The organism is Amycolatopsis sp. NPDC004772, from assembly GCF_053601215.1.
The window spans coordinates 1-53,070 of the sequence record NZ_JBSGBK010000064.1 but is presented as its reverse complement, the minus strand read 5'-3'; the positions used below and the strand labels follow the sequence as shown (position 1 = coordinate 53,070).

At 72.1% G+C, this 53,070-nt stretch carries 47 protein-coding genes; 26 read left to right on the top strand and 21 right to left on the bottom strand.

Features of this window, described 5'->3' with window-relative positions:
* A partial coding sequence (locus tag ACWEF6_RS30525) for a saccharopine dehydrogenase family protein (RefSeq protein WP_449686098.1) occupies positions 1-608 on the bottom strand: 608 nt, incomplete at its 3' end.
* 111 nt (positions 609-719) lie between these two features.
* On the opposite strand from ACWEF6_RS30525, the gene ACWEF6_RS30520 reads away from it, so the two are divergent.
* From ACWEF6_RS30520 to ACWEF6_RS30505, 4 genes are all read left to right on the top strand, one after another.
* Positions 720-1,883 (top strand): lactate 2-monooxygenase, encoded by a 1,164-nt coding sequence (locus tag ACWEF6_RS30520; RefSeq protein ID WP_449686097.1) that lies wholly within the window; start codon positions 720-722, stop codon positions 1,881-1,883.
* Between the two features lie 118 nt (positions 1,884-2,001).
* The gene (locus tag ACWEF6_RS30515; protein WP_449686096.1) at positions 2,002-2,259 is read left to right on the top strand and encodes a hypothetical protein; all 258 of its coding nucleotides are present in this window, start codon (positions 2,002-2,004) and stop codon (positions 2,257-2,259) included.
* Positions 2,260-2,489: 230 nt separating this feature from the next.
* Positions 2,490-6,335, top strand: coding sequence for an ATP-dependent RNA helicase HrpA (gene hrpA / locus ACWEF6_RS30510; protein WP_449686100.1), 3,846 nt, complete (start codon positions 2,490-2,492; stop codon positions 6,333-6,335).
* A 396-nt stretch (positions 6,336-6,731) separates the two neighbouring features.
* On the top strand, positions 6,732-7,727 hold the full coding sequence (locus ACWEF6_RS30505) for a hypothetical protein (protein ID WP_449686095.1): 996 nt from the start codon (positions 6,732-6,734) through the stop codon (positions 7,725-7,727).
* A gap of 153 nt (positions 7,728-7,880) precedes the next feature.
* On the opposite strand, the gene ACWEF6_RS30500 is transcribed toward ACWEF6_RS30505, so the two are convergent.
* Positions 7,881-9,569 carry a bifunctional 3'-5' exonuclease/DNA polymerase gene (locus ACWEF6_RS30500; protein ID WP_449686094.1) on the bottom strand — a complete coding sequence of 563 codons (1,689 nt, stop codon included), beginning with the start codon at positions 9,567-9,569 and terminating at the stop codon, positions 7,881-7,883.
* Between the two features lie 143 nt (positions 9,570-9,712).
* Between ACWEF6_RS30500 and ACWEF6_RS30495 the strand changes: the two genes are divergently transcribed.
* Positions 9,713-11,347, top strand: a complete 1,635-nt coding sequence (locus ACWEF6_RS30495; RefSeq protein ID WP_449675805.1) for an acyl-CoA synthetase — start codon at positions 9,713-9,715, stop codon at positions 11,345-11,347.
* Between the two features lie 45 nt (positions 11,348-11,392).
* Here ACWEF6_RS30495 and ACWEF6_RS30490 read toward each other — a convergent pair whose 3' ends face one another.
* Positions 11,393-11,689, bottom strand: coding sequence for a nuclear transport factor 2 family protein (locus ACWEF6_RS30490; protein WP_449686093.1), 297 nt, complete (start codon positions 11,687-11,689; stop codon positions 11,393-11,395).
* 75 nt (positions 11,690-11,764) lie between these two features.
* Here ACWEF6_RS30490 and ACWEF6_RS30485 point away from each other — a divergent pair, with 75 nt between their 5' ends.
* Positions 11,765-14,689, top strand: coding sequence for a helix-turn-helix transcriptional regulator (locus tag ACWEF6_RS30485; protein WP_449686092.1), 2,925 nt, complete (start codon positions 11,765-11,767; stop codon positions 14,687-14,689).
* A gap of 2 nt (positions 14,690-14,691) precedes the next feature.
* Here ACWEF6_RS30485 and ACWEF6_RS30480 read toward each other — a convergent pair whose 3' ends face one another.
* A complete protein-coding gene (locus ACWEF6_RS30480) occupies positions 14,692-15,621 on the bottom strand; it encodes a hypothetical protein (protein ID WP_310971287.1) in 930 nt (309 codons plus the stop codon).
* 381 nt (positions 15,622-16,002) lie between these two features.
* Between ACWEF6_RS30480 and ACWEF6_RS30475 the strand changes: the two genes are divergently transcribed.
* From ACWEF6_RS30475 to ACWEF6_RS30460, 4 genes are read left to right on the top strand one after another with little or no spacing between them, the layout of a single operon-like run.
* A complete protein-coding gene (locus ACWEF6_RS30475) occupies positions 16,003-16,755 on the top strand; it encodes an SDR family oxidoreductase (protein WP_449686091.1) in 753 nt (250 codons plus the stop codon).
* Positions 16,752-17,810 carry a phosphotransferase family protein gene (locus tag ACWEF6_RS30470; protein ID WP_449686090.1) on the top strand — a complete coding sequence of 353 codons (1,059 nt, stop codon included), beginning with the start codon at positions 16,752-16,754 and terminating at the stop codon, positions 17,808-17,810. Before ACWEF6_RS30475 ends, ACWEF6_RS30470 begins: the two co-directional genes overlap by 4 nt.
* Positions 17,810-18,466 carry a histidine phosphatase family protein gene (locus ACWEF6_RS30465; RefSeq protein WP_449686089.1) on the top strand — a complete coding sequence of 219 codons (657 nt, stop codon included), beginning with the start codon at positions 17,810-17,812 and terminating at the stop codon, positions 18,464-18,466. Before ACWEF6_RS30470 ends, ACWEF6_RS30465 begins: the two co-directional genes overlap by 1 nt.
* Positions 18,467-18,475: 9 nt before the next feature.
* Positions 18,476-19,393, top strand: a complete 918-nt coding sequence (locus ACWEF6_RS30460; RefSeq protein ID WP_449686088.1) for an SMP-30/gluconolactonase/LRE family protein — start codon at positions 18,476-18,478, stop codon at positions 19,391-19,393.
* Between the two features lie 27 nt (positions 19,394-19,420).
* Here the strand turns inward: ACWEF6_RS30460 and ACWEF6_RS30455 are convergent, their stop codons facing one another.
* The 4 genes from ACWEF6_RS30455 to ACWEF6_RS30440 are packed head-to-tail and all read right to left on the bottom strand — an operon-like array spanning position 19,421 to position 23,193.
* Positions 19,421-20,248, bottom strand: a complete 828-nt coding sequence (locus ACWEF6_RS30455; RefSeq protein ID WP_449686087.1) for an enoyl-CoA hydratase family protein — start codon at positions 20,246-20,248, stop codon at positions 19,421-19,423.
* Entirely contained in the window at positions 20,245-20,937 is a 693-nt protein-coding gene (locus ACWEF6_RS30450; RefSeq protein WP_449686086.1) for an SDR family NAD(P)-dependent oxidoreductase, read from the bottom strand. Before ACWEF6_RS30450 ends, ACWEF6_RS30455 begins: the two co-directional genes overlap by 4 nt.
* Entirely contained in the window at positions 20,934-22,448 is a 1,515-nt protein-coding gene (locus tag ACWEF6_RS30445) for a benzoate-CoA ligase family protein (protein WP_449686085.1), read from the bottom strand. The genes ACWEF6_RS30450 and ACWEF6_RS30445 overlap by 4 nt, the downstream gene beginning before the upstream one ends.
* Positions 22,441-23,193: a creatininase family protein gene (locus ACWEF6_RS30440; protein WP_449686084.1), complete on the bottom strand. Its 753-nt coding sequence runs from the start codon at positions 23,191-23,193 to the stop codon at positions 22,441-22,443. The genes ACWEF6_RS30445 and ACWEF6_RS30440 overlap by 8 nt, the downstream gene beginning before the upstream one ends.
* A gap of 48 nt (positions 23,194-23,241) precedes the next feature.
* Here ACWEF6_RS30440 and ACWEF6_RS30435 point away from each other — a divergent pair, with 48 nt between their 5' ends.
* The 5 genes from ACWEF6_RS30435 to ACWEF6_RS30415 all read left to right on the top strand — a co-directional run bounded on the left by ACWEF6_RS30435 (position 23,242) and on the right by ACWEF6_RS30415 (position 28,112).
* Positions 23,242-24,057: a PaaX family transcriptional regulator gene (locus tag ACWEF6_RS30435; protein ID WP_449686083.1), complete on the top strand. Its 816-nt coding sequence runs from the start codon at positions 23,242-23,244 to the stop codon at positions 24,055-24,057.
* The gene (locus tag ACWEF6_RS30430) at positions 24,054-24,848 is read left to right on the top strand and encodes a tryptophan 2,3-dioxygenase (protein ID WP_449686082.1); all 795 of its coding nucleotides are present in this window, start codon (positions 24,054-24,056) and stop codon (positions 24,846-24,848) included. Before ACWEF6_RS30435 ends, ACWEF6_RS30430 begins: the two co-directional genes overlap by 4 nt.
* A complete protein-coding gene (locus ACWEF6_RS30425; RefSeq protein WP_449686081.1) occupies positions 24,845-26,038 on the top strand; it encodes a kynureninase in 1,194 nt (397 codons plus the stop codon). Before ACWEF6_RS30430 ends, ACWEF6_RS30425 begins: the two co-directional genes overlap by 4 nt.
* Before the next feature lie 194 nt (positions 26,039-26,232).
* Positions 26,233-27,306, top strand: coding sequence for a Glu/Leu/Phe/Val dehydrogenase dimerization domain-containing protein (locus ACWEF6_RS30420; RefSeq protein ID WP_449686080.1), 1,074 nt, complete (start codon positions 26,233-26,235; stop codon positions 27,304-27,306).
* A complete protein-coding gene (locus ACWEF6_RS30415) occupies positions 27,303-28,112 on the top strand; it encodes a serine hydrolase (RefSeq protein ID WP_449686079.1) in 810 nt (269 codons plus the stop codon). Before ACWEF6_RS30420 ends, ACWEF6_RS30415 begins: the two co-directional genes overlap by 4 nt.
* On the opposite strand, the gene ACWEF6_RS30410 is transcribed toward ACWEF6_RS30415, so the two are convergent.
* The gene (locus tag ACWEF6_RS30410; RefSeq protein WP_449686078.1) at positions 28,088-28,756 is read right to left on the bottom strand and encodes a hypothetical protein; all 669 of its coding nucleotides are present in this window, start codon (positions 28,754-28,756) and stop codon (positions 28,088-28,090) included. The two genes, ACWEF6_RS30415 and ACWEF6_RS30410, sit on opposite strands and share 25 nt — an antisense overlap.
* A gap of 220 nt (positions 28,757-28,976) precedes the next feature.
* Complete coding sequence (locus ACWEF6_RS30405) at positions 28,977-29,921, bottom strand: LysR substrate-binding domain-containing protein (RefSeq protein WP_449686077.1); 945 nt, start codon at positions 29,919-29,921, stop codon at positions 28,977-28,979.
* Between the two features lie 84 nt (positions 29,922-30,005).
* On the opposite strand from ACWEF6_RS30405, the gene ACWEF6_RS30400 reads away from it, so the two are divergent.
* Positions 30,006-30,929 carry an MBL fold metallo-hydrolase gene (locus ACWEF6_RS30400; RefSeq protein ID WP_449686076.1) on the top strand — a complete coding sequence of 308 codons (924 nt, stop codon included), beginning with the start codon at positions 30,006-30,008 and terminating at the stop codon, positions 30,927-30,929.
* Here the strand turns inward: ACWEF6_RS30400 and ACWEF6_RS30395 are convergent.
* From ACWEF6_RS30395 to ACWEF6_RS30375, 5 genes are all read right to left on the bottom strand, one after another.
* On the bottom strand, positions 30,919-32,034 hold the full coding sequence (locus tag ACWEF6_RS30395) for a glycosyltransferase 87 family protein (RefSeq protein WP_449686075.1): 1,116 nt from the start codon (positions 32,032-32,034) through the stop codon (positions 30,919-30,921). The genes ACWEF6_RS30400 and ACWEF6_RS30395 overlap by 11 nt on opposite strands.
* A 101-nt stretch (positions 32,035-32,135) precedes the next feature.
* The gene (locus ACWEF6_RS30390; protein ID WP_449686074.1) at positions 32,136-32,801 is read right to left on the bottom strand and encodes a response regulator; all 666 of its coding nucleotides are present in this window, start codon (positions 32,799-32,801) and stop codon (positions 32,136-32,138) included.
* Positions 32,798-34,009: a sensor histidine kinase gene (locus ACWEF6_RS30385; protein WP_449686073.1), complete on the bottom strand. Its 1,212-nt coding sequence runs from the start codon at positions 34,007-34,009 to the stop codon at positions 32,798-32,800. The genes ACWEF6_RS30390 and ACWEF6_RS30385 overlap by 4 nt, the downstream gene beginning before the upstream one ends.
* 101 nt (positions 34,010-34,110) lie before the next feature.
* Positions 34,111-34,296 (bottom strand): DUF5302 domain-containing protein, encoded by a 186-nt coding sequence (locus ACWEF6_RS30380; RefSeq protein WP_310971306.1) that lies wholly within the window; start codon positions 34,294-34,296, stop codon positions 34,111-34,113.
* Positions 34,297-34,378: 82 nt separating this feature from the next.
* Complete coding sequence (locus tag ACWEF6_RS30375) at positions 34,379-35,335, bottom strand: winged helix-turn-helix transcriptional regulator (protein ID WP_449686072.1); 957 nt, start codon at positions 35,333-35,335, stop codon at positions 34,379-34,381.
* A gap of 125 nt (positions 35,336-35,460) precedes the next feature.
* Here ACWEF6_RS30375 and ACWEF6_RS30370 point away from each other — a divergent pair, with 125 nt between their 5' ends.
* From ACWEF6_RS30370 to ACWEF6_RS30350, 5 genes are read left to right on the top strand one after another with little or no spacing between them, the layout of a single operon-like run.
* Complete coding sequence (locus ACWEF6_RS30370; protein WP_449686071.1) at positions 35,461-36,933, top strand: carotenoid oxygenase family protein; 1,473 nt, start codon at positions 35,461-35,463, stop codon at positions 36,931-36,933.
* Positions 36,930-38,621, top strand: coding sequence for a class I adenylate-forming enzyme family protein (locus tag ACWEF6_RS30365; protein ID WP_449686070.1), 1,692 nt, complete (start codon positions 36,930-36,932; stop codon positions 38,619-38,621). Before ACWEF6_RS30370 ends, ACWEF6_RS30365 begins: the two co-directional genes overlap by 4 nt.
* Before the next feature lie 4 nt (positions 38,622-38,625).
* On the top strand, positions 38,626-39,813 hold the full coding sequence (locus ACWEF6_RS30360) for an acetyl-CoA acetyltransferase (RefSeq protein ID WP_449686069.1): 1,188 nt from the start codon (positions 38,626-38,628) through the stop codon (positions 39,811-39,813).
* Complete coding sequence (locus ACWEF6_RS30355) at positions 39,810-40,793, top strand: LLM class F420-dependent oxidoreductase (protein WP_449686068.1); 984 nt, start codon at positions 39,810-39,812, stop codon at positions 40,791-40,793. The genes ACWEF6_RS30360 and ACWEF6_RS30355 overlap by 4 nt, the downstream gene beginning before the upstream one ends.
* A 2-nt stretch (positions 40,794-40,795) precedes the next feature.
* Positions 40,796-41,317 (top strand): pyridoxamine 5'-phosphate oxidase family protein, encoded by a 522-nt coding sequence (locus ACWEF6_RS30350; RefSeq protein WP_449686067.1) that lies wholly within the window; start codon positions 40,796-40,798, stop codon positions 41,315-41,317.
* Here ACWEF6_RS30350 and ACWEF6_RS30345 read toward each other — a convergent pair.
* Positions 41,307-42,152, bottom strand: coding sequence for an SGNH/GDSL hydrolase family protein (locus ACWEF6_RS30345; RefSeq protein WP_449686099.1), 846 nt, complete (start codon positions 42,150-42,152; stop codon positions 41,307-41,309). The genes ACWEF6_RS30350 and ACWEF6_RS30345 overlap by 11 nt on opposite strands.
* A gap of 111 nt (positions 42,153-42,263) precedes the next feature.
* Here ACWEF6_RS30345 and ACWEF6_RS30340 point away from each other — a divergent pair, with 111 nt between their 5' ends.
* The 3 genes from ACWEF6_RS30340 to ACWEF6_RS30330 all read left to right on the top strand — a co-directional run bounded on the left by ACWEF6_RS30340 (position 42,264) and on the right by ACWEF6_RS30330 (position 45,401).
* Positions 42,264-43,487, top strand: a complete 1,224-nt coding sequence (locus ACWEF6_RS30340) for a PucR family transcriptional regulator (RefSeq protein ID WP_449686066.1) — start codon at positions 42,264-42,266, stop codon at positions 43,485-43,487.
* 502 nt (positions 43,488-43,989) lie between these two features.
* On the top strand, positions 43,990-44,277 hold the full coding sequence (locus ACWEF6_RS30335) for a transposase (RefSeq protein WP_449686065.1): 288 nt from the start codon (positions 43,990-43,992) through the stop codon (positions 44,275-44,277).
* Positions 44,274-45,401: an IS3 family transposase gene (locus ACWEF6_RS30330; RefSeq protein WP_449686064.1), complete on the top strand. Its 1,128-nt coding sequence runs from the start codon at positions 44,274-44,276 to the stop codon at positions 45,399-45,401. Before ACWEF6_RS30335 ends, ACWEF6_RS30330 begins: the two co-directional genes overlap by 4 nt.
* A 202-nt stretch (positions 45,402-45,603) precedes the next feature.
* On the opposite strand, the gene ACWEF6_RS30325 is transcribed toward ACWEF6_RS30330, so the two are convergent.
* The gene (locus ACWEF6_RS30325; RefSeq protein WP_449686063.1) at positions 45,604-46,473 is read right to left on the bottom strand and encodes an alpha/beta fold hydrolase; all 870 of its coding nucleotides are present in this window, start codon (positions 46,471-46,473) and stop codon (positions 45,604-45,606) included.
* Between the two features lie 67 nt (positions 46,474-46,540).
* Here ACWEF6_RS30325 and ACWEF6_RS30320 point away from each other — a divergent pair, with 67 nt between their 5' ends.
* Positions 46,541-47,272: a TetR/AcrR family transcriptional regulator gene (locus ACWEF6_RS30320; protein ID WP_449686062.1), complete on the top strand. Its 732-nt coding sequence runs from the start codon at positions 46,541-46,543 to the stop codon at positions 47,270-47,272.
* A gap of 108 nt (positions 47,273-47,380) precedes the next feature.
* On the opposite strand, the gene ACWEF6_RS30315 is transcribed toward ACWEF6_RS30320, so the two are convergent.
* The 4 genes from ACWEF6_RS30315 to ACWEF6_RS30300 form a co-directional block, all read right to left on the bottom strand.
* Positions 47,381-48,046, bottom strand: coding sequence for a TetR/AcrR family transcriptional regulator (locus ACWEF6_RS30315; protein ID WP_310971317.1), 666 nt, complete (start codon positions 48,044-48,046; stop codon positions 47,381-47,383).
* A gap of 80 nt (positions 48,047-48,126) precedes the next feature.
* Positions 48,127-49,818, bottom strand: a complete 1,692-nt coding sequence (locus ACWEF6_RS30310) for a flavin monoamine oxidase family protein (protein ID WP_449686061.1) — start codon at positions 49,816-49,818, stop codon at positions 48,127-48,129.
* Positions 49,815-50,558: a carbon-nitrogen hydrolase family protein gene (locus ACWEF6_RS30305; protein ID WP_449686060.1), complete on the bottom strand. Its 744-nt coding sequence runs from the start codon at positions 50,556-50,558 to the stop codon at positions 49,815-49,817. The genes ACWEF6_RS30310 and ACWEF6_RS30305 overlap by 4 nt, the downstream gene beginning before the upstream one ends.
* A complete protein-coding gene (locus ACWEF6_RS30300) occupies positions 50,555-51,946 on the bottom strand; it encodes an amino acid permease (protein ID WP_449686059.1) in 1,392 nt (463 codons plus the stop codon). The genes ACWEF6_RS30305 and ACWEF6_RS30300 overlap by 4 nt, the downstream gene beginning before the upstream one ends.
* 207 nt (positions 51,947-52,153) lie before the next feature.
* On the opposite strand from ACWEF6_RS30300, the gene ACWEF6_RS30295 reads away from it, so the two are divergent.
* Complete coding sequence (locus ACWEF6_RS30295) at positions 52,154-52,975, top strand: SCO6745 family protein (RefSeq protein ID WP_449686058.1); 822 nt, start codon at positions 52,154-52,156, stop codon at positions 52,973-52,975.
* The last annotated feature ends 95 nt before the right edge of the window (positions 52,976-53,070 follow it).

The window sequence follows — 53,070 nt, the reverse complement described above, 5'->3', positions numbered from 1 at the left end:
GCCGCCCGCTCGCGGGCCACCCGGGCGCCCGCCGGCAGCCGGGACATGATGGTCAGCGCGCTCAGGAACGTGCCGCCCGAGGGCATCCCGCCCGCCCGGACGTAACCGGCGAGCTGCAGCGGCACGCCTTCGGGCAGCTGCTGCACGGTGAACCACGCGCCGAGGTCGTGCGGGATCGAGTCGAACCCGCACGCGTGCACCAGCCGCGCCCCGGTCTCGCGGGCGCGCCGGTCGTGCGCCAGGTACATCCGGTCGACGAACTCGGGCTCGCCGGTCAGGTCGACGTAGTCGGTGCCCGCCTCGGCGCACGCGGCCACCAGCGGTTCGCCGTGCGTCAGGTACGGGCCGACGGTCGTGATCACCACCTTCGTGGCCTCCGCGACGGCGACCAGCGAGGCCCGGTCGCCGGAGTCGGCGACGAGCAGGTCGAGGGCGGCGAACCGGTCGTCGATCTCGGTGAGCAGTGCCCGGACGGCTTCGAGCTTGCCGCGGTTGCGCCCGGCCAGCGCCCAGCGCAGGTCCGCGGGCGCGTGCCGGGCCAGGTACTCGGCGGTCAGCCCGCCGGTGAACCCGGTGGCGCCGAACAGGACCACGTCGTACGCGCGCATGTCTGCTCCTTCGCTGGGACGTCGGCGCGCTCAGGTTACCCGCCGGTCACATCCCGGCGCCGGGTGAACTACCGGCGGGTACAGTGCCCCCTCGAACGCGAGGAGGCAACCGTGACCGAACGCTTCGGCAGCTATCAGAACGAGATCTACCTGCAGGGGCTCGGAGGTCAGCTGCCGCCGTGCTCGACCGACGCGACGAAGCTGGAAGCGTCGGCGCGCGAGCTCATGGCGCCCGGGCCGTTCTCCTACGTCGCGGGCGCGGCCGGCTCCGGCGCCACCGCCCGCGCCAACCGCGAGGCCTTCGACCGCTGGCGCGTCGTGCCCCGGATGCTGACCGGCGCCACCGACCGCGACCTGGCCACCACCGTGCTCGGCACCAGGCTGCCCGCCCCGGTGGCCGTCGCGCCGGTCGGCGTCCAGTCGATCGTCCACCCGGACGCCGAGCGCGCGACCGCCCGCGCCGCGGCATCGATCGGGCTGCCGTTCATCCTCTCGACGGCGTCGTCGACCGGCATCGAGGACGTCGCCGCGGCCAACGGCGACGGCCCGCGCTGGTTCCAGCTGTACTGGCCCGGCGACCCCGACGTCTGCGCGAGCCTGCTGACCCGGGCGAAGAACGCCGGCTACACCGCGCTGGTCGTCACCCTCGACACGTGGACGCTGGCCTGGCGACCGTCCGATCTGGACCAGGCCTACCTGCCGTTCCTCAAGGGGGAGGGCTGCGCCGTCCCGTTCACCGACCCGGTGTTCCGCGGCCTGCTGGAGAAGACGCCGGAAGAGGACCTGAACATGGCGATCCTGCGCTGGATCGGCATGCTCACCGGCACCGACCGGACGTGGGACCAGCTGCCGTTCCTGCGCGAGCACTGGGACGGCCCGATCGTCCTCAAGGGCATCCAGCACGTCGCCGACGCCCGCCGCGCGGCCGAAGCGGGCATGGACGGCATCGTCGTCTCGAACCACGGCGGCCGCCAGGTCGACGGCGCGATCGGCGCGCTGGAGGCACTCCCGGGCATCGTCGCGGCGGTCGGCGACCGGCTGGAGGTGCTGTTCGACTCGGGCATCCGCACCGGCGCCGACGTCCTCAAGGCGATCGCCCTGGGCGCCCGGACGGTCCTGGTGGGGCGCCCGTGGGTGTACGGCCTCGCCCACGCGGGTGAGGACGGCGTCCGGCACGTCCTGCGCAGCCTCCTGGCGGACTTCGACCTGACCATGGGGCTGTCCGGCCACCGCACCCTCGCCGACCTGGGCCCGGACTCGCTGCAGCGGACATGAGGTAACGAATCGGGAATTCCGGAGACAGCCGGGCCGGGGGCCGCTACATTTCTGCCTCACCACGGCCGCTCGGGGACGGACCGGTGGTTCCATCAGTCCTTTCACGAGGGGGTTTCCCATGTCTTCGATCATGATGCGGATCGGCGTGCTGTGCGCGGTGCTCGGGTTCGGCACCATCGTCCTCGAGCAGTTCGACTACGAGTTCCGGATCCTGTCCTGGGCCAGCGACATGCAGCCGTTCTTCGGCATCATCCTCGGCCTGGTCGGTCTCGCGCTGATCGGCGGCTCGGTGGCGCTGAGCCGCGCCAAGGCCGCGCCGCAGCCGCAGCAGCAGGCGCCGGTCCAGTCGCCGCAGCAGCCCGGCCAGCCCGGCTGAGCCCCAGCGCCCCAATGTGGCGTTGGTTGCGTCCAACGCACCGAACGCCACATTGGGTGCGTTGGACGCACCGAACGCCACATTGGGGCGCTTGAGGCGGGCCTCCGGGGTGCGCCCGGTCACGTAGCCGGGATATTCGGAGGCCCGGGTCGTCACGCACGGCTATCCTTGGACCAAGAATGTCCGAGCCATCCCCCTTCGCCGCGCTGCGTGCGCGCCTGCCCGAGCTCATGCCGCGTGACGAGCAACGGCTGCGCCGCCGGCTCGAAGGCGCCCGCAAAGCCCGCAACCGCGACTCCGTCCTCGCCCAGATCGCCGCCGACGTCGAGAAGGCCGAGCTGCGCGTCCAGTCGCGGCGCGAGAGCGTGCCCAAGATCGAGTACCCCGAAGAGCTGCCGGTCAGCAAGCTCAAGGACGAGATCGCCGCCGCCATCGGCCAGCACCAGGTCGTGATCGTCGCGGGGGAGACCGGCTCGGGCAAGACCACCCAGCTGCCGAAGATCTGCCTGGAGCTCGGCCGCGGCATCCGCGGCCAGATCGGGCACACCCAGCCGCGTCGGCTGGCCGCGCGCACGGTCGCCGACCGGATCGCGAGCGAGCTCCACACCGAGCTCGGCGACGCCGTCGGCTACAAGGTCCGGTTCACCGACCAGTCCGGGCAGGACACGCTGGTCAAGCTGATGACCGACGGCATCCTGCTCGCCGAGATCCAGACCGACCGCTCGCTGCGCCAGTACGACACGCTGATCATCGACGAGGCCCACGAGCGCAGCCTCAACATCGACTTCATCCTCGGCTACCTCAAGCAGCTGCTGCCGCGCCGCCCGGACCTCAAGGTCATCATCACCTCGGCGACGATCGACCCGGAGCGCTTCTCGAAGCACTTCGACGACGCCCCGATCGTCGAGGTCTCCGGCCGGACGTACCCGGTCGAGGTGCGCTACCGGCCGCTGGTCGACCCGGAGGACCCCTCCGAGGACGCCGGAGCCGCCGACGAGCGCGACCAGACCCAGGGCATCCTCGACGCCGTCGAGGAGCTGTGCGCCGAAGGCCCCGGCGACATCCTGGTGTTCCTCTCCGGCGAACGCGAGATCCGCGACACCGCGGACGTGCTCAACCGGGCGAACCTGCGCAACACCGAGGTCCTGCCGCTCTACGCGAGGCTGTCGTCGGCCGAGCAGCAGCGCATCTTCCAGTCCCACACCGGGCGGCGGGTCGTGCTCGCGACGAACGTCGCCGAGACGTCGCTGACCGTGCCGGGCATCAAGTACGTCGTCGACCCGGGCACCGCGCGGATCTCCCGCTACAGCCACCGCACCAAGGTGCAGCGGCTGCCGATCGAACCGGTGTCGCAGGCGTCGGCGAACCAGCGCAAGGGCCGCTGCGGCCGCACGTCCGACGGCATCTGCATCCGGCTCTACTCCGAAGAGGACTTCGAGAGCCGGCCCGAGTTCACCGATCCCGAGATCCTGCGGACCAACCTCGCGTCGGTCATCCTGCAGATGACGTCGCTGGGCCTGGGGGACATCGCCGCGTTCCCGTTCGTCGAGCCGCCGGACCGCCGCCAGGTCAGCGACGGCATCGGCCTGCTGCAGGAGCTGGGCGCGTTCTCCTCGACCGGGTCCGACCGCAGCCTGACCGACATCGGCCGCAAGCTCGCGCAGCTGCCGGTCGACCCGCGGATGGGCCGGATGGTCCTGGAGGCGGCGAAGAACGGCTGCGTCCGCGAAGTGATGATCATCGCCGCCGCGCTGTCCATTCAGGACCCCCGCGAGCGGCCGGCCGAGAAGCAGCAAGCAGCCGACCAGCAACACGCTCGGTTCGCCGATCCGACGTCGGACTTCCTGGCCTACCTGAACCTCTGGGAGTACGTCGCCGAGCAGCAGAAGGCGTTGTCCGGCAACCAGTTCCGCCGGATGTGCCGCACCGAGTACCTGAACTACCTGCGGTTGCGCGAGTGGCAGGACATCTTCAGCCAGCTGCGTCAGCTGGCCAAGCCGCTCGGCATCTCGTTGAACACGAACACGGCCCCGGCCGACCCGCAGCGCGTGCACACGTCGCTGATCGCCGGGCTGCTGTCGCACATCGGGCTCAAGGACCCGGCCAAGGGCGACTACCTGGGCGCGCGCGGCGCCCGCTTCGGCGTGTTCCCGGGCTCGGCGCTGTTCAAGAAGCAGCCGCGCTGGGTGATGTCGGCGGAGCTGGTCGAGACGTCCCGGCTGTGGGCGCGGGTCAACGCGCGCATCGAACCCGAGTGGGTCGAGCCGCTGGCGCAGCACGTCGTGAAGCGGTCCTATTCCGAGCCGCACTGGGAACGCAAGCAGGGCGCGGTGATCGCGACGGAGAAGGTGACGCTGTACGGCGTCCCGCTGATCGCCGACCGCCGCGTCAACTACGGCCGGATCGACCCCGAGATGTCGCGGGCGCTGTTCATCCGGCACGCGCTGGTGGAGGGGGACTGGCAGACGCGCCACCACTTCTTCGCCGAGAACCGCGCGCTGCTGGAAGAGGTCGAAGACCTGGAAAACCGGGCACGGCGGCGGGACATCCTGGTCGACGACCAGACGCTGTACGAGTTCTACGACGCGCGGGTCCCGGCGGACGTCGTCTCGGTGCGTCACTTCGACAGCTGGTGGAAGAAGGCGCGCCACGAGCAGCCGGACCTGCTCTCGTTCGAGAAGTCCATGCTCATCAACGAAACGGCGGGCGGCGTCCGCGAGGGCGACTACCCGGACTCGTGGACGCAGGGCACGCAGGTCTTCAAGCTGACCTACCAGTTCGAGCCGGGCGCGGACGCCGACGGCGTCACCGTGCACGTCCCGCTGCCGGTGCTCAACCAGGTGACGCCGGACGGGTTCGACTGGCAGGTGCCGGGGCTGCGCGCGGAGCTGGTCACCCAGCTGATCAAGTCGCTGCCGAAGGCGTTGCGCCGCAACTTCGTCCCCGCGCCGGACACGGCTCGGGACGTCCTTTCGCGAGTGTCCCCTTCGGACGGTCCGCTGCTGGAGGTCCTCGGGCGCGAACTGCGTAATCTGCGGGGCATCACGGTGCCGTATGCGGACTGGGACCTGGCTTCGGTGCCGGAGCACCTGAAGATGACGTTCCGGGTCGTGGACGAGCGCGGCAAGCGCGTCGCCGAGGGCAAGGACGTCGCGGAACTGCAGCGGCGGCTGGCGCCGAAGGTGCGTGAGACGATCTCCAAGGCGGCCAACACGCTGGAGAAGGCCGGGCTGACGAAGCCGTCGTTCGGGGCGCTGCCGCACGTTTTCGAGTCGAAGCAGCGCGGTCACGACGTCAAGGCGTACCCGGCGCTGGTCGACGAGGGCGCTTCGGTGGCCGTGCGGCTGCTGGACACCCCGGCCGAGCAGGAACACGCGATGTGGGCGGGCACCCGGCGGATGCTGCGGCTGAACCTGAACTCGCCGATGAAGTTCATCACGCGGTCGCTGTCCAACTCGTCGAAGCTGGTGCTGAACCGGAACCCGCACGGCAGCGTCGCGGCGCTGCTCGAGGACTGCGTCGACTGCGCGGTGGACGCCCTGATGGCCGCGGGCGGCGGTCCGGTGTTCGACGAGACCGGCTTCAAGGTGCTGCTGGAGAAGGTCCGCGCGGGCCTGCACCCGCAGGTGCTCGACGTGCTGACGGACGTGGAGAAGATCCTCCGCGCGGCGAACGACGTCGAGGTGGCCCTGCCGTCGGCGCGGGGTCCCGCCGAGTCGCTGTCCGACATCCGCGCCCAGCTGGCCGGCCTGGTGTACCCGGGTTTCGTGACGGCGACCGGCGCCGGGCGGCTCCGCCACGTCGTCCGGTATTTGCAGGGGATCTCGCGACGGCTGGAGAAACTTCCCACCGAGCCGACGCGCGACCTGCAGCGGACCGCGGACATCGCGTGGATCCAGGGCGAGTACGCCGACGCGGTGGCATCGCTGCCGCCGGGGACGTCGTCACCGGCGCTGAACGAGGTGCGGTGGATGATCGAAGAGCTGCGGGTGTCGTTCTTCGCCCAGACCTTGGGCACGGCGCACCCGGTGTCGCTCAAGCGGATCACGAAGGCCATCGACGACGCGTTGGCCTAGTCGATCATCGTTCCAGGCCACCGAAACCCGGAATGTCCGGCCTCGAACTTCCTTCGGTTGACCGCGGTGCACCGCGGGACAAGCCTGGGTCGGCCGGAGACCTTCGCGCCGGCCGCGCACGCGGCCGCCGAGCCGCGGCACAACGTCCCGAATCCGCTGCTCAAGGAGCAGTTCGCCGACGCGCAACATCGTCGCCGGGTCGAACGACTACCGGCTGTACAACACCCGCGAAGCCCGCAACGATTCGGGCGGCTTCGCCTACACGTCGTTCGACGGCGGCCGGACCTGGGCGAACGTCCAGCTGCCGCACCTGGACCACCCGACCGGGGCGCCCGCCCCACTGTCCTATATGGACGAGCCGGTGACCCGGCCATCGCGTTCGGGCCGCACAACACGGTGTACTACGCGACGCTGGTGTTCAGCCGGGCCGAGGTGCCGGACGACCAGCAGCTCGCCGGCGGCATCGCGGTGTCGGTGTCCCACGACGGCGGCCGCAGCTTCGGCGACCCGGCGATCCTGCACCTCGACGGCGTCACCCCGGCGGAGTGGATCGCCGCGGACCCGGTGTCCGGCGACGTCTACGTGACGTGGACGCAGTTCACCTACGACGCGTCCGGCGCGTTCGTCGAATCGCCGATCGTGCTGTCGAAGTCCCGCGACTTCCAGGTGGCGTACGAGACGTCGGTCTGCGCGACGGCGGCGTGCGACCGGCCGGCCGACCACGACGCGGTGGTGGTGGCGACCTCCCGCGACGGCGGCCGGACGTTCCGGCACGCCGAAGTGGGGCTCGACTTCGACTTCCCGGTCGATGAAGACGTCGCCAACAACGCGCTGACCGGCGAGAACTTCCGCGTCAACAGCTTCCCGCAGCTGACGTACGACCGCGTGACGGACCACCTGTGGGTGACCTGGGCCGACGACCGCAACGGAACGTACCGAGACGGCGAGTCGGTGAAGACGAACGGAGACGCGTTCCTGAGCGGGTCCGGCGGCCGGCACGGCTGGTCGAAGCCGGTGAAGATCGGCTCGGGCGCCGACGAGGTGTTCCCGGCGGTGGCGGCGTTCGGCGGGCGCGTCGCGGTGACGTCGTACACGCGCGCGTACGACCCGAACGGCATCGGCCTGGACTACGCGTACGCGACCGGCTGGGGCGACGGCTTGTCCCCGCTGCGCAGGATCACGACGCAGACGGCAAACCCGCAGGTCCAGTTCGTGTCGACGGGAGCGGAGACGGGCAAGGAGCTGCAGGGCGTGTTCATCGGCGACTACACGGCCGCGGCGGTCGGCGCGGACTTCCGGCTGCACCCGGTGTGGACGGACTTCCGCGGCAACCCGGGCCGGACCCTGCCGAACCAGGACGTCGGAACGCAGACCCTCCCGATGTTCCCGTAGCGGGTGAGCGGGGCCGGCCGCAGCGCCTCGGGCGGCGGCCGGCCCGGCGCACCCGGCGGGCCGGTTCGCGTGATGGGGCACCGGCTTCGCGTGATTGAGGCCGGAACTCGCGTGATTGAGGCCGGAACTCGCGTGATTGGCGGGGCATCACGGTTACTTGGCGTCGGCGTAGGTGTCGACCGCTGCGGTCTGCATCGGGAAACGGACCGGGCACGCCGGGCCGAACAGCATGCGGGCCGCCTCCGTCACCGAATCCTCGATGGACTGGGCGACGGAGGCGGCCAGCTCGGCCGGGGTGTGGACGATCACCTCGTCGTGCTGGAAGAACACCAGGTGCGCCGGCGCGGGCAAGCGGGTGCGCAGCGTGGCCAGCATCACCGCCGTCATGTCCGCCGCGCTCGCCTGGACGACGAAGTTGCGCGTGAACCGGCCCCAGCCCCTCGAAGCCCGCCGGGCCTTCAGCTCGCCGGCTTCGTCCGAAGCCAGCCCGCCGGTCAACGCGCGCCAGGCCGCCGACGGCGCCGGCGAAGTGCGCCCCAGCCGGGACCGGACGCGCTCGCCGCGTTCGCCCGCCTGCGCCGCATGCTCCACATAGGACACCGCGTCCGGGAACCGCTGCCGCAGCAAGCCCAGCAGGGGACCCGCCTCGCCGGACGTGCCGCCGTACATCGCCGACAGCATCGCGATCTTCGCCCGGGCCCGGTCGTCGCGGTCGTCGTTCGCGGCCGGGACCCAGCGCGCGCCCGAGAACAGCGCCTCGCCCAGGCGCGCGTACAGGTCCGTCGCCGCCGCGACGTCGGCCAGCCGGCGGTCGCCCGACAGCGCCGTGAGCACCCGGGGCTCCAGCTGGGCCGCGTCCGCCACCACCAGCTTCCAGCCCGGGTCCGCGCGCACGCACGTCCGCAGCACCTTCGGGATCTGCAGCGCCCCGCCGCCGCGGCTGGCCCAGCGCCCGGACACCACGCCGCCGACGACGTAGTGCGGCCGGAACCGGCCGTCCGTGACCCACTCTTCGAGCCACGCCCACCCGTTCGCCGCGAACAGCCGCGACAGCTCCTTGTACTCCAGCAACGGCCCGACCGCGGGGTGGTCGATCCCCTTCAGCAGGTACTTCCGCGCCGCCGGCACCTCGATCCCCTCGCGGGCCAGCGCGCGGACCACGCTCGGCGGCGAGTCCGGGTTCACCGGCCGCCCGCCGAACGCCTCGCTGATCTTCGCCGCCAGCTCGACCAGCGCCTTCGGCCGCTGCCCGGCGGGCACCCGCGGCCCCAGCCGCGCCGCCAGCAGCTCCTCGTGCACGTCGGCGCGCCACGGCAGGCCGTCAGCCGACATCTCCGCCGCCGCCAGCGCGCTCGCCGACTCCGCGGCCAGCAGCAGCCGCATCCGGTCCGGGTGCTCGACCGCCGCCACCCGGCGCTCCTGCTCGGCGAGGACGCGCCGGACCGCCGTGACGACCGTCACGCCCTCGGGCAGCGTCGGCACGCGCGTCTCGAACAGCGTCGGCTGCGCCAGCTCGACCGCCGCCGAATCCGGTGGCGGCTCCTCGCCGTTCGCCCTGGCCCAGGCCGCGCGCAGGCTCCGCGACTGCGTCTCCGCGCCCTCGTACGCCAGCAGGAGCCCCTCGGCCAGCTCGAGGTCGTAGCAGCGGCGCACCCGCAGCCCGGCCGCCATCAGCACCGGGTACGTCCGCTCCACCGACGGAAACACCCACCGCGGCGCCAGCGAGGTCTCCAGCTCCCGCGCCAGCTCCGCGAAAGCCGCCTGGTCCAGGCCGGACACCGTGTCCGACGACGTGTGCACGGTGAAGCTCCCGTCCTCCTCTCGCCCCGCAATGACCTGCACTCCGACATCATGCCGACCACCACCGACAGTTTCCGCCCGCTCGCGGGCTGGTGCGTTCGGCCTACCCTTGGTTTACTCTCCGGTAGCTCCCATACCGCCGGTACGGCGCTAGCTCTCTTCCCCGCAGCAACGGAGGTGCCTGGATGAGCCTGGTCGCGCTCGCCACCACGGTGGCGGACAAGGTGACCGAGACGGTGCGCAGCGTCGACGTGATGCGGCGGGCGGGCCTGGTCCCCTTCCCCAGGGTCGACGAAGGCGTCCGTTCGCTGGTCGCGTTGCGGAAGTTCGGCCCGTTCGCCGGCGCCAACCACATCTCCGCCCGCCGCGACCCGGCCGCCGTCGGCATCGTCGACGAGCTCGGCCCGCTCACCTACAAGCAGCTCGACGACCAGTCGAACGCCCTGGCCAGGGCCTGGTCCGAGCGCGGCATCCGGCCCGGCCAGGTCGTCGCCGCCCTCTGCCGCGACCACCGCGGCCTGGTCATCACGATGGCCGCGTCGGGCAAGCTCGGCGTCCGCCTGCTGCTGATGAACACCGGGTTCGCGAAGCCGCAGCTGGCCGACGTCGCCCAGCGCGAAGGCGTCACGGCGCTCGTCTACGACCAGGAGTTCACCGGCCTGCTTGACGCGATCCCCGACGGGGTCGACCGCTACCTCGCCTGGGTCGACCCGGGCTCGGACCTGACCGACCGGACCGTCCCGGTGCTCGACGAGATCATCGCCAGCACCGACGACCGGCCGTGGCCCGCGCCGGCCAAGCCGGGCGGGTTCGTGCTGCTGACCAGCGGCACCACCGGCACGCCGAAGGGCGCGCCGCGGCCGCACACCTCCGCGCTGGCGTCGGCGCAGTTCCTCGACCGGATCCCGCTGCGGTCCAACGAGGCCACCTACATGGGCGCGCCGCTGTTCCACGGCACCGGCCTCTCGCAGTTCATCCTGTCCTTCGCGCTCGGCTCGAAGGTCGTCATGCGCCGCAAGTTCAACCCCGAGGAGGCGCTGCGCGGCGTCGCCGAGCACAAGTGCACCGCCCTCGTGCTGGTGCCGACCATGCTGCAGCGCATCGTCGACCTGCCCAAGGACGTCCGGCAGAAGTACGACACGTCCGCGCTGCGGATCATCTTCGTCGCCGGCTCGGCGCTCTCGCCGGACCTGGGCAACCGCGCGAACGAGGCGTTCGGCCCGGTCGTGCACAACCTGTACGGCTCGACCGAGGTCGCGGTGGCCACGGTCGCGACGCCGGAGGACTGGGCGAAGGCCCCGGGCACGGTCGGCCGCGCGCCGGTGGGCTGCAAGGTGGCGCTGTACGACGAAAAGGGCGTCCGGATCACCGAGCCGCACGTGACCGGCCGCGTGTTCGTCGGCAGCGGGCTCAGCTTCGGCGGCTACACCGACGGCCGCCACAAGGAGATCATCGACGGCCTGCTCTCCAGCGGCGACGTCGGCCACTTCGACGAGGACGGCCTGCTGTTCATCGACGGCCGCGACGACGAAATGATCGTCTCCGGCGGCGAGAACGTGTTCCCGATCGAGGTGGAGAACCTGCTGGTCGAGCGCGAGGACGTGATCGAGGCGGCGGTGATCGGCGTCGAGGACCCGGAGTTCGGGCAGCGGCTGAAGGCGTTCGTCGTGCGAGCCGAAGGCGCGTCGCTGGACGCCGACGAGATCCGCGACTACGTCAAGGCGAACCTGGCCCGCTACAAGGTGCCGCGGGACGTCGAGTTCCTGGACGAGCTGCCCCGCAACGCCACCGGAAAGGTCCTCCGCACCAAGCTGCAGTAACAACCGAGGGCCGGGGGCTTCGCCACCCGGACCCCCGCAAAGCGGTCATGACCCACGCTGCACGTTGACGACCCGCCAGCGCCCGTCCCGGCGCTCGGCGACCACCGTGCAGGCGACGCCGTCGCGGTGCCCGGTCGCAACGCCGACCGACGGCGTCACCTGCAGGCGCGTCCAGCGGAACGCGCCCGCGGGGACGCGGCCGGGCCACCCCGCCTTGCCGAGCACGCGCCCGGCCGGGCCGTCGCCGCGGAAGCCGTCGGCGAGCAGCGGCGCCAAGGCCTCGGTGTCGCCGTCCGCGTCGGCGTCCCGCCAGCGGGCCAGCAGTTCCTCGAACGTCTCCACGATCCGAAGGTCGCAGGCGCGCCCGTGCGCAACATCGGCCACCTGGCCGAGATCCGCTGGCAGACTGGCCGGGTCATGACTGCGACGAAACTCCTCCCGGCGGGCACGGTCACGATCCTCTGCGCCGGCGACGCCGCCCCCGCCGTCTTCACGACCCCGGCCGAGGCGCTCGCGGCGCTGACCGGCGGCCCGGCGGCGGTGCACACCGGCGACGTGCTGATCCGCGACGACGGCACGCCCACCGGCCCGGCCGTCCGCCGCTGCGAACAGCTACGCGCGCTGGCGGACGAGGGCCGCATCCTCGTGTCGGCCCGCGCCGCGGCGGGTCTCGGGGACGCCGTGCCGCTGCACGACCTCGGCGTCCACCGCCTGCCGGACCTCATCGCGCCCGAGCGCGTCTTCGAGCTCGGCGGGACACCCGGGCCGCTGCGCTCGCTCGACGCCGTCCCCAACAACCTCCCGGTGCAGCTGACCGGCTTCGTCGGCCGCGACACCGAGGTCGCCGAAGTCCGGCGGCTGCTCGCCGGCACGCGCCTGGTGACCCTCTCCGGCCCCGGTGGCAGCGGCAAGACGCGGCTGGCCGCCCAGGTCGCGGCCGGGGGCGAGTGGCCCGACGGTGTCTGGTGGGTGGAGCTCGACGCCGTCACCGACGTCGCCGAGCGGGTCGCCGCGACGCTCGGCGTGCCGGTGGAACCCCAGGTCGGCGCGGCCCGCTCGGTCGCGACGCACCTGCGCGACCGGCGGGTGCTGCTCTGCCTCGACAACTGCGAGCACGTCCTCGACGGCGCCGCCGAGGTCGCGGTCGAGCTGCTGCGGTCCTGCCCCGAGGTCGCGGTGCTGACGACCAGCCGGGAGCCGCTGGACGTGCCGGGGGAGACGGTGTGGCGGGTGCCGCCGCTGGCCGTCGAGGACGCCGCCGCGCTGTTCGTCGAGCGCGCGGGCGCGGTCCGGCCGCTGTTCACCCTGGACGCCTCCAGCGCGGCCGCCGTCCGCTCGATCTGCACCCGGCTCGACGGCATCCCCCTGGCCGTCGAACTGGCTGCCGCGTGGCTGGGAACGCTGACCCCGCACCAGATCGACGCCGGCCTCGACGACCGGTTCGCTTTGCTGACGCGTGGCCCGCGCGGGGTGCCGGCGCGGCAGCGGACCCTCGAGGGCTCGATCGCGTGGAGCCACGACCAGCTCGACGCGCAGGACCGGGCGGTGTTCCGGCGGCTCGCGGTGTTCGCCGGCGGGTTCACCTTGGCCGCGGCGGGCGGCCCGGCGGTGCTGCCCGCGCTCGGCCGGCTCGTCGACAAGTCCTTGGTCCTGGCCGAAGACGGCCGCTACCGGCTGCTGGAAACGCTCCGCGAGTACGCGGCCGCCCGGCTGGCCGAGGCGGGGGAGACCGACGCCGTCCGCGACCGCCACCTCGACCACTACCTGGCCCTGGCCGAAGCCGCCGAGCCCGACCTCGACCGCGACAAGGACGCCTGGCGGGCCCGGGTGGAGCCCGAGCGCGACAACCTGCGCGCGGCGCTGGAATGGGGTCTGGCGCAGGAAGATCCCGCGCGGGGCCGCCGGCTCGCGGCCGCCGTCGCGTGGCTGTGGAACCTGCACGGCCGCGGCCACGAGGGCCTGGCGTACCTCAGGCGCGCGGTGGCCCGCTGCCCGGACGACCGGACGCCGGTGCAGGCCCGGCTGCTGACCGGAATAGGCCTGGTGGCGGACACGACCGCGCCGTTCGACGTCGAAGCGGCCCGGCAGGGCCTGGACCTGGCCACCGAGCTCGGCGAAGCGGACCTGCGCGCGCGGTGCCTCGCCCTGACGGCGCTCGGTCACCTGTACACGGACTTGGACACCGCCTGGGACCTCGCCGTCGAAGCCGGCCAGGAGGCCGACGGTTTCGCGCGGGACAGTGCGTTGATGCTGCGCGGAATCATCCGGACCATCCGGGACCGCCACGACGATGCGGCGCCCCTGCTCGCCGAGGCGGCTCAGGGGCTCCTCCGGCGCGGCGACCGCGGGCTCGCCTCGACCGTCCTCAGTGTGCAGTCGGCGAGCGCGCTGGCGGCGGCGGACCTGCCGAGGGCGCGTTCGCTTGCGCTGCAAGCCGTCGACGTCGCCGCACCGCTGAGGGACTTCCACCGCGCCAACACGACGTTGTGCCGCTTGGCGCAGGTGCACTGCGCGGCCGGTGACGTCGACGCCGGGTTCCGGGTGATGGAGCCGTTCCTGCGGCTGCTCGAAACGGCGGGCGACGTCTTCGTGCCGGGGATGGCGAATGTGCTGGGGCAGCTGCATTGGCGGCGGGGCGAGTGCGAAGAGGCGTTGCGCTGGTTCGAGCGCGAGGCCGTGCCCGGGACGTACATGGCTGCGCAGGGGCTGCCGGAACGCGGGGCGCTTCTGCGTCGGCTCGGCCGGCTCGACGAGGCCGCGGAGGTCCTGGACACCGCCGTCGAGCTCGCTCGGCGCTGGTCGCTGCCGTCGCCGTTGGCGGACGCCCTGGACGAGCAGGGGCACCTGGCGGAGCCGGCGCAGGCAGCCGAACTGCACTACGAAGCGCTGAGCCTCCGCCTCGACCACGGCCTCCGGCTGGGGGTCCTGGCGAGCCTGGACGCGCTGACGGCGTTGTTCGCGCGCAGTGGCCGGGAGGCCGACGCCGCGCGGGTGTCCGTGTCGGCTTCGCAGGCCCGGGCCGAACTGGGCGTTCCGCGGCGTCCGTTCGAGCAGGCGGAGCTGGCGACCTCCGAACCGCCGATGGCCCTCGACGACGTGGTCGCGTTCGTCCGCCGGACCCGGGGCTCGCGCGGCCGCCCGTCGAGCGGCTGGGGAAGTCTGACGCCGACGGAGCTCGAGGTGGTGAAGCTGGCGGCGGAGGGGTGCACCAACCCGGAGATCGGGGCGCGGCTGTTCATGAGCCGCGGCACGGTGAAGACGCACCTGGCCCACGTCTACGCGAAGCTGGGGATCGCGAACCGCACCGAACTGGCCACCCTCGCGGCGGCTCGCCTGGGCTGAAGTCAGTCCCAGTCGATGCCGAAGACCCCCGGCCCGAAGTCGAACGTCACCGCGTGCACGCCGTCCGCCCCGTCCAGCTTCAACGCCCGCCGTGCCAACGTTCCGTCCGCTCCGTTGCGCGAATACTGCCAGCAACGCTCCGGTGCCGTTCCCCGCGCGAAGCGGACCTCCAGCAAGTACTCCCGCACCGGGCGGCGGAACTCGCGGTAGTGCGTGTTGCGGCACTCGGGGTACGGCGGGCCGCTGTTGGTCAGCGTGTACTCGATCAGGTGGGTCTCGCCGCGGTTGATCGGCTGGTCGAAGAGGAGTTCGGTGACGAGGAGGCCGTGGGCCTCGTCGATCTCCGCGCGGCCGATCCGGCAGTTGCGCACCGCGTGCAGCTCCGGGACGCCCGCCGCCGGGTCGTCCTGGGTGTACACCAGCAGCCAGCGGTCCTGGCCGTCCGCGGCCGACTGGAACACCGCGCGGGCCGTCACCGCGCGCTGGCCGCCGTCCTCGGCGATCTCGCACAGGTCGTGCAGGCCGACCATCTTCAGCGGCTGCTGGCGGTCGAGCGCGTGCGGCGCGCCCACCTTCTCCAACAGCGGCTGCAACACCTCACGCGGGAACGACAACGGCTCGCCGCCGGCCTGGCGCTTGCCAGCGCCGCCGCGCGGGCGGGGCGGGGGCAGCAGCCCGAGCAGGGAACCGGCGGGGACGTCGAGGATTTCTTCCAGCGTGCGCACCGCCGAAAGCGAGCTCTGCCGCTCCGGCTGTCTTTTGCCCGATTGCCAATAACTGAGGGCTGTCACGCTGACGACGACACCGCGGGCCCGCAGCCGCGCCTGGATCCGGTCGAGCGAGAGGCCGCTGGTGGCGATGGCCGCGCGCAGCCGGATGGCGAATTCGGTGCGCCCGTTCTCCTGGCCGTCACCCACCGTGCTGCCCGCCATCGCTGAAATCCCGACCCGCCCCATGCCGTCCCCCGACGATCCCCGACACGGAGCACGTTAGCAGTTTTCCACGCGGTCTCCGCCCCCCTCTTCGGCCGTGCCGCCGGGGCCGCCACTCGGGCGAACGGGCTAGTACTGGCAACTGTGAACCATTGCCCCGGCCTGGGCCGACGCGCTTGTATGACTTGCCTGCGCCGGTGGCACCGCCTCCCCCTCACGGCCCACCCGGGCGCAGGTGTGACCGGCCGCGCGAGCGGTTCCGGCTCCGGTTCACCCGGCCGAGTTGTGCGACCGGCCGAGGTGACCGCGCGATGACCGGTGGCCCGGCGACGCCCCCAGCGCCGGGCCACCGGTCTTGTTACCAGCGGGTAGGCTCCCCTCATGGTCCTCCGGCAGAACATCCTCATCACCGGCGCGAGCAGCGGGCTGGGCGAAGGCATGGCCCGCCAGTTCGCGGCGAAGGGGCGCAACCTCGCGCTGTGCGCCCGGCGCACCGAACGGCTCGAGAAGCTGACCGCCGAGCTGACCGCGGCGCACCCGGGGATCAAGGTCGTCACGCGCACCCTCGACGTCACCGACCACGACCGCGTGTTCGCCGTCTTCGAGGAGTTCCGGGCCGACCTCGGGTCCCTCGACCGGGTGATTGTGAACGCCGGGCTCGGGAAGGGGCAGCGGGTCGGCACCGGCCGGTTCGACGCCAACCGCCAGACCCTCGAGGTCAACTTCGTCGCGGCTGCCGCCCAGATCGAGGCCGCCGCGGGGATCTTCCGTGAGCAGGGCGCCGGCCACCTCGCCGTCATCTCCTCGTTCAGCGCCCTTCGCCCGTTCCCGGGCAAGCTGACCGCGTACGCCGCGTCGAAGGCCGGGATCTCGGCGTTCGTCGACGGCACCCGGATCGAGCTGAAGCGCCAGGGCATCGCCGTCACCGACGTGCGGCCCGGCTACATCGAATCGGAGATGAACGACCGGATCGGCCGGAACCCGTTGCTGGCCAAGGCCGGCACCGGCGCCCGCGCGCTGGCCAAGGCGATCGAGGCCGAGCGCGCCCGGGCCTACGTCCCGGCGTGGCCGTGGGTGCCGCTGAGCGTCGTCATGCGCGTGGTGCCGGCCGCGCTGCTGCGGAAGTTCTCGTGAACGCCCCGGTCGAGGTCCGCGCGGAGGACGCCTTCGACGCGGGCGCGGTGCACGCCTGGCTGAGCGCGAAGGTCGAGGGCCTCGGCGACGAGCCGCCGCACGTCCGGCAGTTCCCCGGCGGCGCGTCCAACCTGACCTACCTGCTGACGTACCCGGACCGTGAGCTGATCCTGCGCCGCCCGCCCGCCGGGCACAAAGCGGCGTCCGCGCACGATATGCGGCGCGAGTACCGCGTCCAGCACGCGCTGAAGCCGGTGTTCCCGTACGTGCCGCGGATGGTGGCGTTCGGCGACGACCCGGCCGTGCTCGGCGGCGACTTCTACGTCATGGAGAAGCTGGACGGCCTGATCCTGCGCGGCGACCTGCCGCCGGGGATGACGCTGACGCCGGAGCAGGCACGCGAGCTGTCCGGCAAGGTCGTCGACCGGCTGGTCGACCTGCACGCCGTCGATGTCGAGAAGGCCGGCCTGGCCGACCTCGGCAAGGGCGCCGGGTACGTCGAGCGGCAGATCCGCGGCTGGTCGGAGCGGTACGTGGCGGCGCGCACGGACAACGTCGGCGACTTCGCCGAGGTGCGCGCGTGGCTGGCCGCGAACCAGCCCGGCGAGGTCAAGATCTGCTTGATCCACAACGACTACCGGCTCGACAACCTGGTCTTGGACGGCCCGGCGACGCTCACCATCACCGGCGTCCTCGACTGGGAGATGGCCACCCTCGGCGACCCGCTGATGGAGCTGGGCAGCATGCTGGCCTACTGGGTCCAGGCCGGCGACGACGGCGTCATGCACACGAGCCGCCGCCAGCCGACCCACCTGCCCGGCATGTTCACCCGCGAGGAGTTCGTCGCGCGCTACGCCGAGAAGACCGGGCTGGCGATCGGCGACTGGCGGTTCTACGAGGTCTACGGCCTGTTCCGGCTCGCCGCGGTGCTGCAGCAGCTGTACCGCCGCTTCAGTGACGGCGCCACCCGCAACCCGGCGTTCAAGGACTTCTGGCAGTTCGTCAACTACCTCGACTGGCGCTGCCGCGAGATCATCGCGAAGGGGAGCGTGTAGTGGGCGCGATCTACCTGGTCCGCCACGGACAGGCGTCCTTCGGCGCGGCGGACTACGACGCGCTGTCCCCGCGCGGCTTCGAACAGTCCACTGTGGTCGGCGCGGAGCTGCTGCGGCGCGGGGTGGTCTTCAGCCAGGTCCGGTCCGGCTCGCTGGCCCGGCAGCGGGACACCGCGGCGACGGCGCTGAAGGTGCTCGGCAGCGACGTCCCGGTGGCCGAGGACCCGCGCTGGAACGAGTACGACCACGTCGACATCGCGCTGCACCACGCCGGCGGGGCGCCGCAGGAGGATTCGCGGGCCTACCAGGGTGTCCTGGACGCGGCCCTGACGGCGTGGACGTCGGCCGGTGCCGACGGCCCGTGCGCCGAGACCTGGCCGGCGTTCCTCGCGCGGTGCCGGGAAGCGCTGGCCGACCTCGTGGCGTCGCTGGGCAAGGGGGAGCACGCGGTGGTGTTCACCTCCGGCGGCGTGATCGCGACGATCTGCGGTGCCCTGCTGGGGACGCCCGAAGCCGGGCTGCTCAAGCTCAACCGCGTCACGGTCAACGGCGGGATCACCAAGCTGGTGTCCGGCCGCGGCGGCGTCACGATGCTGTCCTTCAACGAGCACCCGCACTTCGAGGCGGACGCGGCCTCGTTGCTCACCTATCGCTAGGAGGTACCGATGCGGTTCGGCGAGGTCACGCTGCACCCGGTGAACGGCCACGGCCCGGAGGACGTCGTGGTCGACGCCGAGGGCCGGATCTACACCGGCGTCGACGACGGCCGGATCCTGCGCCTGTCGCCGGACGGCCGGCGCATCGACGTCGTCGCCGACACCGGCGGCCGCCCGCTCGGGCTGGAGCTGTACGGCGAAGACGAGCTGCTGGTCTGCGACGCGCGGGCCGGCCTGCTGGTGGTCCCGCTGGCGGGCGGTTCGCCCTCGGTGCTGGCCACTTCGGCGCTGGGCCTGGACTTCGTGTTCTGCAACAACGCGGCGGTGGCGTCCGACGGGACGGTCTACTTCACGGATTCCTCCCGCCGCTTCGGCATCGACAACTGGCGCGACGACCTGATCGAGCAGACGGCGGGCGGCCGCCTGCTGCGCCGCACCCCGGACGGCAGGATCGACCTGCTCCTGGACGGCCTCCAGTTCGCCAACGGCGTCGCGCTGGCCCCGGACGAGTCGTTCGTCGCGGTGGCGGAGACCGGCGCGTTCCGCGTGTCCCGGGTGTGGCTGGAAGACGGCCGGTCCGACGTCCTCGCCGACGGCCTGTGGGGCTTCCCGGACAACATCTCGACGGGCACGGACGGCCTGATCTGGATCACCCAGGCGTCCCCGAAGGTGGCGGCGCTGGACGTGGTGCGCCGGCTCCCGGCCTTCCTGCGGGCGGGGGTCCGCCGGTTGCCGGCGTCGCTGCAGCCCTCGCCGGGACGTGAGGTGGGTGTCCTGGGTGTCGCCGCGGATGGCCGCGTCGTGCGCGAGCTGCGCGGCGAGATCGACGGGTTCCACATGCTGGTGGGCGTCCGCGAGTGGCAGGGGCAGCTCTACTTCGGGTCGTTGGAGGAGTCGGCGGTCGCGGTGACGCCGGCCGCCGGGTGACGCTGAGGCGGCGCGCCCTGAGCGGGCTCAGCGGCCCGTCCAGCGAGGCTCCCGCCCCGCGGTCCAGGCCGCGTAAAACTCCTTGTGGTCCTTCGCCGTCATCAGCAGCGCCTGGGTGATCGCCTCCAGCTCGATCGCGCTGCCCAGGTCCATGTCCAGCTCGCGGGTCAGCAGCACCTTCGTCGTCGCGTACGCCAACGCCGGCCCGTCCGCCAGGCGGCGCGCCAACGCCGAAGCCTCCGAAGCCAGCGACGCGTCGGGGACCACCTGCGAAGCCAGCCCGATCTCCGAAGCCCGCGCCGCCGATACCTTGTCGCCCAGCATCAGCAGCTCCGTCGCCCGGCCCAGGCCGACCAGGCGCGGCAAGAGGTACGCCGATCCCATGTCCGCCCCGGCCAAGCCCACCTTCGTGAACAGGAACGCGAACTTCGCCGACTCCGCCAGCAGCCGGAAGTCGCTGGCCAGCGCGATCACCGAGCCCGCGCCCGCCGCCACTCCGTTCACCGCCGCGATCACCGGGATCGGGCACTCGCGCAGGGCCTTCACCACCGCGCCCGTCATGCGGGTGAACTCCAGCAGCTCGGCCGTTTCGAACTTCTGCAGCTCGCCGATGATCTCCTCGACGTCGCCGCCCGAGCAGAACCCGCGGCCTTCGCCCGTGATCACCAGCACCCGGACGTCCTCGTGCTGCGGCAGCTCGGAGACCAGGTCCCGCAGGTCCGCGTACACGTCGAACGTCAGCGCGTTGAGCTTCGAAGGCCGCGTGAACGTCACCGTGGCCACCCCGTCGGACACGGCGAACGCGAAGTGCTCCCACTCGCGAGTCAGCGGGGCAGTGGCACGGAACGGGCTCATGACTGGATTCCTCCGCCGTCGAGTACGAGGGTCTGGCCGTTGATCGCGACGGCTTCCGGGGCCGCCAGGAAGGACACCGCGAACGCCACTTCCGCCGGCTCCAGCAGCCGGCCGAGCGGCGACGCCGCCGCCAGGGCCGCTTCCGCGTCCGAAGTGGACCGTCCGGAGCGGGAGACGATCCGCTCCACCGAAGTCGCTGTCATGTCGGTGCGGACGAACGCCGGGCACACCGCGTTCGCCGTCACGCCGGTGCCGGCCAGCTCCGCCGCCACCGCGCGCATGAAGCCCACCGCCGCGTGCTTCGACGCCGTGTACCCCGCCGTGTAGCGGTAGCCGACGTGCGAAGCCGTCGACGCCACCGTGACGATCCGGCCGCGGTCGCGCGAGCGCATGCCGTCCAGCACCGCGCGCGTGCAAAGGAACGCTCCGGTTGCGTTCACCTCGAACTGCGCCTGCCAGTCGGCCAGCGAGGTCCGGGAAACCGGGGCGCTGGAGGAAATGCCGGCGTTGTTGACCAGCACGTCCACCGGGCCCGCCGAAGCGAAGTACTCGGCCACGGCTTCCTCGGAGGTGACGTCGCAGTCCGCGCGGCCGGGCGCCAGCACGGTGTCCCCGGCCGCCCGGAACCGGTCGGCGATCGCCGCGCCGATGCCGCGGGTGCCACCGGTGACCACGACCAGGCGGCTCACGGGCGGGCCGCCAGGGCGCGCCGGTCGAGCTTCCCGTTGGCGGTGCGGGGGAGTTCCGGCACGAAGACCACCTCGCGGGGGTACTTGTGCTTGGCCAGGTGGGCTTTCGCGTGGTTCTTGAGCTCGTCGGCCGACACCGGGGACCGCACCACGACGTATGCGCGCGGGACGACCAGGCCGTCGACCGCGTGCCCGACCACCGCGCAGTCGACCACGGCGGCGTGGCCGAGCAGGCAGTCCTCGACCTCGCCGGGCGCGACGAACACGCCGCCGACCTTGAGCAGCGCGTCCGCGCGGCCGTGGTGGCGGAAACACCCGTCCGGATCGCGGCTGAAGAGATCACCGGAGGTGAGCGTGTCGCCGTCGAACGTCCGCGCCGACTTCTCCGGATCGCCGTGGTACTCCAGGGCGATCGTCGGCCCGGTCACCCGCAGCGGCCCGATTTCCCCGTCCGGCAACGGTTCCCCGAGTTCGTCGACGACCTGCGCGGTGTACCCGGGCACCTCCGTGCCCAGCGTGCCGGCGCGAGCTCGCCCGGGCCGGTTCGACAGGTAGATGTGGTACGCCTCGGACGACCCGATCCCGTCCACCACCGGCACGCCGAAGGCCGCGTCCCACCGGCGGTGCAGCTCCGGCGGCAGCGCCTCGCCCGCCGACGTCGCCATCCGCAGGCAGCTCAGGTCCTGCTCCGCAGCGGCCGGGTGGGCGACCATCGCGCTCATCATCGTCGGCACGTTGACCAGAACCGTCGGCCGATGGCGGGCGATCAGCTCGAACACCAGGTCCGCGGTGCTGCGTTCGGGGAACGCGATGCCCGCGGCGCCGACGCCGAACGGGAACAGCGCCACCAGATCACGCGCGTAGCCGAAGAACAGCTTGGGTACGGCCAGGACCTTGTCGTCCTCCCGCAGGCCGAGCACCTGGACGGCGTACCGCTCGAAGCTCTCCAGCGGACTGCGCAAGGGGTGCACGCACGCCTTGGGCGCGCCGGTGCTGCCGGTGGTGAACTTCCAGATCCCGACGTCGTCCACAGTGGTCGGTGCCGCTTCGAGGGTGTCCTGGGCCGCGTCGACGAGTGTCCGGAAAGGACGTTCACCGGGGCGCAGCTCCGCCGCGGGGACGCCGGTCACCAGGAGGTTCCGGGCCCCCGCTTCGCGCAGCGCGGGCAGCGTGCCGGCGTCCGCGAGCACCACCACGGCCTCGGTGTAGCCGAGGTAGTACGCGTAGTCCTTGGGCTGCAGGAACGGGTAGACCTCGGCGGTGACCGCGCCGATCTTCTGCGCGCCGTACCAGGCCGCGACGAACTCGTCGCCGTCGCTCAGCGCCAGCAGCACCCGCTGTCCCCGGCGGACACCGGCGTCGAGCAGCACGTTCCCGACGCGGTTCGCCAGCGCCGCCAGCGCCGCGTAGCTGATCGCACGGTCCCCGACGTACAGCGCGGTCCGGCCACCCCGGCCCGAAGCCACGTGCCGGTCGAGGAAGTGCGTGGCGAGGTTGAACGGCTCACTCACGGGCCAGCTCCCGGATCGCTTCCACCAGCAGGTCGGTCAACGTCGAGAAGGTCTCCGCGCCCTCTTCCGCGGTCGCCTCGGCGGGCCGGCCGCAGTAGGCGTCCGCCATCCCCATGGCGAGGAAGCCGCCGTCTTCGGGCGCCGAAGCAAGGCTCACGGGTACGTGCGGCAACGTCCGCATCAAGGCCTGGTCCACCAGCTCGGGCCGGTCGGCGAGCACCAGCGACGTCTCGTATCGCCCGGCGTGGCACTCGCCGGACCGGAACTCGTCGGTCAGCCGTTCCGCGTGCCGCCGCCGGACCAGGTCGAGCAGGGCGGTGCGCCCGTCGTAGGCGAAGTTCAGCGTCTCCACCGCGCGCCGCAGGGTGACCAGGTGGGCGGGCTCGAAGTGGTTGTTGACCAGCAGGATCCGCCGGAACCGCTGGCCGATCAGCGCGGACCCGATGTCCACGAGCAGCGAGTGCAGCGTCTCTTCGCCGATGTGGACACCGCCGGCGAACCCGGCCGCGAACCGCGTCACGCCGTAGGGGACTTCGGGCAGGACCAGGACGTGCACCTCGGAATCGGCGGCCAGGCGGGAAGCCGCCCGCTCGCACATCCCGCGCGAGATCAGCGGGTCCGTGCCCAGCGGCGCGTGCGGGCCGTGCGGCTCGATCGCGCCCAGCGGCAGCAGCAGCACCGGCACGCGGTCGGCGTCCGGCAGCGCCGCCACCTGCCGCGAGGTGAGGTCCGCGAAGTACGTCACGCAAATCAAGCTACACCGCAGCGGCCTGAGGTGTATAGAGTTGCGCCCGTGACTGCCGATGCCTTCGAAACCGGCCCTCAGGAGCTGGTCGTGACGTTGCTGGGCAGCTACGTGCACCCGCGCGAGACCCGCCGGGTGTGGTCGGGCGGCCTGGTCGCGGTGCTCGCCGAGCTGGGCTTCTCCGACGGCGCCGCCCGGATCGCGCTCACCCGCCTGGTGCGCCGCGGCCTGCTGCAACGCCACCGCGAAGGCCGCACCGTGCACTACTCGCTGACCCGGCGCACCATCGCCCTGCTCGCCGACGGCGACCAGCGGATCTTCTCCCTCGGCCGCCGCGAGCGCGCCGCGGGCGAGTGGACCGTGCTGTGGCAGAGCATCCCGGAGAGCCGCCGCCAGGCCAGGGAACGCCTGGTCCGGCGGCTGCGGTTCCTCGGGTTCGGGCCGTACTCCGACGGCACCTGGATCGCCCCGCACGACCGCGAGGCCGAGGTCGTCGCCCTGCTCGGCGAACTCGACGTCACCGAGCACGCCGGGCTGCTGCTCGGCCGCCCGTCGGCCGCCCTCGACGTTCGCCGGTTCGCCGGCCGGGCCTGGGACCTCGACGACCTGGCCGCGCGGTACGCCGCGTTCGTCGGCCAGTTCGGCGGGTACGCGGGGAAGGAGATTTCCGACGCCGAGGCCTTCGAGGTGCGCACCCGCCTGGTGCACACCTTCCGCATGTTCCCGTCGCTCGACCCGGAACTGCCCGCCGGCCTGGTGCCGTCCCCGGACCGCCGGGCCGCGGCGGTCGAGCTGTTCCACGATCTGTACACCGCGCTCGCGCAGCCCGCTCAGCGCCATTTCGACGAGGTGACCAAGGGATGACCGAACCCAGCCCAGCGACCCAGGAAGCCCTGAGCTACACCTCGTACCTCGGGCTCGACGAAGTGCTGAACGCGCAGCGCCTGCGTTCCGACGAGCACGACGAGCTGCTGTTCATCGTGATCCACCAGGTGTACGAGCTGTGGTTCAAGCAGATCCTGCACGAAGCCGCCTTCCTCCAGGCGAACCTGGAAAAGGGCAGCACCGCGCACGCGATCCGGACCCTGCGCCGGATCCTGACCATCCTCAAGGTCGCGGTCGCGCAGATCGACGTGCTGGAAACCATGACGCCCAGCCAGTTCACCAGTTTCCGCGCCCGTTTGGACGCTTCGAGCGGCTTCCAGTCGGCCCAGTTCCGCGAGCTGGAGGCGGTGCTCGGCCGTCGCGACGAGCGCGTGTTCGCGCACTACCCCGAGGACGGCGAGCAGCGGAAACGCATTGCCGAAGCGATGGCGCGACCGTCCTTGTTCGACTCTTTTCTCGCGTACCTCAAGGTTTCTGGCTACGCGGTCGAGTGTGACCGAGACGTCACTCGACCGGTGGAGCCGTCCCCGGCCCTGCAGGCGATATTGCTGGACGTGTACAGCGACGACGGGGGACCCTCGGTCGTCGCCGAATGTCTGGTGGATCTCGACGAAGGGATGCAGGAGTGGCGCTACCGGCACGTGAAGATGGTCGAACGCACCATCGGCGACAAGACCGGGACGGGAGGATCATCCGGCGCGACTTACCTGCGTACCACGCTTTTCCAGCCGATGTTCCCGGATCTCTGGGCCGTACGGAGCCGACTGTGACCACTTTGGACGACCTGCGCGCGGACGCCAACAGCCTCGCCGCGCACTACACCCGGTTCGCGGTGGCCGACCGCCTCCTGCTCTCCGGGCACTCGCACCAGGCCTGGCCGGACGTCGCCGAGGAGGGGCTCCTGGAGTCCTTCGCGGACGCAGCCTGGGACGCCGACGGCAAATGGGAGCGTGCCTTCGCGAAGGCGGACCAGCTGCGCGCGGGTTTCCGCCTGCTGCTCGGCGACCCGCACGGCGAGTACGCGCTCGGCGCGAGCACCCACGACCTGGTGCTGCGCTTCCTCTCGGCGATGGAACTGCCGCGGCGGCCGCGCCTGGTCACCACCGACGGCGAGTTCCACACCCTCCGCCGTCAGCTCGCCCGCCTCGAAGAGGAGGGCGTCGAGGTGGTGCGGGTGCCGCTCGAGCCGGTGACGACGCTCGCCGAGCGGGTCGCCGGCGAGGTCGACGGCAACACCGCCGCCGTGCTCGTTTCGGCCGTGCTGTTCGAGACGGCGAGGCTGGTCCCCGGCCTGGCGCACCTCGCCGACGTCTGCCGCGGCCGGTCGATCGAGCTCGTCGTCGACGCCTACCACGCGCTCGGCGTCGTCCCGTTCCCGCTGCACGACCTCGGGCTCACCAACGCCTGGGTGCTCGGCGGCGGCTACAAGTACCTGCAGCTCGGCGAGGGCAACTGCTTCCTGCGGCTGCCCGCGCACGCCCAGGAGCTGCGGCCGGTGATCACCGGCTGGTACGCCGAGTTCGGCGCCCTCGCCGACGAGCGCCACCCCAGCGCCGTCCCGTACGCCACCGGCGGCGACCGGTTCGCCGGCGCCACCTACGACCCGGTCAGTCACTACCGCGGCGTCCGGGTCCAGCGGTTCTTCGCCGAGCACGGGCTCACCCCGGAGTTCCTGCGCGAGGTGTCCCAGCACCAGGTGGGCCTGCTCGCGGAGGTGTTCGACAAGCTCGGGTTGCCGGAGGACGTCGTCACCCGCGACCGCGAAACGCCGCTCGGGATGCTCGGCGGGTTCCTCTCGCTGCGCTGCGCCGACGCCGCCGGGCTGCAGACGGCACTGGCGGCGCACGGCGTCCGCACCGACAGCCGCGGCTCCCACCTGCGCTTCGGCCCCGCGCCGTACCTCTCCGACACCCAGCTGGAGACGGCGATGGGCACCCTCGCCACGGTGGTGCGCGGCTGAGTCAGGGGCCCCTGTTTCCCGTGCTACCGGTCCGTATGGCGGGACCTGCACTGGTCCGGCGGACGGTGAAGATCTAGGTTGGTGCCGGGACCCGGCCGAGTGGCGGACGACCTCCGCCCGGCGCCGGTTCCCGGCCACCCTCACGCGCGTCCCGGCCACGAAACCGGGCGCGGATGACAAAGGAGTCACCACCCGTGACCGAAGGAGTGTTCGCCCGGGGCACCGGGCACGAACAGGTCGTGTACTGCCACGACCAGGCCAGCGGCCTCCAGGCCATCATCGGCATCTACTCCACCGCGCTCGGCCCCGCCCTGGGCGGGACGCGCTTCCACCCTTACGCCACCGAAGCCGACGCGCTCGACGACGTCCTCGCGCTGTCCAAGGGCATGGCGTACAAGAACGCGCTGGCCGGGCTCGACCTCGGCGGCGGCAAGGCCGTCATCCTCGGCGACCCGAAAACGCTCAAGTCCGAAGCGCTGCTGCGCGCGTACGGGCGTTTCGTGCAGTCCCTGGGCGGCCGCTACATCACGGCGTGCGACGTGGGCACGTACGTGCAGGACATGGACGTCGTGGCCCGCGAGTGCCGGTACGTCACCGGCCGCTCGCCCGAGGACGGCGGCGCGGGCGACTCGTCCGTGCTCACCGCGTTCGGCGTCTTCCAGGGCATGCGGGCCTCGGCCGAGCACGTCTGGGGCAGCCCGGACCTGGCCGGCAAGCGCGTCGGCGTCGCGGGGGTCGGCAAGGTCGGCCACATCCTCGTCGGGCACCTCGTGGAGGCGGGGGCGCAGGTGACGATCACCGACGTCTACGCGCCGGCGATCGCCCGCACGCTCGAGAGCTACCCGTCCGTGCAGGTGGCGTCCGATGTGGACACCCTGCTGCGCGCCGAGCTGGACGTCTTCGCGCCGTGTGCGCTGGGCGGTGTCCTCAACGACGAAACGGTGCCGGTGCTCGGCGCCCGCATCGTCTGCGGCGCGGCGAACAACCAGCTCGCCCACGCGGGCATCGACAAGCAGCTCGCCGACCGCGGCGTCCTGTACGCCCCGGACTACCTGGTGAACGCGGGCGGCGTGATCCAGGTCGACGACGAGCGCCACGGCTTCGACTTCGAGCGCGCGAAGCGCAAGACGACGGCCATCTTCGACACGACGAAGGCGGTGTTCGCACTGGCCGAGACGGACGGCGTACCCCCGGCCACGGCGGCCGACCGCCTCGCCGAGCGCCGGATGGCGGAGGTCGGGCGGCTGCGGTCCATCATGACCGTGTGAGTCTTTCCGGGTTCTTCGAAGCGGCGGGCGTGCGGGGCTTCCTGCATGCCCGCCGGCTCGGTTCCGCCGATGCGGTGGGCGTGGACGCCGACTCGCCGGTGGTGCTGGCGTCGGTGGTGAAGGTGCCCCTGGCGTACGAATTCGCCCGGCAGGTCGCGGCCGGGCTGCTGGATCCGGCCGACCGGGTGCAGGCGTCCGCGGCGGACCGCCTGGGCGGCACCGGATCGGCGGGGTTCGCGGACGACGTTTCCTACAGCCTGCGCGACGCGGCCCTGCTGGCGCTGACGGTGTCCGACAACACGGCCGCGGACCTGCTGTTCGACCGCGTCGGCGTGGACAACGTCCGGTCACTGCTGGCCGAACTGGGTCTCACACGGACTTCGGTGATCGGCGCCCCACGGGACGTGCTGCGCACGATCATCGAGGACACCGCGGCGGGCCGCCCACCGCGGGCCCTGGATCCGCTGCGGACATCCGCGACCACACCGCGCGAGATGACGGCGCTGCTGGCGGCGCTCTGGGCGGACGAGGTGGCCGCGCCGGTCCGCGAGTGGATGTCCGCACAGGTCAGCTGGCACCGGCTGACCGCGGGATTCCCGCCGGAGGTCGCGGTGGCGGGCAAGACGGGCACGATGCCGGGAATCCGCAACGAAATCGGCGTCGCAGCGTATCCGGACGGCACCGCGTACGCACTGGCGGTGTTCACGACGGGCGGGTCCGAGACGCTGCGGCGCCCGGACATCGACCACGCAATCGGTGCCGCCGCGCGAGCGGCGGTCGATCAGCTGCGTTCGAGGTTCGCCTGATATGGTTCTGTCGCGTCGGGACCGGTCTTTGTCAAAAACACGGCGTCAACTCCCCCTCTCGTTGAGAAATAATTCAGCTCGTAGCAGGTGCACGACAGGAACAAGCTTGTTTTGCCGAATCCCAACACGTTCTTGTTGATATGCAGTGTGGCCGAGTAGTCCTCGGCGTAGCCGGACTGGCCTTTCAGGGTCATGTTTCGCCATTTCACTTCCAGTGTGTCGGCGGACGTCCTTTTCATGCAATCCAGGGTGGCCCAATCGGCACCGTCGTTGAAATCGATGATCCTGAAGTCGTCGTAAGTACTCGCGAATGCCGCTTTGACGTCCACGGGAATCTCCTCGCCCGGCGTGCACCTGTTCGGCTGCAGGCCATCCCAGAGGTAATTGCGAACGAGGGTGTTGATGTGTTGCCGTTCCCCGGGAATCTCGGACTCGAGGTGGGCAAATTTCTGGATCACGGCGGCCCGCGTGACTGCGTTCCCGGATGATAGTTGGCCGTAGGCGTTGGCCAGGGCTGTCTCCTCCTGACTCTGTGCTGCAAGCTGCGCTTGCCATTGGCTTGTCTGAGCCTGCTGCTGACCTGTCATGGCATTATTGGCAGTGAACCACAACGTCACGACGGCGGCGAATGACGCAAGCCGCATCCATCCCTCCCAGACGGCGAACTTGTTCAGGCAGGCTACGACTCGAGTCGTCCGTCGCGCGGGTCGTCGAGGGGCCTTCCGAGTAGTGGTGTTCATGCGTCGCAAACCGGCTTTGGGAACGTTGATGGGTCTCGACGTGATGATTCGTCGTTCTCGCGATAGGGAGCTCACCATGGCGGCATAATGGCAGGCGTGGCCGTGGAACCTGGGCCGCGGTCGATCAGTTGCGTTCGTAGAACACATCCCACGGCCGGGCGGCCTGTGGCTCCGGCACCAGCCGTGAGACACCGTCGTGGCGGAGGACCTCGGCAGCGACCTCGGCCAGCTTCGCCGCCTGGGGGTGCGGGGTGGTCGAGGGCCAGGCGAAGGCCATCCGGGTTCGCAGCACCTCGCCTTCGAGCGGCCGCCACACCACCCGCGGCTCCTTGCGGGCGCCGGGTTCGAAGGCCACGCCGTGGCCGGCCAGGACCAGGCCGAGCACGAATTCGGGGTTGCGGGCGTGCCGGATGGCGGCCGGGCGGAAGCCGTGGTCCCAGCACGTGCGCAGCAGCAGGTCGTAGCTCCCCGGGGCGGCCGCGCGCGGGGCGTGGACCAGGCCTTCCCCGGCCAGGTCGGCGAGGGCGAGCCGGGTGCGGCGGGCGAGTGGCGAGTCGCGGGGGAGCAGCACGCCCAGCGGGGTGTCGACGACCGGGCCGAGGTCGAGCCCGGCCGCGTCCACCGGCAGTTGCAGGAGGCCGGCGTCGAGGGCGCGGTCGGCGAGCAGCCGGGCCTGTTCGGCGGTGGTCAGTTCCTGCAGGTCCAGCCGGACGGCCGGATACTGCTCGCCGAACTTCGTCAGGATCGCGGCCAGCACCCGGCCGGGCAGGTGCGGGGGGACGCCCGCGCGCAGGCTGTCCAGCTCCCCGCGTTCGGCCTTCGCGACGAGCGCCGTCAGGCGATCCCACCGGGAGAGCAGGTCCCGGGCTTCGGTACGCAGCACCTCGCCGGCCTCGGTGAGGGTGACGCGGCGGCCGCGTTCGAACAGCCTTGCGCCCAGCTCGGCTTCGAGCCGCCGGATGCGCTGGCTCAACGGCGGTTGCGCTATCCCGAGCCGTTCGGCAGCCCGTCCGAAGTGGAGTTCTTCGGCGACGACGAGGAAGTACCGCAGCGAGCGAAGGTGGTCCACGCTGCGACGATAGCCGTTCGCGTATCGACAGGGCGGTGTCGTGATCTTGGACAGCACGGTCCCGGTCGTGGTCGGGTGTCCGGTATGGACAAGGGATTGAGCAGGCGCGGGCTGTTCGGCGCGGGTGCGGCGGCGGCCGCGATCCTGGCGGGCACCCCGGCCACGGCCCGCGCGGCTTCCGGCCTGACCCTGCGCTGGTGGGGGAACAACGGCTGGGAGATCCGCGTCGGACCCAAGACGGTCCTCATCGACCCGTGGCCGACCCGGTTCAAGACGGGCACGTACACCCCGGCGGGCGCGGACCCGCGCACGCCGCTCTCGGTGAACCGCGCGCTGATCGACGGCTACCTCGACCGCGGCTTCCTCCACGCGGACCACATCCTGGTGACGCACGGCCACTACGACCACCTGACCGACGTCCCGTACCTGGCGAAACGCACGGGAGCGACGGTCATCGGCACCGAGACGCATTTGAGTCTCCTGGCCGCGTTGGGCGCCCCGGAGGACCAGCTGTCGATCGCGACCGGCGGCGAAGACCTGACGTTCGACGGGTACTCGATCCGGGTGCTGCGGTCGCTGCATTCGGCGACGGGACCCCGGGCGCAGGTGGCGTTCCCGGGCACGCGGCCGCTGTCCCGCCGTGATCGGCCGCGGGTGATCTCCGACCTGCTGGAGGGCGGCACGCTGGCGTACCTGGTGTCCGGCGGCGGGTCGAGCGTGCTGGACATCGGCGGTTCGAACTACGTCGAGTCCGAGCTGGCGGGGCTGCGCCCGGACGTCGTGCTGGTGCCGCCGGGCGGGGCGAAGGTCCGGGAGTACGTCCCGAGGCTGCTGCGGACGGTGGGCCATCCACGCTGGGTTGCGGCAACGCACTGGGACGACTTCGACCTGCCGCTGGGGCAGGTGAAGGACGCCGGAGGCCTGGAAGCACTGCGAACGGCGGTGGCGGCGGCGAGCCCGCGCAGCGAGTTCGTGGTCCTGGACCACCTCGGCGAGTTCACACCGTAGCCCGGGCCGATCGGCGGCGGAGGGCCGTCACGACGAGCGCCACGCCCGCGACGACGGCGATCAGGAGGTAGGCGTTGCCGATGATCGCCTGCCCGGTGGTCCAGGCCCGTTCCCGGCCTTGGCCGCCGGGCACCACCGCCACCGTCCAGCCGGTGAACACCACCGCGACGAGCAGCGCGGACCGCCGCCGGCCGGCGGCGAGCAGGTACCCGAGCGCGGGCGCGATCCACACCCAGTGGTGCGTCCAGGAAATCGGGCTCACCAGCAGTCCGCACCCGGCGGTGACCAGCAACGCCCCGCCGTCGTCGCCCGCCCGGTGCCGCCATCGGACGACGATCGCCGCACCCACCACGAGCAGGACCGCGACCGCGAGTGGCCACGCCTGCCCGGGGAGCGTCCGCGCCGCGAACCCGGCCCACGACTGGTTGCCCACCCAGCCCTTCATCTGCGCGAAGTGGTCGTTGAAGAGGGCGGACGTCCAGTACCGTGCCGAATCGCCGGGCAGTAGCACGGCGCCGAGCGCGGTGGCCCCGCCGAAGGTGCCGAGAGCGCGGAGCGCGTCCGCCCGGCGGCCGGTCAGCAGCAGGTGCCCGACGAAGATCAGCGGGACCAGCTTGACGGCGGCCGCGAGGCCGATGAGGACACCGCCCGCCGAGCCACGCCGGCGCCGCACATCGGTGACCACGAGCGCCATCAGCGCCAGGTTGAGCTGGCCCAGCCCGACGGTCTGCCACACCGGCTGGAGCGCGAAGGCGGCCGCCAGTACCGCCGCCCCCGGTGCGTACGGGCGCAGCGCCAGCACCAGTGCGGGTGCCGCGGTCATCGCGACCAGGCCCCAGCACCACTGCGCGGGCAGCGCCGCGAACGGCGTGAAGAGCAGCGCCGCGAACGGCGGGTAGGTGAACGGCAGCTCGGGCGCCCAGCCGGGCAACGCCGACAGGTGCCCGTAGAGGGGTTCGCCGCGCAGCACGGCGATCCCGCCGGCGCGGTAGACCGCGGAGTCCACGCCGAGCGGGCGGCCGAGCACCCACCACAGCACCGCGACGAGCGTGAAGGCCGCCGTCACCGTCAACGCCACGATCGCTGTACGCCGCTCGATCCCCATGGCGCCACGATGATCGATGCCGCGCGCCCGGTCGTCGTGCCGGGGTGCCGTCTTCCGGTGGTACCCGGGTAGGGCCGCCGGGCCCGGGTGCTATCCCGGTACTACCGGCCGGGCACCACGATGCCCGCTTCGTAGGCGGCCACGACCGCCTGCGCCCGGTCGCGCGCGCCGAGCTTGCCGAACACCCGGCTGACATGGGTTTTCGCGGTCTGCTCGGCGATCACCAGCGCGTCGGCGATCTCCGTGTTGGACAGTCCTTTCGCGACCAGGCGGAGTACTTCGGTCTCCCGCTCGGTCAGGCCCGCGATCCCGGAGCTGCCCGGGGAGCCGGTTTCGGCGGACCGGCCGCGGACAGCGAACTCGCCGATGAGCCTGCGCGTGACCGAAGGCGCGAACAGGGCATTGCCCGCCGCGACCACCCGCACCGCGACGACCAGGTCGTCCAGCGGCGCGTCCTTGAGCAGGAACCCGCTGGCGCCCGCGCGAAGCGCACCGTAGACGTACTCGTCGATGTCGAAGGTCGTCAGCATCAGCACGCGGACGTCACCGCTCGAACCGAGGATGCGGCGGGCCGCTTCCAGCCCGTCCATGCCGGGCATCCGGACGTCCATCAGCACGACGTCCGGGGAGAGTTCCGCGCAGCGCGCCACGGCTTCGACGCCGTCCGCGGCGTCGCCCGCCACCCGGATGTCGTCCTGGGCGTCGAGGACGGCGCGGAAACTCTGCCGGACCATGGTCTGGTCGTCGGCGACGAGCACGGAAATCACACGTCCTCCTCGTGGTCCAGGGGCAGGTCCGCGACGACCTCGAACCCGCCGTCGGCGGTGGGTCCGGCCACCAGCGTGCCACCGAGCATCGCGGTCCGCTCCCGCATGCCGAGCAGCCCGTGCCCGCTGGTCCCCGCCGCCCGGGCGGGACCACCCGGGGCGTTGCGCACCACCGCGTGCACGGAACCGGCGCCGACCCGCAGGTCCAGCTCGATCGCCGCCCCCGGCGCGTGCCGGACCGCGTTGCTCAGCGCCTCCTGCACGATCCGGTAGGCGGACAACGCGACGCCCGCCGGGAGCGCGTCGAAGTCACCGTGCACCCGCACGGTGCAGGCGGTCCCGAGCGCACGCACCCGCTCCACCAGCTCGGTGACCCGGCTGACACCGGGCTGCGGCGCCACCGGCCCGGCGGTGCTCTCGGTCCGCAGCACGCCGAGCAGCCGGCGCATCTCGACCATGCCTTCCCGCGCGGTCCCGGTCAGCTCGGCGAACTCGGTGCGCAGGTCGTCCGGCAGGCCGGGGAAGCGGTAGCGCGCGGAATCGGCGCGCAGCGCGAGCACGGACATGTGGTGGGCGACCACGTCGTGCAGCTCCCGGGCGATGCGCGCGCGTTCCTCGAGGACGGCGGCCCTCGTCTCCTCCGCCGCCCGCCGCCGCTGCTGTTCGGCGCTTTCCCGTTCGGCGACCCGCCGCTGCCGCACCGCGTTGCCGCCGAGCAGCAGCGCGGTCATCAAGGCCACCAGCAACGCCAGGTCCCGCCAGTCGCCGGCCCAGACGGCCATCGCGGCGGCCGACACCACGCCGACCACGACCAGGACGGCCTGCGCGTGGGCCGCCGCGACCAGGAACCAGACCAGCGCGGCCGTCAGCGCCAGGCCCGGTGACCACGGCCAGCCCCACAGCCGCGGCAACGCCGGGTACGCCACCGGGGTGGCCAGGATCAGGACGAGGAGGAGCCGCCACGCCCACAACGGCGAACGGACGGCGACGAGCGCGGGCACCACCGTCGCCGCCACCAGCCCGAAGGCGAGCGGGGCGGCCGTTCCCCCCGGCGTCGTCTGGCTCGTCAGGAACCCGCCCCAGAGGCCGATGCCCACCACGGCGACGGCCCGCAGCCGGGCCAGCCCGGCCGACCGCGCCCGGACGTCGGGCCGGACCCCGGCGTAACCGGCGTGCCGGACGACTCGCCACGCCTCGTCCCACCGCACCCGGCCCACCCTAGGACGCCCGCCGTGCGCGGGTACGCCGAAGGCCACCACGAACCCGCGTTCGTGGTGGCCTTCGGAAGCTTGCCGTCAGTCCCGGAAGCTCAGCCGCTCTTGCGGCGGAACTGGCGCTTGTTCGCCGCCGGGCCGTGGGCGTGCTGGTTCTTGCCGCCGCCGTTCTCGTGGGCCGCGCCCGCTCGGGCGTGCGCCTGCTTGCGCTCCAGGGCCTCGCGGAACTTGCGCTTGACGTCGTCCTCCTCGCCGCTGGGCGACGGGTCCGGTTCACTCATGCTTACCTCCGAAAACGACGACGTGTGACCGCTCCAGCCTGGCACCACTCCCACCGCTTGGCGAGCCGATTTCCGTCACCCTTCAGCGTTTGGGCGACGGCACGCCGCCGAACTGCACCGACTTGCGGGTCAGCGGGCGGCCGCAGTGGTCGCACAGCAGCATCGGGCGCAGGCGCTCGCCGCATTCGACGTGGTGCAGCGTGATGTCCGGCTCCTGGCCCGTCACCTCGAACCCGCGCGACCACTCCGCGATGAACGCCAGCGCCGGGAAGAACGCCAGGCCCTTCGCCGTCAGGCGGTAGTCGCGCGCGTCCGTGCGGGTGGCCGCCGCTCCGGTGCGCAGGACGCCGACCTCGACCAGCTTGCTCAGCCGGGCCGACAGCACGCTCGGCCCGATGCCGAGCTCGCGCTCGAACTCCGAGAAGTGCCGGCAGCCGAGCAGCGCCGACACCAGCAGCCCGGTCGACCAGCGGTCGCCCAGCAGCTCCATCGTGTCCGGGAAGAACATCAGCGGGTCGCCGGCCAGCGAGTCCGCGTCCTTGCGGCGGAAGCGCTTGGACGCCGTCGCGGCGGCGACACCGGTGCTGTCCAGCCGTTCCGCGCGGACGTCGCGCGCGTCGACCCGGCGCCCGCAGGCGGCGCAGCCCAGCGGCGCTGATGTAGCCAGCTCGCAGTCGAGGTGGATCAGCGTCGGCAGCACCTCACGGCGCCCTTCGACCCACTCGCGCTCCCATGCCCAGATCGAGATCAGCAGCGGCCACAGCTCCAGGCCGCGCTCGGTGAGCCGGTACTCGTGCCGCGTGCGGCGGGCGTCCCGGTACGGCACGCGGGTCAGCATGCCCGCGTCCACCATGTCCCGCAGGCGTCCGGACAGCGCCGTCGGGGAAATGCCCAGGCGGAGGCGCAGCTCCTCGTACCGCCGGAAGCGCAGGAACAGGCTCTGCAGGATCAGCAGCGTCCACTGGTCGCCGACCAGCTCGAGCGCCCGGCGGAGCGGATCTCCCGCCGGCCGTACGCGCTGTGCAGTCGCCTCCACCACTTCGTCCCCCTCGTTACATCGCCTCCGAAGGGTAGCACCTGACTACACCAAAAGAAGCCTATTGACAGCTGGGTACACAAATCATAGTCTCGTTGCCATCACCCCGCGCAGCCAGGGAGCAGCCGATGACCAGCACCTCCGAACAGCCGCTGATGGTGGCCCGGACGGCGGACGCGGACGAGGCGAACCCCTACCTGCTCGGCGTCTACGCCCCGGTCGGCACCGAGATCGACGCCGAAGACCTGCAGGTCATCGGCGAAATCCCGAAGGACCTGAACGGCGTCTACCTGCGCAATGGCCCGAACCCGCGGTTCGCCCCGGAAGGCCGCTACCACTGGTTCGACGGCGACGGCATGATCCACGCCGTCCACCTGGAGAACGGCAAGGCCCGCTACCGCAACCGCTGGGTCCGCACGAAGGCCTTCGAAGCCGAGTCCGCGGCCGGCAAGGCGCTCTGGACCGGCGTCATGGAGAACCCGCAGGGCAACCCCTTCGGCAACAGCCACGGCCTGGGCCTCAAGGACAACGCCAACACCGACGTCGTCTTCCACCGCGGCCGGATCCTCGCCACCTGGTACCTGTGCGGCTCGCCCTACGCGGTCGACCCGCTCTCGCTGGAGACCCTCGGTGCCGACGACTTCCTCGGCACGCTGGCCGGCGACATGATGGCCCACCCCAAGGTCGACGAGGCCACCGGCGAGCTGTTCTGGTTCGACTACGGCCCGCGCCCGCCGTACCTGCGCTACGGCGTGATCAGCGCGGACGGCCGGGTCGTCAGGACCACCGACGTCGAGCTGCCCGGCCCCCGCCTGCCGCACGACATGGCCATCACCGAGCGCTACGCGGTGCTGATGGACCTGCCGCTGGTGCAGGACCTCGCGGCGGCGAAGCAGGGCCGCCACAAGCTGCACTTCGACCGGTCGATGCCGAGCCGCTTCGGCGTCCTGCCACGCTACGGAGACGGTAGCCAGATCCGGTGGTTCGAAGCGAGCCCGTGCTACATCTACCACGTCGTCAACGCCTGGGAAGAGGGCGACGAGGTCGTCCTCGACGTCTGCCGCGTGAGCAAGCCGGCCCCGCGGGCCGACGCGCACACGCCGCTCGCCAAGATGCTGTCCTACCTGCGGCTGGACGCCCAGCTGCACCGCTACCGCTTCGACCTGCGGACCGGCGCGTGCCACGAGGCGCCGCTCGACGACGACAACACCGAGTTCCCGACCGTCGACGCCCGCGGCGTCGGACGGCGGAACCGGTACTCCTACGCGGTGCACATCTCGCCCGAGTCGACGCTGAAGTTCGACGGGCTGGTGCGCCACGACAATCTTGCCGGCACGAAGACCGAATACCGGTTCGGTCCCGGCCGGTGGGGCAGTGAGGCTCCGTTCGCACCCCGCGAAGGAGCGGCCGCCGATTCGGCGGACGGTTATCTGGTGACGTTCGTGCAGGACGAGCGCGAGGGGCGCTCGGAACTGGACATCTTCGACGCCGCCGAGCTCGCTGCCGGACCCGTGGCCAGGGTCCTGCTCCCCCAGCGTGTCCCGCTCGGTTTTCACGCGACCTGGGTCCGGGCGGACCAGCTGGAAAACCTCCGTTCATGAGATGCCATCGAGAGGGTCGCGCCCGGGACTTCCGGGCGTGGGGATGGTGGAGTGCGGAGACGATCGACCGGCTCGTGAAGGAGCGGGTAGGTGCCGACCCGGAGGGTCTCGCGCTGGTCGATCCACCGAACACCACCGCACTGGTCGGACGCGACCCGGTGCGGTGGACCTGGAGCCGGCTCGACGAACGCGTCGACGTCCTGGCCGCGTTCCTGCTCGCCGGAGGGGTGCGAGCAGGTGACGTCGTGGCCGTGCAGCTGCCGAACTGCTCGGCCCTGGTGCAGGCGTTCCTCGCGATCGTGCGGATCGGCGCGATCGTCACCCCGTTCCCGGTGTCCTACCGGGAACACGAACTCGGCCCGATGTGCCGGCGCACCGGTGCCGTCGGGGTGGTGACCGCATCCAGATACGGCGAGCACGAGCTCGCCGGGGCGGCCCTTGGGCTAGTAGGCGCTTCGGCGCCGTCGGTCCGGTTCGTCGTCGCCTCGGGGGACGACGAACCGGCCGGCGCCCTGGCCTGGCCCGAAGCCCCACTGTCCGAAGTGGAGAAGTCCGCTTTGGACTCGCAGCTGGCCGAAGCCGACGTGAACGACTGCGTCACCATCTGCTGGACGTCCGGCACCGAAGCCGAACCGAAGGCCGTCCCGCGCTGCCACGGCGATTGGCTCGCGACCGCGCGCGGCTGCGTCCAGGCCGCCGGGATGACCCGCGAAGACGTCCTGCTTTCGCCGTTCCCGATGACGAACATGGCCGGCATCGGCGGCATGTTCCTGCCGTGGCTGCTGACCGGCGCCGTGTTCGTCCCGCACCACCCGTTCGACCTGCCGGTGTTCCTGGGCCAGCTCGCGGCCGAGCGGGTGACCTACACGCTCGCGCCACCGGCGTTGCTGACCATGCTGCTGCACAACGAAAAGATCCTGTCCGGAGTGGACATTTCGGCGCTGCGCAAGATCGGTTCCGGTTCGGCGCCGCTGTCACCGTGGCTCGTGCGCACCTGGGCCGAGCGGTACGGCATCGACCTCATCAACTTCTTCGGCTCGAACGAGGGCACCGCGCTGCTGTCCGGTCCGGTGGACATCCCCGATCCGGATCAGCGCGCGACCTACTTCCCGAACTACGCCTCGGACGTCTCGTGGTCGACCCCGGTGGCCGGCTGGACATCGGTGCGGCTGCACGACCCGGTCACCGGCGAGCGGGTGACCGAACCCGGACACCCCGGCGAGCTGCACATCGCCGGGCCGACGGTGTTCGCCGGATACCTCACGGAGATGGGGGAACCGCTGGACACCTCGTCGTTCGACGAAGACGGGCACTTCCGCACCGGCGACGTCTTCGAGATCGACGGCGAGCGCGGCGAATTCCTGAAGTACGTCGACCGGATGAAGGACCTCGTGATCCGCGGCGGCATGAACATCTCGCCCGCCGAGGTCGAGGGCCTGCTGGCCGGGCACCCGGACGTCGCCGACGTGGGGGTGGTCGGCGTGCCCGACGACGTCATGGGGGAGCGGGTGTGCGCGGTCGTCGTGCCGGGGGCGCGCAAGCCGACCCTGGACGAGCTGGTCGCCTACCTGCGCGAGAAGAAGATCGCCGCGTTCAAGCTGCCGGAACGGCTCGAGTACGCCGACGCCTTGCCCCGCAACCCGGTGGGGAAGATCCTGAAGCGGCAGCTGCGGGAGAGCCTGGGGTGAGGTCATGACGGTGTTCGTGCTGGGTGGGGCGCAAACCGACTTCGCGCGCAACTTCACCAAGGAGGGGCGCGGGATTCTCGAGCTGTTCGCCGAGGTCGTGCCCGCCGCGCTGGCCGACGCCGGGGTTGCGGCCGAAGACGTCGAAGTCGCCCACGTCGGGAACCTCGCGGCGGAGCTGTTCACCGGGCAGGCCCAGCTCGGCGGGCTGCTGGTGGCGGCCGTCCCGGAGCTGGACGGCGTGCCGTCGACCCGGCACGAAGCCGCGTGCGCGTCCGGCAGCACCGCCGTCCTGGCCGCCTGCGCGGACCTCGAAGCGGGCCGCTACGACGTCGCGCTGGTCGTCGGCGTCGAGCTGATGCGCAACGTCGACGGGCAGCGCGCGGCCGAGCACCTCGGGTCCGCCGCCTGGGCCGGGCACGAAGCTGTCGCCGCGAAGTTCCCGTGGCCCGCGCTGTTCGCCGACGTCGCCGCTGCCTATGAGGCACGTTACGGCCTCGACCCGGACCACCTCGGGCAGTTCGCTTCGCATGCTTTCGACCGGGCGGCGCTGAACCCCCAGGCCCAAGCCCGCGACTGGCGGTTCCCGGCCGGCGCGTTCGGGCCCGACGACGAGCTCAACCCCGTGATCGAGGGGAGCCTGCGCAAGCAGGACTGCGGCCGGATCACCGACGGCGCCGCGGCGGTCCTGCTGGCCTCACCCGCGTTCGCCGAACGGCTCGGCGGCGGGTTCCCGCGCATCGCGGGCTTCGGGCACCGCACCGCGCACATCGGCCTGGCGCCGAAGATCGCGTCCGACGGCGAGTACCTGTTCCCGCACCTGCGCGGCGCCGTCACCGACGCCTACCGGCGAGCGGCCGTGCCCGGCCCCGACGCGCTCGACGTCGTCGAACTGCACGACTGCTTCACCATCACCGGCCTGGTCGCACTGGAGCACCTCGGCGCGGCACCGCCCGGCGACGGCGGCCGGTTCGTCGCCGACGGCGGTCTCGACGCGGCCGGGATCAACCCGGGCGGCGGCCTGATCGGCCTCGGCCACCCGGTGGGCGCGACCGGCGTCCGCATGCTGCGCGACGCGGCCCGGCAGGTGTCGGGCACCGCGGGAGAGACGCAGGTCGAGGGCGCCCGGACGGCGTTGACGCTGAACGTCGGCGGCTCGTTCACCACGGTGGTCACGATGGTGGTCACCGCATGAGGCTTTCGGTGTCGCTGGGGCTCTGGCAGGACCGGCCGCCGGAGGAGGCGCTGGAAACGGCCCGCGCGGCCGAGGACGCGGGCTACCCGGAGCTGTGGATCGGCGAAATGGCGACGTGGGACGCCTTCGCCCTCGGCACGGCGATCGGCGCGGCCACCTCGCGGATTTCGCTGACGTTCGGGCCGCTGGCGGTGACCGTGCGGGACCCGGCGACGATCGCCATGGGCGTCGCCTCGGTGGCGGCGCTGACCGGCCGGTCGACCGGGGTCGCGTTGGGGACGTCCAGTGACGTCGTCGTGCGCGGCTGGCACGGACGTTCGCGGGACCGGGCGGCCACGGCGTTGGCGGAGTCCGCGGTGGCGGTCCGCCAGCTGCTGGGCGGCGAGAAGTCCACTGTGGACGGATCGGTGGTCGGCTCGCAGGGGTACCGGCTGCGGCTGCCCGCGCCGAAGTCGCCGGTGACGATCGCCGCGTTCGGGCCGCGGGCGCTCGACGTCGCCGCTCGGCACGCCGACCGGATGGTGATCAACCTGGTCAGCCCGGCGGCCGCGGCGACGCTGGTGCGTGGCCTGCGAGAAGCCGCTTCGCGCATCGGCGTCACACCGCCGCCGGTGGCCGCGTGGGTGGTCGCCGCGGCCGACCCGGGCCCGGCCGAACTGGAGCAGCTCCGCCGTGGGGTGGTCGGCTACCTCGCCGCGCCGGGCTACGCGGACATGTTCCGCGCGGCCGGCTTCGGCGACCTGATCGACTTCGCCCGCACCCGGCCGCACCCGCGGGCGCTCCTGGCCGCGGTGCCCGCCGAGGCGATCGCCGTGGCCGGGCTGCTCGGGTCCGGCGCCGAGATCGCCGCGAAGGCCGCCGAATACGCGGAGGCGGGTGTCGACGAGCTCGCGATCGTGCCCGCGACCGGCGACGACGACCCCGGTGGCGGAAAAACTCTCGCCGCGTGTCGATCCGCCGTCGTCCCGTTCGACGCGTAGGCATGACCGAAGCGAACGAAACCAAGAACCTCGACGGAACCGGGTCCGCGGCGGCGCTGCCGTGGAGCAGGGCGCGCGACCTCCTCGCCACCCAGACCCCCAAGGAGGACCTGACCTTCTTCGTCGGCACCGTCCGCCCCGACGGGCGGCCGCACGCCGCCGGCGTCGGGGCCATCTGGGTGGACGACGCCCTCTACTTCGTGAGCGGGCCGGGCACGCGCCGGGCCCGCAACCTGGCGGCGAACCCGGCGTGCAGCGTGTCGGTGCGGCTGCGCGGCCTCGACCTCACCATGGAGGGCGAGGCGCACCAAGTCAGCGACCCGGCGACGCTGGAGCGGGTGGCGGCCGTCTACCGCGAGGGCGGCTGGCCCGCGACGGTGCTGGACGGCGGGTTCACGGCGTCGTTCATGGCGGCGAGCGCCGGGCCGGCGCCGTGGCACCTGTACCGGCTGACGCTGGACCGGGCCATCGGTGTCGCCACCGCCGAGCCGCACGGCGCCACCCGCTGGGACTTCACCCGCTGATCGCCGCGGCGACCAGGCGGCCGATCGCGGCCATGCCGTCGGCGTTCGGGTGCATCGGCGCGGCGACCGACGTCGGGAGCACGCCCTCGAACCACTTCACCCCGGGCAGCTTGCAGACGTCGTGCCCGATCGAGGCGGTCCGGACGTCGACGTACCGCGCGTCGTGCGCGGCGGCCTGCCGGGCGAGGGCGGCGTTGGTCTTGTCGATGCTGCCCTGGATGTAGTTCGCGTCGCGCGGGGTCAGGGGCGCGAGCGGCCAGCAGCCGTTGCGCGGCAGGTAGGTGCCGTAGCCGGCGACGAAGACGTCGGCGTTCGGCGCCTTCGCGTGGATCGCGTCCAGCAGCGCGCCCCACACCGGCTCGAACGCGGCGATCTTCTCGGCCAGCTGGTCGTGGCCGCCGGCGGTGTAGCGGTCCACGCAGTCGGGGGTGATCCCGGGCAGCAGGTTGATGCAGCTCGTCGCGGCGCCGACCAGGCCGATGTCGTTGCCGCCGATCGTCACGGTCACGGTGCTGGTCCGCTCGCTCAACGCGTCCAGCTGCGGCGGCACGGCGCCGGAGGACGTCTGCTGCGGGGCGGTCATGTCCGCCGTCGTCGCGCCGGAGCAGGTGACGTCCTTCAGCGGCACGCCGAGCTCCTTCGCGGCGAGGTGCGGGTAGTCGGCCAGCGACCGGAGGCAGCCGGGGGAGGAGAGGTCGGGCGGCAGGATCAGCGGCCCGGCCGCCGCCGAATCCCCCAGGGCCACGTACTCGCCGGCGGTGGCCGCGGCCGCCGGGCCCGCCGCCGCGCCCGTCAGCGCGGTGACCATGATCGCGATGAACGCCGTCGTTCTCACTCGCACGCCGTCCTCCTTGACGTTGTGCCGACTGTTGGTCTCCGTGACACCATCGGCACCGGGCGTCACCGGATTGACTGGGAATCCGGGCAGAGAACGGGGGGATCGGTTGTGACCGAGCACAAGTGCGGCGGGGACCTCACCCTCGGCGGCCAGCGCGTGCACGAGCGGCTCACCCGGGAGGAGCCCGAGCTGATCGCCCGGGTGCTCGCGCGGATCCAGGCCGAGGTGGCGGACTACCGGCGGCTGCCGGTGGAGGAACTGGCCGGCGACATCGCGGGCATCACCCGGCAGGCGGTGCGGGCGTTCGCGCGCAGCCTGCGCGAGGATCGCGAGCTCAACGAGGCCGAGCTGCGGCAGATCGGCGTGTCCGCGGTGCGGCGGGCGGAGGAGGGCTTCCCGCTGGAGGCCGTGCTGACCGCGTACCACGTCGGAGCGCGGGAGATCTTCGCCGTCGGCTCCGCTCCGTCGGGCCGCGCGGACGTCGCCGATCTGCTCGAGGTGGCGGACCGGGTGCTGGCGTTCGTCGGCACGGTCACCGGCGCGGTGACCCGCGGCTACCTGGAGGAGCTGCGGACGAAGGTCGGGCAGGAGCACACCGCGCGCCGGACGCTGCTGTCGGTGCTCGTCGACGGCGGGCCGGTCGACGTCGTCGCCCGCAGCGCCGGGATCACGCTGCCGGCGCGGTACGTGGTGCTGAGCGTCGAACTCGGGCCGCACGCGGACGAGGGGGCGCCGGGGGTGGACGCCGAGATCGCCGTCCGGCGGAAGCTGCGCCGGTTCCTGGCGGCGTTCGAGGGATCCTGCGGGGACGGCGTGCTCGCGTCACTGGACGGCCCCGGCGGGCTCGTCCTGCTCCCGGTGGCCGGGCGGGTCCCCGATGGGGACGCGGTGGTGGCCGCGGCCGGGCGCGCGGCGGGCGTGACAGTGTTGGCGGCGGCGGAGACGGCCGCGCCGTCGGAGGTCCGGGAGGTGGCGGCGCAGACGGGCGAGGTGCTGGACGTGCTGCGCTGGTTCGGCCGCCCGCCCGGCCTGTACCGGCTCGACGACGTCCTGGTCGAGTACCAGCTGACCCGCCCGGGAGCGGCCCGCGACCGCCTCGCGGCGGCCCTCGACCCGCTGGACGCCCACCCGGAGCTGGTCGAGACCCTCGACGCGTACCTGACGTTGGAAACCAACCGCCGCCGCACGGCGGCCCAGCTCCACGTCCACCCCAACACGGTCGACTACCGCCTCCGCCGCATCCGCGACCTCACCGGCATCGACCCCCTCCACCCGGCCGGCCTGCCCCGCATCATCGCCGCCTCCGCAGCCCGCCGCGCCACCCACCCCTAACCCGCCTGTCGTCTCCAATCACGCGAGTTACGCGCCCAATCACGCGAGATGCCCCGCGGATCACGCGAGTTACGCGCCCAATCACGCGAGATGCGCGCCCAATCACGCGAGATGCGCGCCCAATCACGCGAGATGCGCGCCCAATCACGCGAGATGCCTTGCGGATCAAGCCGGCCGACCCGGCAGGCACGTGGGCCGAGGTTCCGACCACCGCACCGGGAGGCACCCGACCGGGACTGTCCCGACCCGGCGGACCTGCGCACCCGGGAGATCAGCCGGCGTACCGGGGCGCGGTCGGCGCGCCTACCGGGGCGGTCGGCCCGCGTACCTGGAGGGTCGGCTCACGGGACCCGGAGCACCCGGCCGGCGAACTCGCGTACCCGGACGGACGACCCGCGTACCCACACGGACGACTCGCGTACCGGAATGGACGACACGTGGAGTTGCCCCTTGGGGCCGGACACCTTGATTCCAGACGGTGGTCTGGAGGGAGGATGTCCTGGTGTCTCGCAGGTCGAAGTATCCGGAGCAGTTCCGTCGTGACGCTGTTGAGCTGGTGAACTCGAGTGATCGGCCGTTGCGGCAGGTTGCCCGGGAGCTGGGGGTCAATCACGAGACCTTGCGCTCGTGGGTGAACACCGCCAAGCAGGCCGGCGAAGCCGGGCCGGTGGAGGATTCGGCGGTGACCGATGAGGTGACGCGGTTGCGCAAGCAGGTCGCTGAGCTGCAGAAGGAGAAGGAGATCCTGCGGAAAGCGGCCGCCTATTTTGCGCGCGAGATGGATCGATGATCTACCGCTACCGGTTCATCTCCGAACACCGCGCCACCTACGGCGTGCAGCGGTTGTGCCAGGTCCTGGGCCTGCGCCGGCAGGGCTTCCACGAGTGGGTCGCCGCCGAAGCCGGCCGTGTCCGGCGGGCGGAAGCCGAGGCCGAGCTGGTGCGGGTGATCACCTCGATTCATGCCGAGCACCGCAGGGCCTACGGGGTCCCGCGGATCACCGCCGAGCTGCACCGCCGCGGCTACGCGGTGAACCACAAGCGGGTGGAGCGGCTGATGCGCGAACACGGCCTGGCCGGGATCACCCGCCGCAAACGCCGCACCACCACCCGTCCCGCCGCCGGCCCGGTCACGCCGGTCGGTGATCTGATCCGGCGGGACTTCACCGCCACCGCGCCCGGCCAACGGTTCGTCGGGGATATCACCTGCCTGCCCACTTTCGAGGGCTGGCTTTATCTGGCCACCGTCATCGACCTGCACACCCGTGAGGTCGTCGGGCACGCCATGGCCGAGCACATGCGCACTGACCTGGTCTGCGACGCGATCGCCCTCGCGACTGCCCGCGGCCTCATCGACGATGATGCGGTGTTTCATTCCGACCGCGGCGTCCAGTACACCAGCGGCCAGTTCCGCACCGCCCTGGCCGAACACCGGATCCGGCCGTCGGTGGGGCGGGTCGGATCCTGCTACGACAACGCCGTCGCCGAAGCCTTCTTCGCCACCTTGAAAACCGAAATCGGTGTCTCGATCTGGCGAACCCGAACCCAAGCCCGCCACGACGTGTTCACCTGGCTGCACTACTACAACCACACCAGATTGCACTCCACCAACGGCCACCACACCCCAGCCGAACCCCGAACCAACTATCGTCAAGCCCAGCTGCCTGAAAACCCCGTGTCCGCCTCACCGGGGCAACTCCACACGCGTGATTGGCGGGTCGACACGCGTGATGGGGAGGTCGACACGGCGGCGCGGGCGAGGAGCCCGGTGACCAGGGCCGAGGCGAGGACGAGCGCAGCGAGGCCGGAGGCCCGGTCGAAGGTGAGCTCGCCGAAGCGGCCGAGGACGAAGCCCGTGTGCAGGCTCCAGGCGACCACCGCCACGCCCGTCGCCGGGCGGAGGGGTGCGCGGTAGGCCGCGAAGAGGACGACCGCGCCCGAGGTGACCAGGGAGTACCAGGGGTGACCCGTCGCGCCCGCGAGGTCGGCCACGATCACCGCGGCGACGGCGGCCACGCACCCGAACGGAAATTCGAAGCCCATGCCCCCAGCCCAGCCCACGGGCCGGGGGGAAAGCGTGAGCCAGGACACGTTCCCTACGCCGTCACCGCGGGTCTTTACGCTTTCTTGACGAAGTCCGCGATCGTGTCCACGAGCGACGGCCACACCGGCCGCGGCAGGTTGTGCCCCATCCCCGGGATCACCACCAGCTCCGCGCCCGGGATCGCCTCCGCCGTCGCCTTGCCGCCGCTCACGTTGATCAGCGGGTCCGCGTCGCCGTGGACGACCAGCGCCGGCAGCCGCACCTCGCGCAAAAGGGCCGTGCGGTCGCCCGACGCCACCACCGCCGCCGCGTGGCGCAGGGTGCCCACCGGGTGGCGGGCGCGGTCGTAGTGCAACGCCGCCTTGGCCAGCAGGAACGCCTCGTCGTCCGGGTAGCCGGGGGAGCCGAGCTTCCGGTAACCCTCGACGCTGTCCACCAGCGCCTGCTCCCGCGTCGACGCCGGCGGCCGGGTCAGCAGCGCCAGCGCCCACGGCTCGGCCTGCCCGACCGCCCGGTCGCCGGTGGTCGACATGATCGACGTGAGCGACAGCAGCCGGTCCGGGTGGTCGATCGCCAGCTGCTGGACGATCATCCCGCCCATCGACGCGCCCACGACGTGCGCCCGGGAGATCCCGAGCGCGTCGAGCAGCCTGACAGCGTCGTCCGCCATGTCCGACAGCGTGTACGGCGCACTCGACAGATCGCCGGCCGCCAGCGCGGCCAGGTCCGGCGGCGGCAGGTGGTCGAGCCACGTCGAGAGCCCGACGTCCCGGTTGTCGTACCGCACGACGAAGAACCCGCGGCCGGCCAGCAGCTCGCAGAAGCCGTCCTCCCAGGTGATCATCTGGGCGCCGAGGCCCATCACGAGGACCAGCGGCGGAGCCGCCGGATCGCCGAAGGTGTCGTACTCGAGCTCGAGACCGTTGGCCTGTGCGCGTGCCATACCCCGATCCTGCCGTACCCGCGCGGAGCTGGCACCGGGCCGGGCCGTGCGGTTACCGTTACGCCCCATGCCGACCTCTTCCTCGGGCACCGGACAGCGCCCCCGCTCGCGGGCCGCCGCGGGCCTGCCGGCGCTGACGGCCGACTGCATCGTCTCCGCGGCCACGGCCCTCACCGCCCAGCGCGGCCTGGACAACTGGACGCTGCGGGAGCTCGCCCGCTCGGTCGAGGCCTACCCGGCGGTGATCTACCACCACGTCGGCGACCGGGACGCGGTGGTGAACGCCGTCGTCGACCGGGTCGTCGGGCTGCTGGAGCTGCCGGACGAGCGGCTGCCGTGGCAGGAGTGGTTCACCGAGCTGCTGGCCGGCCTGCGCGCGGTGCTGCGGACCTACCCGGGCTGCGCGCGGCGGCTCGCCCTGTTCGGCCCGTCCGTCAAAGCGGCGACGCGCACCATCGACGCGGGCATCGGCGTGCTGCTGGGCGCCGGGTTCGGCCGCGAGAGCGTCTTGGCCTACAACCTGCTGCTGATGACCGCGTGCCAGTTCGTCGCCATGGAGGACGACCGCGACGGCGCGCTCGCGCTGCGGATCGACAACACCGAGGAGTACGCGACCTACCGCGAGCGGGCCGACCTGCCGGGGATGGCCGAGCTGGGCTCGGCGATGCACGACCTGATGGGCGACCCGGACCTCGCCTCGGGCTACTACGCGCAGCTCTACGACTACGCGGTCCGGCGGTGCCTCGACGGCCTCGCGCACCGGCTGGACGAACTTCGCGAATCGGACACCGAAGGTTGACAGCGACTTGACAGTGCTTCGGCGTACCGTGGGCGTGCGTCGGTGGTTCGCCCACTGACCCGGAGCCCCTGGCGCCCTCCTCCCCCTCGTGGCGCCGGGGGCTTCGGTCTACCCGGAGTCGCCCTGCCGCGGTGACGGCGGCCCGGGGCGCGACGGCGCCGCCTGGATGGCCGGGAAGACCTCGCCGACCAGCGTCACCAGCGACTTCGACAGCAGCAGGTGCACCTGGTCGCGGGTCAGCGACCCGCGCACCAGCCACTCCCGGCCCGCCGACTTCACCATCCCGCCGAACGCGCGCACCAGCGCGTTCAGCTCGGGCCCGTGCTCGCTCTCCCGCGACAGCCCGACGGCCTCCAGCACGCGGTCGGCGGATTCGCGGTCGGCCTCTTCGAGGATGCGCTCCACCTCGAGGTCGCGGCCGATGCCCTCCGGCGCGATCGCGGCCAGCCACATCCGCTCCTGGCTGGTGACCATGTCGAGGAACCACTCGATGGCGACGTCGGCGCGCAGTTCCAGCGGCCCGTCGGGGAGGATCTCGACGGCCAGCCGCGGCACGGTCAGCGCGCGGCGGATGATTTCCAGGTACAGCTCGCGTTTCGTGCCGAAGTAGTGGTTGATCAGCCCCCGCGCCACCCCGGCCGCCGCCGCGATGTCCGAAGTGGACACTGCGGAATAGGGACGCTCACCGAACAGCCGCGCCGCACAAGCGTAGATCTGTTCCTTCCGTTCGTCCGGTTCCAGTCTTCGCCATCTCGGCGCCGGCTCGGTGTTCATCCGCCCATCGTCGCACGGGCCGTTGCGCCGGGCAGGGTAGTGCGCACGATGTCGGACGCGCACCCACGATCGGGGCACGGTCAGTCCGGGAGCGTGATCGGCGCGAGGTCCGCGAAGCCGTCTCCGGGGCCCGGATTCGCCGGATCGGTTACTCCGCCGAAGTGGTGCAGCACGCCCCACACCGCGTTCAGCGCCGTCTGCACCGCGCCCTCGGCCCAGCCCGCCGTCCACGAGATGTCGTCGCCCGCGAGGAACAGGCCCCGGTAGCGCGCCGGCAGCTCGTCCTGCACGAAGTGCGTGAACAGCCGCTGCTGGTAGCGGTAGTGCCCGGGCAGGTTCGCCTTGAACGCGCCCATGAAGTGCGGCTCGGCCTCCCAGGACACGGTCACCGGGTCGCCGATGATGTGCCGCCGGACGTCGACACCGGGGTAGATCTCGCGCAGCGACTGGAGCATCACCTCGACGCGCTCGCCGACCGGCAGCGGCAGCCACTTCAGCGAGTCGTCGGCCCACGTGTAGGACAGGCAGATCACCGCGGGGCTGTCCGGGTCGTCGCCGAGCAGGTACGTGCCGCGGGGCATCCGGTCGGTGAGCGTCATGCTCATCGCGTCGCGGCCGGTGCCCGCGTCGCGGTCCAGCCAGAACGGCCGGTCGACCGGCACGAACACCTTCGACGACGCCATGTAGTGCGTGCGCTCGATCGCCGTCCAGTGGTCGATCGGGAACAGCGCCTCGTCGCACTCGATGTTCGACAGCAGCATCCAGCTCTGCGCGGTGAACACCGCCGCCGGGAACGTCCGGATGTGCCCTTCGGTGTCGGTCACGGTGATGTTGCCGGGTGCCGTGCGGTGCAGCCGCGCGACGCCGGGCTGCGGACGTCCGCCGTGCAACGTGCTCAGGCTGGTGCCGGCGGGCCAGAAAGCGGTCTCTTCCGGGGCGTGTTCCCACAACCGCAGGGGGAGCTGCCTGCTGCCGCCGACGATGCTGCGGTGCTCGTCGTCGGCTCCGGTGTAGACCACCCGCAGGATCTCCAGGATGGAGTTGGGGAAGTCGGTGTCCCAGCCGCCGGTGCCGAAGCCGACCTGGCCGAAGATCTCGCGGTGGCGGAAGGAGGCGAACGCCGGGGAGTCGCAGAGGAAGCCGTAGAACGTCTGGTTGTCCAGCCGCGGGACGAGCTCGTTCCACAGCCGCTTGATCGTCTTCGCGTCGCGGTCGCGGATCGCCGTCTGCATCTCGGCGAAGCAGGCGTGCTCGGCCAGCGTCCGGTCCCAGGCCGTGGCGACCTCGCGGAAGACGGCGGGCAGGTCCTCGGGCGTGCGCGCGTAGTGGCTCTCGCCCTTCAGGTCGACGACGGTGCTCGGCGTCCCCGGCGCGAGCGGGTTCGGGAACGGCGTGGTCTCCAGCCCCACCTTGTCGATGTAGTGGAACAGCGCGGTCGACGCGGGCGGGAAGCGCATCGCACCCATCTCGGCGACGACGTCGTCCGGGCAGCCGGGGAACCGCACGGTCCGCAGGCGGCCGCCGAGCTCGGCGATCTCGTACACCACCGGCCGCAGGCCCAGCTTCATCAGCTCGTACGCGGTGACGACGCCGGAGAGGCCGCCCCCGATCACGGCGACCTCGGTGCCGTGCCGCTCGGCGGGCAGCGTGCCCAGGCCGGCGGGGTGGGCGAGGTAGTCGTCGTAGGCGAACGGGAAGTCCGGGCCGAACATCGTGATCGGGCGGCCCGCCGGTTCGTCGTGGTGGATCGCGGTCGGGACGGCGGAGGTCATGCGGTGGTTCCTCGGTACAGTTCGGGCCGTCGGTCGGCCAGGTGGGTGTTCTCCAGGCGGGACGCGGCCAGCGCGTCCCGGGTGACGTCGGCGGTGACGACTTCGGGCCCGGCGCCGGCGCGGGCCAGCACCTCGCCGGTCGGGGCCACGACGCAGGACCGGCCGCAGTAGGTCAGCTCCCGCTCGGTGTCACAGCGGTTCGCGTAGGCGACGAACAGCTGGCTTTCGTAGGCGCGGGCGGGCACGAGCGTGTCCGCGACCAGCTCGTACGGGCTCATCAGCGCGGTCGGCACGACCAGGAGCTCGGTGCCGGCCAGCGCGTGCGCGCGGACCAGTTCCGGGAACTCGACGTCGTAGCAGATCAGCAGGCCGATCCGGAGGCCGCCGAGGTCGGCCTGGACGACGGGGTCGTCGCCGGGGGTGAACCAGGCCTTGTCGAGCTCGCCGAAGAGGTGCGTCTTGCGGTAGTTGGCGAGCCGGTTTCCGGCCGCGTCGATCAGCTGGACGCTGTTGTAGACGTGCTCGCCGTCGGTTTCCGGGTAGCCGTAGGCCAGTGCGGTGCCGGTGCGCCGCGCCCACGCGGACACCCGGGCCGCGGTGGGGCCGTCGGCGGGTTCGGCGAGCTCGTGCGTGCGCGCGCCGATGTGGTAGCCCGTGGTGATCATCTCCGCGGTGACGACCAGGTCGGCGTCGATTCCGGGCAGGTCGGCGAGCGGGCCCTGGTGGATCGCGACCCTCATGCCAGCCTCGACTTCCGGATCCCGTAGCCGAAGTAGATCAGCAGGCCCAGGACCATCCAGGCGCCGAAGACCAGCCAGGTGGCGCCGTCGAGGCTGAGCATCATGTAGCCGCAGCACAGCACGCCCAGGATCGGCGTCACCGGCGAGAGCGGGACGCGGAACGTCCGCGGGCGGTCGGGCTGGCGCTTCCTGAGCAGCAGGACGGCGACGTTGACCAGGCCGAACGCGAACAGCGTGCCGATGCTGGTGGCGTCGGCGAGCTTGCCGAGCGGGATGAAGGCGGCCAGGACCGCGACGAACCCCGAGACGACGAGGGTGTTGATCCGCGGGGAGCCGGTCTTCGCGTCTACTTTGGACAGCGCGGGCGGGACGAGGCCGTCGCGGGACATCGCGAACAGGATGCGCGTCTGTCCGTAGAGGACGGTCAGGACGACGCTGGAGATCGCCACGATCGCGCCGACGGCCAGCAGCCCGGCCCAGAACGGGTTGTCCGAGACGACGTCGAGCACGTGGGAGAGCGCGGCTTCCTGGCCGTCGAACTGCTGCCACGGCAGGGCGCCGACGGCGGCCACCGCGACCAGGCAATACAGCACGGTCACGATGCCGAGGGAGAGCAGGATCGCGCGCGGCAGGTCGCGCTGCGGGTTCTTGGCCTCCTCGCCGGCGGTCGAAGCGGCGTCGAAGCCGATGTAGGAGAAGAACAGCTTGGCGCCGCCGGCGCTCAGCCCGGCCAGCCCGAGCGGCAGGAACGGCGTGAAGTTCTTCGCCTGCACCGCGGTGAAGGCGATCGCGCAGAAGAGGACCAGGGTGCCGATCTTGACCACGACCATGACGGCGTTGGCCCGCGCGCTCTCCTCGGCGCCGGACAGGAGCAGGACCATCGCGAGGACGACGACGAGGATGGCGGGCACGTTGACGACCCCGCCGGAGCCGGGCGGCTGGCTGAGCGCGTCCGGGATGGCGAAGCCGAAGGCCAGGCGGAGCAGCTCGTTGAGGTACTGGCCCCAGCCGACGGCGACGGAGGCGACCGAGACGCCGTATTCGAGGACCAGGCACCACCCGCAGACCCAGGCGACGAGCTCGCCGAGCGTGGCGTAGGTGTAGGAGTAGGACGAACCGGACAACGGGATCATCCCGGCGAGCTCGGCGTAGGACAGCGCCGAGAACAACGCCGTGACGCCGGCGAGCACGAAGGAGAGCACCACCGCCGGGCCGGCCACCGGGACGGCCTCGCCGAGCACGACGAAGATGCCGCTGCCCAGCGTCGCCCCGATGCTGAGCATGGTGAGCTGCCCGAGGCCGAGCGACCGCTTCAACGTGCCATGATCACCTTCGGCGACCAGGTCGGCGACCGGTTTCCGCCGCACCGTCGCGGCTCGCAGAGTCATGCCGACGACGGTAACGGTCGTTTCCGGAGCGCAAAACAGGGGAACATTGCGCGTACAGATGAATCACAGGTGATTCATTGCACATAGTCGTCAGATCATGGCGATTCGTTTTGATTCGTCTGGAAGTGTCGGATCGGCGGTCGGCCGTTCGTGGAGGGGGTGAGCGGCCGCCACGAGGGCGCCGCCACGAGTCCCAAGGGGAAGAAGATGGCCGTCGCCCGCCGCATGTACGACCTGGTCGAGCCGATCGGCCTGGTGCCCTACTTCGCCGACGAGTCGGACGAGGCCCTGCTGGCGCTCGGCCTGCGCAACGTGTGGGACGCCTACTTCGCCGGGCGGGCCGCGCCGCTGGGCCGGTCGGTGCCGGCCGAGGTGGTCCACGCGATCTTCTACAACTTCGCTCCCGGCGAGGTGGCCCGGCACATCCCGCGGGTCTGGGAGCTGACCACGCCCGAGGCGGCGCTGGCGGCCCGTGAGCGGGGCTGCGTCGCGGGGATGCGGCGGGTCCTCGGTGACCTCGCGGACGACCCGCGGGTCGCCCGCGCCGCCGACCTCCTCCTGAAGGCGGCGACCAGCGCGCCGGTGGAGGGACGTGCGCTCTTCTCCGCCCTGCGCGCGCTGCCGGTCCCGGAGGAGCCGGTGGCCCGGTTGTGGCACGCGGCCACCCTGCTGCGCGAGCACCGCGGCGACGGTCACATCGTCGCGCTGGTGGCCGAGGGCATCGGCGGGACGGAGGCCCACGTGCTCCACGCGCTGTCGATCGACCTGCCCGCGGAGAAGTTCGGCCGGGTCTGGCACCTGCCCGCCGCCCAGCTGACGGCGGTCGTCGACGACCTGCGCGCCCGCGGCCTCGTCGGCCCCGACGGCTGGCTGACCGCCGACGGCCGGGCTGCGAAGGAGCGCGTCGAGGCCCTGACCGACCGGCTCGCCGAGGCCCTGTACGAGGCCCTCACCCCGGCCGAGCTCGACAGCCTCATCGCCGACCTCGAACCGCTCTCGGCCCCCTTCCGGGCCACCTTCCCGATGTAGCGGTCGTGGGGGGGGTGTGGGGGTTTTTTTCGCCCATCACCACACCAAACAAAAGGAGAAGACACAAGAGAAAAAAACACAAAACAAAAAAAAAA

What these genes read in the sequence shown, in the direction of transcription:
- ACWEF6_RS30310 (WP_449686061.1), bottom strand. Translation starts at nt 49,818, where the DNA reads ATGACCTCCGCCGTCCCGACCGCGATCCACCACGACGAACCGGCGGGC.
- ACWEF6_RS30430 (WP_449686082.1), top strand. Translation starts at nt 24,054, where the DNA reads ATGACCGAACCCAGCCCAGCGACCCAGGAAGCCCTGAGCTACACCTCG.
- ACWEF6_RS30365 (WP_449686070.1), top strand. Translation starts at nt 36,930, where the DNA reads ATGAGATGCCATCGAGAGGGTCGCGCCCGGGACTTCCGGGCGTGGGGA.
- ACWEF6_RS30305 (WP_449686060.1), bottom strand. Translation starts at nt 50,558, where the DNA reads ATGAGGGTCGCGATCCACCAGGGCCCGCTCGCCGACCTGCCCGGAATC.
- ACWEF6_RS30480 (WP_310971287.1), bottom strand. Translation starts at nt 15,621, where the DNA reads ATGGCGGGCAGCACGGTGGGTGACGGCCAGGAGAACGGGCGCACCGAA.
- ACWEF6_RS30350 (WP_449686067.1), top strand. Translation starts at nt 40,796, where the DNA reads ATGACCGAAGCGAACGAAACCAAGAACCTCGACGGAACCGGGTCCGCG.
- ACWEF6_RS30325 (WP_449686063.1), bottom strand. Translation starts at nt 46,473, where the DNA reads ATGGCACGCGCACAGGCCAACGGTCTCGAGCTCGAGTACGACACCTTC.
- ACWEF6_RS30485 (WP_449686092.1), top strand. Translation starts at nt 11,765, where the DNA reads ATGACTGCGACGAAACTCCTCCCGGCGGGCACGGTCACGATCCTCTGC.
- ACWEF6_RS30355 (WP_449686068.1), top strand. Translation starts at nt 39,810, where the DNA reads ATGAGGCTTTCGGTGTCGCTGGGGCTCTGGCAGGACCGGCCGCCGGAG.
- ACWEF6_RS30460 (WP_449686088.1), top strand. Translation starts at nt 18,476, where the DNA reads ATGCGGTTCGGCGAGGTCACGCTGCACCCGGTGAACGGCCACGGCCCG.
- ACWEF6_RS30360 (WP_449686069.1), top strand. Translation starts at nt 38,626, where the DNA reads ATGACGGTGTTCGTGCTGGGTGGGGCGCAAACCGACTTCGCGCGCAAC.
- ACWEF6_RS30400 (WP_449686076.1), top strand. Translation starts at nt 30,006, where the DNA reads ATGGACAAGGGATTGAGCAGGCGCGGGCTGTTCGGCGCGGGTGCGGCG.
- ACWEF6_RS30320 (WP_449686062.1), top strand. Translation starts at nt 46,541, where the DNA reads ATGCCGACCTCTTCCTCGGGCACCGGACAGCGCCCCCGCTCGCGGGCC.
- ACWEF6_RS30395 (WP_449686075.1), bottom strand. Translation starts at nt 32,034, where the DNA reads ATGGGGATCGAGCGGCGTACAGCGATCGTGGCGTTGACGGTGACGGCG.
- ACWEF6_RS30295 (WP_449686058.1), top strand. Translation starts at nt 52,154, where the DNA reads ATGGCCGTCGCCCGCCGCATGTACGACCTGGTCGAGCCGATCGGCCTG.
- ACWEF6_RS30330 (WP_449686064.1), top strand. Translation starts at nt 44,274, where the DNA reads ATGATCTACCGCTACCGGTTCATCTCCGAACACCGCGCCACCTACGGC.
- ACWEF6_RS30370 (WP_449686071.1), top strand. Translation starts at nt 35,461, where the DNA reads ATGACCAGCACCTCCGAACAGCCGCTGATGGTGGCCCGGACGGCGGAC.
- ACWEF6_RS30410 (WP_449686078.1), bottom strand. Translation starts at nt 28,756, where the DNA reads ATGCGGCTTGCGTCATTCGCCGCCGTCGTGACGTTGTGGTTCACTGCC.
- ACWEF6_RS30455 (WP_449686087.1), bottom strand. Translation starts at nt 20,248, where the DNA reads ATGAGCCCGTTCCGTGCCACTGCCCCGCTGACTCGCGAGTGGGAGCAC.
- ACWEF6_RS30315 (WP_310971317.1), bottom strand. Translation starts at nt 48,046, where the DNA reads ATGAACACCGAGCCGGCGCCGAGATGGCGAAGACTGGAACCGGACGAA.
- ACWEF6_RS30515 (WP_449686096.1), top strand. Translation starts at nt 2,002, where the DNA reads ATGTCTTCGATCATGATGCGGATCGGCGTGCTGTGCGCGGTGCTCGGG.
- ACWEF6_RS30300 (WP_449686059.1), bottom strand. Translation starts at nt 51,946, where the DNA reads ATGACTCTGCGAGCCGCGACGGTGCGGCGGAAACCGGTCGCCGACCTG.
- ACWEF6_RS30495 (WP_449675805.1), top strand. Translation starts at nt 9,713, where the DNA reads ATGAGCCTGGTCGCGCTCGCCACCACGGTGGCGGACAAGGTGACCGAG.
- hrpA (WP_449686100.1), top strand. Translation starts at nt 2,490, where the DNA reads ATGCCGCGTGACGAGCAACGGCTGCGCCGCCGGCTCGAAGGCGCCCGC.
- ACWEF6_RS30380 (WP_310971306.1), bottom strand. Translation starts at nt 34,296, where the DNA reads ATGAGTGAACCGGACCCGTCGCCCAGCGGCGAGGAGGACGACGTCAAG.
- ACWEF6_RS30475 (WP_449686091.1), top strand. Translation starts at nt 16,003, where the DNA reads ATGGTCCTCCGGCAGAACATCCTCATCACCGGCGCGAGCAGCGGGCTG.